The sequence below is a fragment of the Vicinamibacterales bacterium genome, from assembly GCA_041659285.1.
GTDB lineage: Bacteria > Acidobacteriota > Vicinamibacteria > Vicinamibacterales > UBA2999 > 12-FULL-67-14b.
The window spans coordinates 460,127-517,797 of record JBAZYO010000002.1 but is presented as its reverse complement, the minus strand read 5'-3'; the positions used below and the strand labels follow the sequence as shown (position 1 = coordinate 517,797).

At 66.8% G+C, this 57,671-nt stretch carries 49 protein-coding genes and 1 tRNA gene (1 of these 50 cut by a window edge); 31 read left to right on the top strand and 19 right to left on the bottom strand.

The genetic code is table 11. The features are described 5' to 3' along the window. Positions 1 to 1,251 precede the first annotated feature (1,251 nt). Entirely contained in the window at positions 1,252 to 1,455 is a 204-nt protein-coding gene (locus WC815_04820) for a hypothetical protein (protein MFA5908082.1), read from the bottom strand. Positions 1,456 to 1,504: 49 nt separating this feature from the next. On the opposite strand from WC815_04820, the gene WC815_04815 reads away from it, so the two are divergent. Then, on the top strand, positions 1,505 to 2,251 hold the full coding sequence (locus tag WC815_04815; protein MFA5908081.1) for an ion transporter: 747 nt from the start codon (positions 1,505 to 1,507) through the stop codon (positions 2,249 to 2,251). A gap of 53 nt (positions 2,252 to 2,304) precedes the next feature. On the opposite strand, the gene WC815_04810 is transcribed toward WC815_04815, so the two are convergent. Continuing rightward, positions 2,305 to 2,910, bottom strand: a complete 606-nt coding sequence (locus tag WC815_04810; protein ID MFA5908080.1) for a TonB family protein — start codon at positions 2,908 to 2,910, stop codon at positions 2,305 to 2,307. A 19-nt stretch (positions 2,911 to 2,929) separates the two neighbouring features. Continuing rightward, positions 2,930 to 3,265, bottom strand: a complete 336-nt coding sequence (locus WC815_04805; GenBank protein ID MFA5908079.1) for a PadR family transcriptional regulator — start codon at positions 3,263 to 3,265, stop codon at positions 2,930 to 2,932. A gap of 90 nt (positions 3,266 to 3,355) precedes the next feature. On the opposite strand from WC815_04805, the gene WC815_04800 reads away from it, so the two are divergent. The 3 genes from WC815_04800 (at position 3,356) to WC815_04790 (ending at position 7,641) form a co-directional block, all read left to right on the top strand. Beyond that, positions 3,356 to 4,546, top strand: coding sequence for a PDZ domain-containing protein (locus WC815_04800; GenBank protein ID MFA5908078.1), 1,191 nt, complete (start codon positions 3,356 to 3,358; stop codon positions 4,544 to 4,546). 101 nt (positions 4,547 to 4,647) lie between these two features. Continuing rightward, a complete protein-coding gene (locus tag WC815_04795) occupies positions 4,648 to 4,980 on the top strand; it encodes a PadR family transcriptional regulator (protein ID MFA5908077.1) in 333 nt (110 codons plus the stop codon). A gap of 30 nt (positions 4,981 to 5,010) precedes the next feature. After that, complete coding sequence (locus WC815_04790) at positions 5,011 to 7,641, top strand: ADOP family duplicated permease (protein MFA5908076.1); 2,631 nt, start codon at positions 5,011 to 5,013, stop codon at positions 7,639 to 7,641. A 128-nt stretch (positions 7,642 to 7,769) separates the two neighbouring features. Here the strand turns inward: WC815_04790 and WC815_04785 are convergent, their stop codons facing one another. Both WC815_04785 and WC815_04780 read right to left on the bottom strand, forming a co-directional pair. Beyond that, on the bottom strand, positions 7,770 to 8,087 hold the full coding sequence (locus WC815_04785) for a helix-turn-helix transcriptional regulator (protein MFA5908075.1): 318 nt from the start codon (positions 8,085 to 8,087) through the stop codon (positions 7,770 to 7,772). Next, complete coding sequence (locus WC815_04780) at positions 8,084 to 8,452, bottom strand: type II toxin-antitoxin system RelE/ParE family toxin (protein ID MFA5908074.1); 369 nt, start codon at positions 8,450 to 8,452, stop codon at positions 8,084 to 8,086. Before WC815_04780 ends, WC815_04785 begins: the two co-directional genes overlap by 4 nt. 363 nt (positions 8,453 to 8,815) lie before the next feature. Here WC815_04780 and WC815_04775 point away from each other — a divergent pair, with 363 nt between their 5' ends. From WC815_04775 to WC815_04725, 11 genes are all read left to right on the top strand, one after another. Beyond that, a complete protein-coding gene (locus tag WC815_04775; GenBank protein MFA5908073.1) occupies positions 8,816 to 9,571 on the top strand; it encodes a hypothetical protein in 756 nt (251 codons plus the stop codon). Between the two features lie 480 nt (positions 9,572 to 10,051). Continuing rightward, the gene (locus tag WC815_04770) at positions 10,052 to 10,342 is read left to right on the top strand and encodes a type II toxin-antitoxin system RelE/ParE family toxin (GenBank protein MFA5908072.1); all 291 of its coding nucleotides are present in this window, start codon (positions 10,052 to 10,054) and stop codon (positions 10,340 to 10,342) included. A gap of 11 nt (positions 10,343 to 10,353) precedes the next feature. Further along, positions 10,354 to 10,647 carry a HigA family addiction module antitoxin gene (locus WC815_04765; GenBank protein ID MFA5908071.1) on the top strand — a complete coding sequence of 98 codons (294 nt, stop codon included), beginning with the start codon at positions 10,354 to 10,356 and terminating at the stop codon, positions 10,645 to 10,647. Positions 10,648 to 10,702: 55 nt separating this feature from the next. Next, positions 10,703 to 11,644: a sulfide/dihydroorotate dehydrogenase-like FAD/NAD-binding protein gene (locus WC815_04760; protein MFA5908070.1), complete on the top strand. Its 942-nt coding sequence runs from the start codon at positions 10,703 to 10,705 to the stop codon at positions 11,642 to 11,644. A gap of 11 nt (positions 11,645 to 11,655) precedes the next feature. Next, a complete protein-coding gene (gene gltA / locus WC815_04755) occupies positions 11,656 to 13,158 on the top strand; it encodes an NADPH-dependent glutamate synthase (GenBank protein ID MFA5908069.1) in 1,503 nt (500 codons plus the stop codon). Between the two features lie 25 nt (positions 13,159 to 13,183). Beyond that, on the top strand, positions 13,184 to 15,049 hold the full coding sequence (locus WC815_04750) for a 2-oxoacid:acceptor oxidoreductase subunit alpha (protein MFA5908068.1): 1,866 nt from the start codon (positions 13,184 to 13,186) through the stop codon (positions 15,047 to 15,049). Further along, a complete protein-coding gene (locus WC815_04745; GenBank protein ID MFA5908067.1) occupies positions 15,046 to 16,029 on the top strand; it encodes a thiamine pyrophosphate-dependent enzyme in 984 nt (327 codons plus the stop codon). The genes WC815_04750 and WC815_04745 overlap by 4 nt, the downstream gene beginning before the upstream one ends. A gap of 2 nt (positions 16,030 to 16,031) precedes the next feature. After that, positions 16,032 to 18,221 (top strand): hypothetical protein, encoded by a 2,190-nt coding sequence (locus tag WC815_04740; protein ID MFA5908066.1) that lies wholly within the window; start codon positions 16,032 to 16,034, stop codon positions 18,219 to 18,221. 144 nt (positions 18,222 to 18,365) lie between these two features. Continuing rightward, positions 18,366 to 20,273 (top strand): GDSL-type esterase/lipase family protein, encoded by a 1,908-nt coding sequence (locus WC815_04735; GenBank protein ID MFA5908065.1) that lies wholly within the window; start codon positions 18,366 to 18,368, stop codon positions 20,271 to 20,273. A gap of 79 nt (positions 20,274 to 20,352) precedes the next feature. Further along, positions 20,353 to 20,910 (top strand): hypothetical protein, encoded by a 558-nt coding sequence (locus WC815_04730; protein ID MFA5908064.1) that lies wholly within the window; start codon positions 20,353 to 20,355, stop codon positions 20,908 to 20,910. A gap of 13 nt (positions 20,911 to 20,923) precedes the next feature. After that, on the top strand, positions 20,924 to 21,253 hold the full coding sequence (locus WC815_04725) for a hypothetical protein (protein ID MFA5908063.1): 330 nt from the start codon (positions 20,924 to 20,926) through the stop codon (positions 21,251 to 21,253). Here WC815_04725 and WC815_04720 read toward each other — a convergent pair. Together WC815_04720 and WC815_04715 are read right to left on the bottom strand one after the other, a co-directional pair. Beyond that, positions 21,250 to 21,600 carry a hypothetical protein gene (locus WC815_04720; protein ID MFA5908062.1) on the bottom strand — a complete coding sequence of 117 codons (351 nt, stop codon included), beginning with the start codon at positions 21,598 to 21,600 and terminating at the stop codon, positions 21,250 to 21,252. The genes WC815_04725 and WC815_04720 overlap by 4 nt on opposite strands. Positions 21,601 to 21,620: 20 nt before the next feature. After that, positions 21,621 to 22,184: a DUF4390 domain-containing protein gene (locus WC815_04715; protein ID MFA5908061.1), complete on the bottom strand. Its 564-nt coding sequence runs from the start codon at positions 22,182 to 22,184 to the stop codon at positions 21,621 to 21,623. A gap of 82 nt (positions 22,185 to 22,266) precedes the next feature. Here WC815_04715 and WC815_04710 point away from each other — a divergent pair, with 82 nt between their 5' ends. Both WC815_04710 and WC815_04705 read left to right on the top strand, forming a co-directional pair. Continuing rightward, positions 22,267 to 23,325 carry a serine hydrolase domain-containing protein gene (locus tag WC815_04710; protein ID MFA5908060.1) on the top strand — a complete coding sequence of 353 codons (1,059 nt, stop codon included), beginning with the start codon at positions 22,267 to 22,269 and terminating at the stop codon, positions 23,323 to 23,325. Between the two features lie 17 nt (positions 23,326 to 23,342). Next, positions 23,343 to 23,951: a hypothetical protein gene (locus WC815_04705; GenBank protein ID MFA5908059.1), complete on the top strand. Its 609-nt coding sequence runs from the start codon at positions 23,343 to 23,345 to the stop codon at positions 23,949 to 23,951. A gap of 47 nt (positions 23,952 to 23,998) precedes the next feature. Here WC815_04705 and WC815_04700 read toward each other — a convergent pair whose 3' ends face one another. Beyond that, a complete protein-coding gene (locus WC815_04700; GenBank protein MFA5908058.1) occupies positions 23,999 to 24,574 on the bottom strand; it encodes an elongation factor P in 576 nt (191 codons plus the stop codon). Between the two features lie 133 nt (positions 24,575 to 24,707). Here WC815_04700 and WC815_04695 point away from each other — a divergent pair, with 133 nt between their 5' ends. The 4 genes from WC815_04695 (at position 24,708) to WC815_04680 (ending at position 31,476) form a co-directional block, all read left to right on the top strand. Then, positions 24,708 to 26,114, top strand: coding sequence for a class II fumarate hydratase (locus tag WC815_04695; GenBank protein ID MFA5908057.1), 1,407 nt, complete (start codon positions 24,708 to 24,710; stop codon positions 26,112 to 26,114). A gap of 44 nt (positions 26,115 to 26,158) precedes the next feature. Then, on the top strand, positions 26,159 to 28,108 hold the full coding sequence (locus WC815_04690) for a CocE/NonD family hydrolase (GenBank protein ID MFA5908056.1): 1,950 nt from the start codon (positions 26,159 to 26,161) through the stop codon (positions 28,106 to 28,108). Between the two features lie 40 nt (positions 28,109 to 28,148). Next, on the top strand, positions 28,149 to 28,571 hold the full coding sequence (locus tag WC815_04685; GenBank protein MFA5908055.1) for a cupin domain-containing protein: 423 nt from the start codon (positions 28,149 to 28,151) through the stop codon (positions 28,569 to 28,571). 64 nt (positions 28,572 to 28,635) lie between these two features. After that, positions 28,636 to 31,476, top strand: coding sequence for a TonB-dependent receptor (locus WC815_04680; protein MFA5908054.1), 2,841 nt, complete (start codon positions 28,636 to 28,638; stop codon positions 31,474 to 31,476). An 82-nt stretch (positions 31,477 to 31,558) separates the two neighbouring features. Here the strand turns inward: WC815_04680 and WC815_04675 are convergent, their stop codons facing one another. Further along, the gene (locus tag WC815_04675) at positions 31,559 to 32,959 is read right to left on the bottom strand and encodes a YbhB/YbcL family Raf kinase inhibitor-like protein (GenBank protein MFA5908053.1); all 1,401 of its coding nucleotides are present in this window, start codon (positions 32,957 to 32,959) and stop codon (positions 31,559 to 31,561) included. A 91-nt stretch (positions 32,960 to 33,050) separates the two neighbouring features. Here WC815_04675 and WC815_04670 point away from each other — a divergent pair, with 91 nt between their 5' ends. Together WC815_04670 and WC815_04665 are read left to right on the top strand one after the other, a co-directional pair. Next, positions 33,051 to 34,268 (top strand): cytochrome c, encoded by a 1,218-nt coding sequence (locus WC815_04670; GenBank protein ID MFA5908052.1) that lies wholly within the window; start codon positions 33,051 to 33,053, stop codon positions 34,266 to 34,268. Between the two features lie 75 nt (positions 34,269 to 34,343). Next, positions 34,344 to 35,687 carry a Zn-dependent hydrolase gene (locus tag WC815_04665; GenBank protein ID MFA5908051.1) on the top strand — a complete coding sequence of 448 codons (1,344 nt, stop codon included), beginning with the start codon at positions 34,344 to 34,346 and terminating at the stop codon, positions 35,685 to 35,687. A gap of 176 nt (positions 35,688 to 35,863) precedes the next feature. Here WC815_04665 and WC815_04660 read toward each other — a convergent pair whose 3' ends face one another. Then, positions 35,864 to 38,263 (bottom strand): ATP-binding protein, encoded by a 2,400-nt coding sequence (locus WC815_04660; protein ID MFA5908050.1) that lies wholly within the window; start codon positions 38,261 to 38,263, stop codon positions 35,864 to 35,866. 2 nt (positions 38,264 to 38,265) lie between these two features. Next, entirely contained in the window at positions 38,266 to 40,101 is a 1,836-nt protein-coding gene (locus tag WC815_04655) for a S8 family peptidase (protein MFA5908049.1), read from the bottom strand. Between the two features lie 230 nt (positions 40,102 to 40,331). Between WC815_04655 and WC815_04650 the strand changes: the two genes are divergently transcribed. The 7 genes from WC815_04650 (at position 40,332) to WC815_04620 (ending at position 47,821) form a co-directional block, all read left to right on the top strand. Then, positions 40,332 to 41,924: a transglutaminase-like domain-containing protein gene (locus WC815_04650; GenBank protein MFA5908048.1), complete on the top strand. Its 1,593-nt coding sequence runs from the start codon at positions 40,332 to 40,334 to the stop codon at positions 41,922 to 41,924. Next, positions 41,921 to 42,673 carry an ABC transporter ATP-binding protein gene (locus WC815_04645; GenBank protein ID MFA5908047.1) on the top strand — a complete coding sequence of 251 codons (753 nt, stop codon included), beginning with the start codon at positions 41,921 to 41,923 and terminating at the stop codon, positions 42,671 to 42,673. Before WC815_04650 ends, WC815_04645 begins: the two co-directional genes overlap by 4 nt. Positions 42,674 to 42,759: 86 nt before the next feature. After that, positions 42,760 to 44,472, top strand: coding sequence for a hypothetical protein (locus WC815_04640; GenBank protein MFA5908046.1), 1,713 nt, complete (start codon positions 42,760 to 42,762; stop codon positions 44,470 to 44,472). 89 nt (positions 44,473 to 44,561) lie between these two features. Further along, a complete protein-coding gene (locus WC815_04635; GenBank protein ID MFA5908045.1) occupies positions 44,562 to 44,771 on the top strand; it encodes a hypothetical protein in 210 nt (69 codons plus the stop codon). A 42-nt stretch (positions 44,772 to 44,813) separates the two neighbouring features. Then, positions 44,814 to 45,851, top strand: a complete 1,038-nt coding sequence (locus tag WC815_04630) for a DUF1028 domain-containing protein (protein MFA5908044.1) — start codon at positions 44,814 to 44,816, stop codon at positions 45,849 to 45,851. After that, on the top strand, positions 45,848 to 46,681 hold the full coding sequence (locus tag WC815_04625) for a hypothetical protein (GenBank protein MFA5908043.1): 834 nt from the start codon (positions 45,848 to 45,850) through the stop codon (positions 46,679 to 46,681). The genes WC815_04630 and WC815_04625 overlap by 4 nt, the downstream gene beginning before the upstream one ends. 66 nt (positions 46,682 to 46,747) lie before the next feature. Next, the gene (locus WC815_04620) at positions 46,748 to 47,821 is read left to right on the top strand and encodes a peptidyl-alpha-hydroxyglycine alpha-amidating lyase family protein (GenBank protein ID MFA5908042.1); all 1,074 of its coding nucleotides are present in this window, start codon (positions 46,748 to 46,750) and stop codon (positions 47,819 to 47,821) included. A 102-nt stretch (positions 47,822 to 47,923) separates the two neighbouring features. On the opposite strand, the gene WC815_04615 is transcribed toward WC815_04620, so the two are convergent. The 6 genes from WC815_04615 to WC815_04590 form a co-directional block, all read right to left on the bottom strand. Next, the gene (locus tag WC815_04615) at positions 47,924 to 48,946 is read right to left on the bottom strand and encodes an ATP-grasp domain-containing protein (GenBank protein MFA5908041.1); all 1,023 of its coding nucleotides are present in this window, start codon (positions 48,944 to 48,946) and stop codon (positions 47,924 to 47,926) included. Next, positions 48,943 to 49,971: a hypothetical protein gene (locus tag WC815_04610; GenBank protein MFA5908040.1), complete on the bottom strand. Its 1,029-nt coding sequence runs from the start codon at positions 49,969 to 49,971 to the stop codon at positions 48,943 to 48,945. The genes WC815_04615 and WC815_04610 overlap by 4 nt, the downstream gene beginning before the upstream one ends. Before the next feature lie 64 nt (positions 49,972 to 50,035). After that, positions 50,036 to 50,112: transfer RNA gene (locus tag WC815_04605), tRNA-Arg, on the bottom strand. A gap of 19 nt (positions 50,113 to 50,131) precedes the next feature. Then, the gene (msrA, locus tag WC815_04600; protein ID MFA5908039.1) at positions 50,132 to 50,764 is read right to left on the bottom strand and encodes a peptide-methionine (S)-S-oxide reductase MsrA; all 633 of its coding nucleotides are present in this window, start codon (positions 50,762 to 50,764) and stop codon (positions 50,132 to 50,134) included. Further along, complete coding sequence (locus WC815_04595) at positions 50,761 to 52,239, bottom strand: tripartite tricarboxylate transporter permease (protein ID MFA5908038.1); 1,479 nt, start codon at positions 52,237 to 52,239, stop codon at positions 50,761 to 50,763. Before WC815_04595 ends, msrA begins: the two co-directional genes overlap by 4 nt. Further along, the gene (locus WC815_04590) at positions 52,239 to 53,570 is read right to left on the bottom strand and encodes a tripartite tricarboxylate transporter substrate binding protein (GenBank protein ID MFA5908037.1); all 1,332 of its coding nucleotides are present in this window, start codon (positions 53,568 to 53,570) and stop codon (positions 52,239 to 52,241) included. Before WC815_04590 ends, WC815_04595 begins: the two co-directional genes overlap by 1 nt. Before the next feature lie 52 nt (positions 53,571 to 53,622). Here WC815_04590 and WC815_04585 point away from each other — a divergent pair, with 52 nt between their 5' ends. Further along, positions 53,623 to 54,531 (top strand): PhzF family phenazine biosynthesis protein, encoded by a 909-nt coding sequence (locus WC815_04585; protein ID MFA5908036.1) that lies wholly within the window; start codon positions 53,623 to 53,625, stop codon positions 54,529 to 54,531. Positions 54,532 to 54,817: 286 nt separating this feature from the next. On the opposite strand, the gene pdxH is transcribed toward WC815_04585, so the two are convergent. Further along, the gene (gene pdxH, locus WC815_04580) at positions 54,818 to 55,459 is read right to left on the bottom strand and encodes a pyridoxamine 5'-phosphate oxidase (GenBank protein ID MFA5908035.1); all 642 of its coding nucleotides are present in this window, start codon (positions 55,457 to 55,459) and stop codon (positions 54,818 to 54,820) included. Further along, positions 55,456 to 57,671, bottom strand: partial view of a hypothetical protein gene (locus tag WC815_04575; GenBank protein ID MFA5908034.1) — the 3' portion only. 583 nt of this gene lie beyond the right edge of the window; only the last 2,216 of its 2,799 coding nucleotides appear in the window; its start codon lies off the right edge, out of view — the gene reads right to left on this strand; its stop codon occupies positions 55,456 to 55,458. Before WC815_04575 ends, pdxH begins: the two co-directional genes overlap by 4 nt.

Genomic DNA, 57,671 nt, shown 5'->3' with positions numbered 1-57,671 from the left:
GGGGCTTACGCTCGGTGGCGCACCCTTCACGAAATTGCTGTCGTCATGGAATTCTTGCATAAGTTCGGGGAGCCCGCCGCGGAACGCTATCTCCAACACGTGCACGTTAAGAATCGGAAGGTGTTGCGAGAGTACGAAGAGTGCCAGCGCGAGTTGCGATACCCTTCGCTCGAAGGAGATGCAGTTGGGATGAGCGACAGGCGAAAGCAGGAGGTCATCTCGAAGTACGGTGAAGATTTTGGAAACGACTACGGATGGGCCGCCGCCGATTGCAAGGTAGCGAGCCCCACGTTCTTCCACGTCAGGCAAGCAGCGGGATACTCTTTCTGGAAGGCGCACTACGGCATGGCCAGCCATTCTGTGCACGCCGGCCCACATGGCATACTGTTCCGCCTCGGTCATCCACGGGGCGCCCGAGCCGCGCCTTTGCTTGGGCCGTCACTGATGGGCTTGTGCGATCCCCTTGACGCGACTGCAATCAGTATTACGCACGCTACATTTGCCTTCTTTCAGTCTGTTCGACGTATCGACCGTGAACCGCTTGAGAACAATATTGAATACACGGCGAGGATTAAGTACATAAGCAAGCTGGCCAAGAGGGTCAGTCGGTTGTCTTCGCGGGCCCACGACAGGGTAGACAAACGCTACGGGCAGCGAGAAAGGCAGCCCAATCCACTACCGCCCTTGACGGCCGCGCGCCGTGAAGAAAGATCTCGCGGCCGCGGGTGAGCCGCCGATCGGAATGGCTGTTCAGCATCAGCGGAATCGATGTTCACGTTGAAATGGAATTAGTGTTCACGATGGACCGGAATACGCAGTAGGCGAGAGGGGCGACGACTTCACCGACCATCGGCTCTTGTGATGGCCCAGGCTTGATCGGGCCGTGGGGCATGGTCACCGGCCTGTCTGACGGACTTCCGGCTTGACCAGGTCGGGGTCGGGTGAGCACCGGCCTAGCCGGCCGCGTCCGGATTGAGGTGCCGCATATCGACTGCCGCCCAGCTGCGCCGCCGGTTCAGCTCGGCCAGCGAGTCAGTGGGCTGGCTTAGACCATTTTCCCCGTTGCTGATGGCGTGCCGCGGAAATCGGATAGTGGGTCAGTGTGGCTGACCGGCTACCCCGAATGCCCCGGTGGCCGAGGTTCGGATCGGGCGACGAGTAGGCCGGCTGTGAGAATGTTCCCACTTGTGGCCGTCTACAGGTACGCAGGGGCGCCGCTGTCCCCAAACGACACCCCTCCCGGAAACCTCGTCAGCTGAAGGGATGCACGACCATGAAGATGACCCGAAGGGCCTGGATGGCTGTGGCGTTCGCGGCGGCGCTGTCATCGGGGTGGATGACGGTCGGCGAGGCGGTTCTCCACGCGGCCACGTGCACGGGCGCCGATCCCTGCAAAGCCTGTTCGAACTGCCGGTACTGCAAACGGTGCGCGAAGGACGGCAAGACCTGCGGCACTTGCAAAAAGCTGGCAGAGCATCAATGACGTTACCGCGGCGGGTGCGACATGTCTGACCGGCCTCGACTCGAAGGACGGCAGATCCAGCCTTACCAGCTGTTCATGCTCGTGCTGTGCTTCTGGGCGATCCTCAGTCTGTCCGTTGGCACTGTGTGGCATCTCGACGCCGAGACTCAGACCATCCTGGACTACGCTGACAACACCGTCTGCGGCCTCTTCTTCGTCGATTTCCTTCTGAGTTGGTACCGAGCACCGAGGAAGTGGGTGTATCTCGGGTCGTGGGGATGGATCGACCTTCTCTCGAGCATTCCTACAGTCGATGCTCTACGCTGGGGACGTGCGGCTCGGGTGATGCGCATCCTTCGTGTGCTTCGTGGCGTGAAATCAGCGCGGGCGATCGCCCACTTTCTGGTCGAGCGGCGAGCTCAGAGCGCATTCTTGGCCGCCTTACTTCTATCCCTGCTGCTCCTCGTGTTCGCGTCCATTGCCATGCTCCAGTTTGAGGCATCCGCCGAAGGAAACATTCGGACGGCCGAAGACGCGATGTGGTGGGCCGTGTCGACGATGACGACGGTCGGTTATGGAGACACCTACCCAACGACCCCAGAAGGCAGGATGGTGGCGGTGTTTCTCATGGCCGCGGGCGTGGGTATCTTCGGTACATTTTCAGGACTCGTAGCGTCGTGGTTCCTCTCGCCAGCCGCGGCAGAGACAGATTCGGATGTCGAAGAGCTCAAAGCCATGGTGGCCGACATTCAGCGACGACTGCCGCCGTCCAGCGGCGGCGCCGTGTGACGGCGTTCCGAATCCGGCGCGATCGGACCGCACGAATGTGGCGCGGCGTTCGATCATCGAAGCGCAAACGTGAATTCCATGACGATGCGGGTCGAGACAGGGGTCGCCCCAAGAAACGCCGGTCGAAACCGCCAACTACGAACGGCGTGGAGAGCCTGTTCATCGAGCCCAAAGGTCTGGTCGAGCGAATGCACGATCGTCGCGTCAGAGCATGCGCCGTCTGGGCGAACCACGCACTGCACTCGGATCACCCCTTGAACTTTGGCGCGCTTGGCGGCTGTTGTGTACTCCGGCGCGCGCACGTCAAGCGGCACAGGTGCCGAGACGCCGTCCGTCAGCTCATAGATCGTGGGCGACAGACCAACGTGCAGGCCTGGCACCAAGAACACGAAGAGCGTCGCGCCAGCCACGGCGCCCAAGAGTGCCGAGGCCGCGCGGGGATGTGCCCTAACGAACGCCCCTGGCCACCGTACGACGCGCGCGTCACGCATCCCGGCCTTTACTTGATCGACGCTGCCAAACCGCGCTCGCGCCTCAGCTTCCGCGTTGTTCCTCGTCATCCCGAGCGTGATGTTGCGTTCGATGCGCTGCTCGAGGTGAAAACGCAACTCGTCTTCGAAATCCTTATCCAGGGACCGCTGTCGGAAGACGTTCAGCAACCGCGTCAGTGCTGACACCTTAGGTTGGCCTCAGCACGCGCATCACCGCATTCACGTGCTTCGTCCAGTCGCGTGTCACCTCGACGAGAGTGCGACGGCCGCTGGCTGTGATCCGATAGAACCGCGCGCGCCGGTTGTTGTCCGAACGCTTCCAGGCGGACTTAATCCAGCCCGACTCCTCCATTCGATGCAATGCCGGATAGAGCGAGCCTTCCTCGACACGCAGTACATCGCCCGATGTCTGTACGATGCACTCGGAAATCGCGTAGCCATGCATCAGACCGCCAGCTGCCAAGGTGCGCAGCACGAGAAGGTCGAGGGTTCCTTGCAGGTTGTCTTTGCGACGTGGACCCATAGACGTCTATGTGAGATATTGGACTCCTCATCATGCGATGTCAAGAGTGGCCGAACCCGCCACACCCCGCTGAGAAGGAGGGGACCTCAGATGCTGTCATCCGCGCGAATCATCACGCTAAGCACCCTGGTTATCGTGGCCAGCACGCCCACCAACGCGTCTCAGACTGCCAGCGCCCCAGAACCGAGCGTCGTCTCGGCGAAGTTCGACATGGAGGGTCTGTCTCAGTTCCTGGTTCCGGTACGCGTCAATGATGTGAGCTTCTGGTGCAGTCTCGATTCAGGTGGGAGTTGGGTGCTGTCGATTGACAGGGTCAAGGCGCTCAACGCTGGGCTTCGCCCGAACCGGACGGGCTCCAGCGCAGGTGTCGGAACGGAAGTCGTTCGGGACGATCGGGTGGACGGCGTGACGGTGGCGCTGGGCAGCGTGATACTGCATGACAGGACGATTGTGCTGCGACCGTTCCCCGCCATCACGCCAGACATGGACTGTGTCATGGGGTTGGCGCTACTGCAGGACTACGTAGTGGAGTTCGACTACCTCGGGGCTCGGCTCCGAATCTTTGACGCTAAGAGCTTTCGACCATCGTCAAAGGCTGCCCCGGTACGTTTCAACATCGATCGCTTCCGCAACCCCTATCTGGAGACCCGCCTCAGCCTAGGCAAGGCCGACGAGATTCGAGCCAATCTGATGTTGGATACAGGCGCGAGCTACTACTCCGCGGTGCTGATGCATTCGTTCATCGCGGGGAACAACATCTTGAATCGCCTGGGCCGAGTCGTCCAGGAGGTCTCACACACGCCGAACCTTGCCCTCGCCGCTACGCGGCTGGCCCGAATGGCAGTCGGCCCGTTCGAGGTCGCAGAGCCCGTGAGCGCACTGATCCAGACACCCTCGGTCGGCATTATCCATGACGGGCTTGTGGGCGCGGGGTTCTTCAGACGGTTTACGGCGACGTTCGACTACACCCGGCAGCAGCTGTGGCTCGAATCCAACGGCCGGTTGGCGGAGCGACAACAGTTCGATGCGAGCGGCGTGGAGTTTCGACACGCGGAAAATGACGCATTTGCCGTTCTGGCCATCGCGCCTGATTCACCGGGCGCGATGGCGGGCCTGGAAGCAGGAGACGTGCTGCTGGAAATCGACGGTCGCAGTGCCACAGGTATGGCGCTCGCCGAAATCAAGGCGCGCCTGAGTCGTCCCGGGACGACGTGCGTCCTGCGCATCAACCGAAAAGGCGCTATGCGCACGGCCACCTTGCAGTTGAAGGACCGCCTGTGAGCCGAGTGGTTGTCGGCGTTCGCCCTCCTCGTTGTCCCGATTTCCCTTGACCGTAGCGTCGCCGCGCGGATAATACATCGATTATCGATGGAAGGACTCAAATGGGCCGTGTTCCTGATGGGCTTCTGCCCGGCACGTTAGACATGCTTATCCTCCGGGTGCTGGCGACGGCTCCACTCCACGGATACGGTATCGCGCAGCGCTTGAAGCTGGTGTCCAGTGACGTGCTCGCTGTCGGGGAGAGCTCGCTGTACCCCGCCCTACAACGGCTCCTGCTGAACGGCGATGTCGAGGCGGAATGGGAATTATCCGATCGCAATCGCCGCGCCCGCTACTACACCCTGACCCGTGCCGGCCGTAAGCGATTGGCCACCGAGCAGGCGTCCTACGACCGGATGCATGCCGCCATCCGGAAGGTGCTCGCGCACGCGTGAGGCCATATGCGACATCTACTTCGACGATTGGTGACACGGCTCCGGCATCGAGGGCAGGCGGCCGACGTCGCCGAAGAACTGCGGGTTCATCACGCGATGGCACAGGAGGACCTCGAGCGCTCGGGCTCGTCCGCCGCGGAGGCACATGATCAGGCGCGACGCGCACTAGGCAACGAGTTGAAAGCCCGGGAGGATGCGCGCGCGGTATGGATGCCCCCCCGGCTCGACCATTGCTGGCAAGACATCCGCTTCGCGGTACGACAGATCCGACGGGCGCCAGCGTTTGCGCTCACTGCCATCGCGATGTCGGGGCTGGGTGTCGGCGCGCTGACCGCGGTCTTCAGCTTTGTGAACGCGGTGTGGTTCGTGCCCTTGCCGTATCCAGGTGTTGATCGGGTCCTCGCCCTTGCGACCCCTGACGGTGGGTCCGTCGATGGCGTCACGTTCCATGCGGCACGTGAACGGTTGCGATCGTTTGCGACAGTCGCGGCGCAACGAAACGGATCCGGTTGGAACCTCGCGGTCGGTGATCACGCCGAGTACGTCGAGAGCCTCCGCGTCTCTCAGGCATTCTTCGAGGTTGTCGGTGTGACACCCTTGATCGGTCGCGGGTTCTCGACGGCCGAAGATAGCGAGGGCGGTCCCAGCGCAGTAGTAGTGAGCCACGAAATCTGGCAGCGCGTATTCTCCCGGCGGTCCGATACCATCGGGCAAGTTGTCACCCTCGGCGGCACCCCCCATGAAGTCGTCGGGGTGATGCCCGAGGGGTTCCGCTCCATTCCGGCCGCTGACGTCTGGACGCCCCTCCGCCTATCGAGCCAGGACAACTCGTTGAACTACGTAATGCTCGCTCGCCTCGCGCCGGACGCCACGGTTCAACAGGCGGCAACCGTCCTCGACCTCGTCAAAGCCGATCTGTTGGCTACGCAACCAGAACGCACGCACGCCCGCATCCGCAACCTGCAGTGGTTGCCCTTGCACCAACTCCTCGGTCGCGAGCCGTTGATGTTGATGCTGTTGCTGTTGGTGGCGGTGACAGCGGTTGTCACCGTCGCGTGCACCAACCTGGCCGGCCTCCAGCTGTTGCGCACGATGGCACGACGACACGAGATGGCCACGCGAATGGCCTTGGGCGGCGGCAGCAGTCGGATCGTGCAGCAGCTACTGACCGAGGCTCTTGTGCTCGCTGCTATCGGCGGGGCGGCTGGCGTCGCGGTCGCCGCAATTAGCTTGCCGGTGCTGACGCAATTCACGCCCGCAGAACTTCTGGTTGGCCGGCGACTGATTGTGGACGGCCGCGTGCTCGGGTTCGCGGTCGCCGTCACTGCCGCCGTTGCGGTGTTGTTCGGTCTCGCGCCCGCTATGGCCGCGCGGCGGGTCGACCTGCGCAGTGCACTCTCGGATGGTGCGCGCCAAGGCGGTTCGCGGACGGCGGCGTGGTGGCGCCGCGGACTGTTGACAGGACAGCTGGCGGGCACCATGGCGCTGCTGGTGCTCGCAGGCATGCTCGTGCGCACGATTGCTCAGATGTACCAGGCGGAGCTTGGCTTCGATCCTTCAAATGTCACGGTTGGCAAGATGTCGCTGCAAGGGAAGTCGTTCGAGGATCCCGCGCGCGTTGCGCAGTTCGTCGAAGCTGCGCTCGCCCGAGTGCGAGACGTGCCAGGCGTGCTCTCCGTTGCCGTGGCAAATCACGTTCCGGTCGAGCGCGGTCTCAACATGCCGCTCGACGCTCCCGTCGGGGCACGGATCGCCCAGGCGCGAAGCGTGGACTGGCGGTACGTGACGCCCGAGTATTTCGAGCTGTTGCGGATTGCGGTCCGCCAGGGACGTGCGTTCGACGAGCAGGACCGGTCGGGCGCCCCAGCAGTCGCGGTGGTGAGTGAGGCTTTCGCGCGGACATACTTTGGCGACGCGAACGTTCTCGGCCGGTCGATCTCGTTGGTGCCGCAGATGAGGGATATGCCCCGCGAGATCGTCGGCGTGGTGGCCGACGTTCGGAGTCGTCCCGGTGCCGGCTGGACGCGCGGATTCAGCGCGCTTGGCGCCGATCCACCGCCGATCGTCTACGTGCCGTTGGCGCAGGTGCCGCCACCGGTCATGTCGATCGCTCACCGGGCCTTTCCTGCCACCTGGATGGTCCGAACGGCCGCCTTCATTCCCGACCTCGATCGGCAAATCGAGACAGCGGTCCGCGCGACAGACTCGTCGGTCGCGTTCGTGCGCTTCTTGCCGATGACGCAGCTCGTTGCAGATGACGTCGACGGACCGCGCGTGATCGCGTCGGCCATCAGTGTCTTCGCGATGGTGGCGCTCCTGATTGCGTGCGTCGGAGTGTATGGCGTGGTCGCCTATGCCACCAGCCAGCGCGCACGTGAGACGGCCATTCGAGTGGCGCTTGGCGCGACGCGCGGTTCCTTGCTCCGTCAGTTTCTGCAGGAGACCGTCGCCAGTGCGACGGTCGGCCTCATCCTGGGACTGGCGGCGACCGCCGCCATTTCCCGCGCAGTCACCATGTTCATCGGCAGTACCTCGGCGCTGGAACCAGTGGCCATTGCGGCCGCGGCATTGCTGCTTTCGGGTGCTCTGGGCGTAGCTAGTGTGGTGCCGGCGCTGAAGGCGAGCCGCGCCGATCCGCTCCGTGCACTCAGGATCGAGTAGCCCCTCTCGTAAGAGAGGGCTGCGCGCTCCGACCGGTTGTTGGGCGCAGCCAGGATCGGACGATGTTCACCGGTCATGAATACCCGTGGCCGCCGCACAGTTCGGCGGGCCATTGATTCCCGCTGTCTCTACGCGACGAGCAGTCGGGCCTGACCCCGGGACCGCTTCTTCACCACAATTTCCACATCGTGGCCGAGCAGGACCACAAACCGCACGAGGCGATCGAGCGAGAAGCCCGACAGGCGTCCGCGTCGCAGGGCAGAGATCTTGGGTTGATCCACGTCCAGAAGCTTGGCCGCTTCCGCCTGGGTCAGGCCGCGACGTTCGATGAGCGTCGTGATCTTGTGCGCGAGTTCCGCCTTGGCCAGCGCTTCTTCGGGGCGGGGGACCTTCAAATCGGCAAAGACATTGCCGCTTCCCACTACGTAGTCTTTCTTGGATGTCATGGCTTAGTACTCCTTGCGGCATCAAGAGCGGCCGCCCGTGCGAGGCGCCGTTTCAACAGGTCGATGTCCGGCTGCGGCGTGGCGATGCCCCGCTTGGATTTCTTCTGAAACGCATGGAGGACGTACACCCGGTCCTGAAACCGAACGGTGTACACCGCGCGAAACGTGTCGCCTCGGTGGTCCGACACGACCTCCAGGACGCCAGAGCCCAGCCCCTTGAGCGGCTTGGCCTTCGGATGCTTCCCGCCGACTTGTGCCAGGTAGATTGCGTACCCGGTCTCATCCTGGACCGCCGGCGGAAAGGCCTGCAGCTGCGCCAACGAGTCGCCCATCCAGACGACCGGCTTGGGCGCGGCATGCTTCATCGAGTTCAGCCTATGCCAGATATGGCATGAATGCAACCGGACCATGCAGGCGGTCGGAGCACCGCCAGCACGGCCAATCGGTTATGATCAACTAATGCTGCGCCGCGAGTTCTGCGAGAAGTTACGGTCATCGGCTTCTTGAGGGCATTCGTCGATTCGTGGTCTTGGGAGTCAGTTAGAAGGGCGGCATGGTGGCAAGGGCTGACTCCGAGGCCGACGGTGTCCGACTTCACATCCGCGACACCACTTGGGATGCGCTCGCGACTCTCGAATCGCATCTGTGCGCCGAGGAGCTGAGGAATTACGTGCGCTGGAAGGCCCAGCACTCCGCGCCGACGAAGTAGATTCCGGACTGGTACACCCATGCTTCCAAACGGGGCCGACTGGGACGAGCAGCTCGATCGAATCGGCCTGCTCGCTCACGAGCCTCAGAACTTGGGCAACGTGGGGAATTGGGCCTTCGTGTTCCGTGCCGGTGTCCGCGGCCTGACGTCACGCTCCAATGGCGTCGCTTTGCACTCAGAACTGTTCCACTCGTGGATTCCACCCGTGCCGCTGGAAGCTCGCGAACATCACATTGCCGTAATCCTTTTCTGCATGGATTCAGCGATGGAGTGCCTCGTGTTCGCCCTTAATGCGCTTGGCCAGGCCGTCGACAGGGAAGCCTTTCGCGATATCTCATCGCGCAACGCCTTGAAGGGAATTTCGCCCAGAGACGTTTTCGGCCCGAAGGCGCTTCCTGGCTACGGCCGCCTCTTTCCGACCTTTCAGGCCGAGTGGGTCAAGGAGGCGGAGCTGATTCGATTCGTAACCGACAATCACGACGTCTCCAAACATCGCCAGAGTGTATTCCATGGGGGAACCTTGCGTGACGATCCACCACCGGAATTCTCAGCGCTGGGAATTCCTGAGGACGTTCGCGATTGGCTCGCACCTACCAGCGAGACGCTCCTACCAAAGGATCCGAAGGAGCCCACGCAGACGCAGTCCTTGGAACTCGACCAGTGGACCACGCTCGAGGAACTGGAGCAAAGGTTCGGTGCGTTCCTGTCCCAAAGCGTCTGTCTCGCAGTCACCGACGCTCGACGGTCCATTCCTCTGAGCGCTGCACCGGGTTAGGGACGGGCCGCTGCGGAGTCGGCCGCCATCTCTTGGTCACTCTGCTGGCGGTCCGGCGACGACATGTCGCGAACTGGGCCGACCTGCTCAAGGTGACGTTCCTGCCAGGCGTCCAGATCTTCGCGGCGAGACACGACGCGCCCGCAGGACAAACCCCGGCACCCTCTCGTCGCAATAGTCAGTAGTCTTCGATGGTGGCTGATAACGAACACGTCGAACGAGTGCGGTGGAAATCGTCTGCTGAGACATTGAGCACCTCCCGACTTGCCGGTCGAACCGAGGATCTGCAAAACGTATGCACCCCTGGACGATCTGTCGGTTTGCGCCCGTATTCATTGCTGATTTGGACAGGCGCGGTGACCACGAACCATACGGGAGTATGTCAAAAGCGCCCTTCTAAGCCGGGGGTCGCAGGTTCGATCGCTACCGGGCGCCCACGGTCGGCACCTAGCACGCTATGTGTGCGACAGTGATCTGCGTATGATCCGGTCGTTGGCCGACGAGTCGACCAGGGACATCTGGAACGGCGTCAACAGCAAAGCCGCCCGGAGGATTCCTCGAGCCATCTGGCCGGTCATCCAGCGCAAGCTGGATCAGATCGACGTGGTGACGAAGCTCGACAACTTGCGAGTGCCACCGCGGAAACGGCTCCACCGCCTGGTCGATGATCTGGCCGGATTCCACGCCATTCGCGTCAACGATCAGTATCGGATCATCTTTCGATTCGAGGGAGAGCACGCCTGCGACGTGCGGTGCGCCGACTACCACTGAGGAGTATTGCGATGCTGCCGACCCATCGTCCACCCACCCATCCCGGCGAAATGCTGCTCAAGGAGTTCCTCGAGCCGCTCGACGTGTCGCAGGTCGAGGCTGCCCGCCGGATGAATATTCCGTTCCAGCGTCTCAACTCGATCATCAAGGGGCGCCGGGGGGGCAGCGCCGACACCGCGCTGCTCCTGGAGGGCTTGACGCGCTGGGACGCGCAGATCTGGCTGACGCTGCAAGCGAAGTGGGATCTCTGGCATGCGCTGCGCGCGCGCGGTCGGCGACCCAGAGTCAAGGCCCTTCATCTGTGACACGCCATGACACGCCATCGCCCACAGGCGTATGCTGGAGGCAGAGGCGGGTCCCATGGCCAACTTCGAGATCGTGGCACGCGAGGACTTCTCCGACGTCACTTACCTCCTTGAAGTACGCCATCCCCTGATGGCCAAGGCGGCCAGGCCCGGGCAGTTCGTCATCGTCATGCTCAACGCCCACGGCGAGCGGATCCCGCTCACCATTGCGGATTTTGACCGCGCCGCGGGCACCGTCACTCTGGTCATTCAAGCCGTCGGTAAGACCACCAGGCAAATGCAGCAGGAATGCCGGGTGGGGACGTCCCTCCACGCGATGGTCGGCCCGATGGGCATTCCCAGCCCGACCACCAAGGCGAAAAAGGTGGTGTGCGTGGGCGGCGGCCTGGGCGTCGCACCGATCTTTCCGCAGGCGCGGGGCTTCAAGGACAGCGGCGCGTACGTGATTGCGGTCCTCGGGTTCCGCACCAAAAGCCTCGTATTCTGGAAGGACAAGTTCGCCGCGTGTTGCGATGAACTCATCCTGTGCACGAACGACGGCTCGGCGGGGATCAAGGGCCTGATCACCGACGGCATCAAGGTGGCGCTCGAGCGCCACGCCGACATCGACGAAGTCGTCGCCATCGGCCCGCCCGTGATGATGAAGGCGTGCGCCGATGCGACCCGCGCGCGCCAGATCAAGACCATCGTCAGCGTCAACCCGATCATGGTGGACGGGACCGGGATGTGCGGCGGGTGCCGGGTCAAGGTCGGCGGGCAGGTGAAGTTCGCGTGTGTCGACGGCCCGGACTTCGACGGCCACCAGGTCGATTTCGACGACTTGATGGTCCGGCTGCGGCGCTACACGACGGTGGAGCAGGCCGCGCAGGAGCGTTGGTCCGAGAGCTGCCGCATGACCAGGCAGGTCGGTCCGAGCGCCCTCGACGCGCTGGCCCGCGGCAGCGCCGAGCAGAGCGATCTGCTCGAACTGCCAGACAACGACGCACTGGGCGGATAGCGGGGAGCCGGATGGCGACGAAACGGACGATTCGCAGCATTCCACAGGCGCGCACGCCGATGCGCGAGCAGGATCCAAAGGCCCGGGCGAGGAACTTCGAGGAAGTGGCCTGTGGCTACACCCTCGACGAGGCGTTCCGCGAATCGGAGCGTTGCCTGCACTGCCCGGACGAGCCCTGCATCGCCGGCTGCCCGGTCGGCATCAACATCCCCGCGTTCATCAAGCAGATCGGCGAACGCAACCTGCGCGGCGCCTACGATGTCATCACCGCCACCAACCTGCTGCCGTCGGTTTGCGGCCGCGTCTGTCCGCAGGAGAGCCAGTGCGAAGGCTCGTGCACGGTGGGCGCATCGCTGGAGGCGGTCGCCATCGGCCGGCTCGAGCGGTTCGTCGGCGACACCGCGATCAAGGAAGGCTGGGTCAACATTCCACACATCGAGCCGGGCCGGTTCAAGGTCGGCATCGTCGGATCGGGGCCGGCGGGCATGGCGTGCGCGGCGGACATGGCCAAGGCCGGGTGCGAGGTCACCGTCTACGAAGCCTTCCATGAAGCGGGCGGCGTGCTGAAGTACGGCATTCCGGACTTCCGGCTCCCCAACGCGGTGATCGACGCCGAGATCGAAAACCTGAAGAAGCTCGGGGTCACCTTCGAATGCAACACGCTGGTCGGGCGCCTGTTCACCATCGAGCAGATGATCGATGAGATGGGTTTCCACGCGGTGTTCGTCGGCGTCGGCGCCGGCTATCCGACGATGCTCGGGATCCCGGGGGATTCGCTGAACGGCGTGCTCTCGGCCAACGAGCTGCTGACGCGCTGCAACCTGATGCGCGCCCGCGACTCCAGCTTCGACACGCCCATGCCGATTGGGCACCGGGTCGCCGTGGTCGGCGCGGGCAACACCGCGATGGACGCCATGCGGGTGGCCCTCCGGCTGGGCGCGAAGGAGGTGCACTGCATCTACCGCCGCTCGCGGGCGGAGGCGCCGGCCCGGGCGGAGGAACTGCATCATGCCGAACAGGAAGGGATCGAGTTCCACTGGCTGACGAGCCCGGTGTCGATCCTGGACGACGGCAGCGGCAACGTGCGCGGCATGCGCTGCGTGCGCATGGAACTTGGCGAGCCCGACCAGTCGGGCCGGCGCCGTCCGGTTCCGGTGGCCGGCAGCGAGTTCGACTTCGAAGCCGACCTGATTGTCTACGCGATCGGCACCAATGCCAATCCGATCATGGGCCAGACATCCTCGCTGGCGCTCGACCCGCGAGGCTATATTGCCACCGACGGGACCCTCGCGACATCGGTAGCCGGAGTGTTCGCCGGCGGCGACATCGTCACCGGCGCGGCGACCGTGATCGAAGCCATGGGCGCGGGCCGCCTGGCGGCGCGCAGCATGAAGGCCTACCTCGGCATCCGCGATCCCGGGCGCCCCTATCGGGACCAGGACCGGGGCGAGGCCGTCACGTTATTCGGCATCGACACGCGGGAACGTAATTTCGCGCGCGTCGTGGTGCGGTGAGAAGTTCAGAGTCGTGAGGTGAGAAGTGGCGGCGATCACGCTGACAGAGCACATTGTCGAGATCATCAGCGATTCCGGTGAGGGCGCGCAGAAGTGCGGCCAGTCGCTGGGCGCGATCGCGGCGCAGATGGGCAACGGCGTCTGGACCACGGAGATCATCCCGGCCGAGATCCGGCCGCCGGCGCGCAGCGTGGCCGGCGCCAGCGGCGTCCGCATCCGCATCGGCGCGGGGCCGGTGACCAACGGCGGCGACGAGACCGACCTGGTCGTCGCCTTCAACGAGCAGGTCCTGCTCGGGCGGGTGCGAGCGAGGGAGCTCAAACCCGACTGCATCATCCTGCTCGAGGACATGTGGCGCCACCACGCCGACCCGAAGGTCGCCGCGGCCTACGTCGAAACTCACGACCGGCTCGTGGCCGCGGGCTACCGGGTGCGCGAAATTCCGATGGAGCAGGAGTGCCGCACGCTGGTCGCGGATGCGCGGCGCGGCAAGAACATGTTCGCGCTGGGCATGCTGTGCCGGATCTACAGCCTGGATCTGAAACTCGCCGGTGAGCAGGTCGTGCAGATGTTCGGCAAGAAGGACCAGCGCGTCATCGATGCCAACATCGCCTTGCTCGAAGCGGGTCATCGGTGGGCGGGCGCCAATCTCGAGTTCAGCTACGACATTCCCGCGGTCCGGTCGACCGAGCCGCAGATCGTGGTCAACGGCAACACGGCGCTGGCGCTGGGTGTGCTCGCCTCGGGAATGGAGATCTGCGCGATGTACCCGATCACGCCCGCCACCTCGGTCTCGCACTACCTGTCGGAGGTCTTCGAGAAGGTCGGCGGCATCGTGCACCAGGCGGAAGACGAGATTGCGGCCTGTGCCTTCGCCATCGGCGCGTCCTATGCCGGCAAATGTGCGGTCACCATCACGTCGGGCCCGGGGTTTTCGCTCAAACAGGAGGGCATCGGGCTGGCCGTGATGGGGGAGATCCCGCTGGTGGTGGTGAACGTCCAGCGCGGCGGACCCAGCACCGGGCAGCCGACCAAGACCGAGCAGGGCGATCTGCTGACGGCGATCTTCGGCAGCCATGGCGACGCGCCGAAGGTGGTGATGGCGCCGGCCACCATCGAGGACTGTTTCTACTCCATCATCACCGCGCGCCGGATCGCCGAGACCTTCAACATGGTGGTCGTCGTGCTGTCGGACGCCACCCTGGCCACCTCGCAGCAGCCGTTCCCGCGGCCGGTGTTCAGCGACAGCTGGATGGCGCCGCCCGTGGACCAGAGCCCGGTGCCCGAGGGGGCCAGGCCCTACGACTGGGACGACACCACCGGCCTCGCCCGCCGGTTCATCCCGGGGCAGCCCGGTGGCATGCACACGCTGACCGGCCTGGCGCACGACCGCGACAGCCACGTCGCCTACGACGCCGACAGCAACGAGCAGGCGCTGCGGGCCCGCAGCCTGAAGTTGGCGGCGCTGCAGAAGACGCTGGCGCCGCCGCCGGTCGTCGGCGAGGCGACCGGCGACCTGTTGGTGATCGGCTGGGGCAGCACCAGGGGCGCCATCGAGGAGGCGGTCGGGTCGCTGCGCGCCGAGGGACACAAGGTGTCGTCCATGCACCTGCGGTTCCTGCAGCCCCTGCCACCGGGGATCAAGGAGATCATGCAGGGCTTCGACCAGGTCATGACGATCGAAAGCAACTGGAGCGACCGCCCGGGGGACGCGATCATCGACGACAGCAACCGCCGCTATTCGGCGCTGGCCATGCTGCTGCGCGCGCGCTACCTGGTGGACGTGGATTGCTTCAGTGAAGTCAGGGGCCAGCCGATCCGGCCCAGCACGATCCGCCGGGCCGCCAGCGAGAAGCTGGCACGGGTGCCGGGAAAGGTGGCCACGCCATGAGCACGATGTCCGCGACCGAATGCCTGCTGCAGATGTGCGACGAGCGCCATGAGCTCGAGGACTACCAGAGCGGGGTGCCGCGCTGGTGCACCGGCTGCGGCGACAACGCCATACTGGCCGCCGTGCAGCGGTTATGCCGGGACGAGGGGTTGCGGCCGGAGAAGACCGTGTTCGTGTCCGGGATCGGCTGCTCGAGCCGCCTGCCGCATTACATGAAGACCTACGGCTTCCACGGCATTCACGGCCGCGCGCTGCCGATCGCCGAGGGCGTGAAGATGGCGCGGCCCGACCTGACCGTGTTCGTCAACACCGGCGACGGCGACTGCTGCAGCATCGGCGCCGCGCACTGGATCCATGCCATCCGCTACAACATGAACCTCACGGTGTTCCTGCACGACAACCAGGTCTACGGCCTCACCAAGAAACAGGCGTCGCCCACCTCGCCGATCGGCACCAAGACCAACACCACTCCGCGCGGCAGCTACCTGGAGGCGTTGAATCCCCTGACGGTCACGCTCGGCGTGCAGAATGTGTCGTTCGTGGCGCAGGCGGTGGACTGGGTGCCGGAGGTGCTGTTCGACATCGTGACCGCGGCCTATCACCACAAGGGCCTGTCGTTCGTGCGCATCATCCAGCGCTGCCCGGAGTGGATGCCGAAGACCCTCGAACCGTGGCTGCACGATCCCAACCGGGTGCAGTTGCTTCATCACGCCAACGGCCTGCCACTGCGCGCGGGCCTGGCCAAGGTCTACCAGAACCAGTTGGAACACGACCCGTCCGACATCAACCGGGCGCGCGAGATCGCCTCAAGCCATGACATGGTCCCGGTTGGGATCCTGTACCGCAATCCGGAAGTGCCGTGCTACGAGGACCTGCTGCGCTCAGACAAACTGCGGACGGCCGACGTGGCCAGGGCGGGGCTGAACGCGGAACTGGACAAGCACACCGTGTGGCCACGGGAAGCAGACGTACTGGTGTAGCCATGGAAGCGGCGACTCATTCGCACCTCGCGTTTTTTCTGACCGGCAGCCGTTCGAGTGAGCACCTGGACTCGGTCGAGGGGCTCGACCTGCGCCCGGCGCTGTTTGCCGGGTACCGCGAGCTCGCCGAGCTGCGCTACGACTTCCCGTTGGTGCTCGTCGCCAATCGTCCGGATGGTCCGTTCGTGCAGTCGCTCTCCGGCCTCATGGACGAGGCGCTCGCCGCCACGGCGGAGGGCATTCACGGCGATCGCATCCGCCAGCACGGCCTGCGGATCGAACGGGACCTGCGGGCGCTTGTTTCGAGTGGCGCGACGGGCCCACTGTCGTCGCTGTGGGACGGGGCCACAAGCTGGCTGGAACGGGATGCTGAGCCATCTCTCGGTGACAGCCTCCGGCGCCTCCGCGCCGCGATCGCGGTTGACGGCGAGGTCGCCGATTGCGACGCGGCCCTGCCGGCGCGCCTGCTGCGTCATGCCTTCAGCGCGGTGCAGGCGCACAGGGCCACGGCCTTCCACCAGAAACTCGATCGGCTCGTGCTCAAGCTGTCGGACATCCTCAAGGCCGACTTCGAGCGATCGACCGCGCGCCGCGATGCGTCGCACCTGGAGGCCTCGGTCGGCACCGGGTTCAGCGATGCCTTCGACTTCAACGCGATGTCCCGCGTGCTGGGCAGCGCGGGAGCGGGCGACGGGTTTCCGGAAGGGCGCCGCAAGCGGATCTACCACCAGCTCGCGGTGCTGACGTCGCGGGCGTTCCTGCCCGAGTCCGGCGCCGGCCTGGATCCGGATGGCGAGCCCTACTCGTTTGTGTTCGGCAGCTGCAGCGAGGCGCTCGACGCCTACCGCAAGCGGATGCCGGCCGTGATCGCCCTCGCCAAGGCGATCGCCATCGCCGAGCTCGAGATCGACGGACAATACCGGGAGTCCAGGCACGACGCGCTGTTCGACGAGTTCGGCGCGAACGGGCTCGATCCGCAAGACCTGGCCGGGTTCCCGGACTACCTGGTGTGCCTCAACGCCGGCCGGCTGCCGGCGGCCGAACACGCGCGCCTCATGGAGATACTCTCCTCCGGTGTGCCGATCAAGGTCCTGCTGCAGATCGACGACATTCTCGAGGAGTCGCCGGACGGGCAAGGCGCCCTGACCGCCGGCATGCGCAATCGGCAGCTCGCCAGCATGGCGATGGGCCTCAACGACGTCTACGTGCTGCAGTCGACCAGCTCGAACCTGTTCCAGTTCCGCGAGCACCTGCTGCGCGGGCTCCAATGCCGCGGGCCCGCGCTGTTCAGCGTCTTTTCCGGCGCGAGCGGAGCGGCGTCCGGCCAGCCGCCGTACCTGGTGGCGGCGGCGGCGATGGAATCGCGCGCGTTCCCGGCGTTTGTCTACGACCCGTCGGCGGGCACCAATTGGGCGGCGCGCTTCTGTCTCGAAGCCAACCCGCAGCGGGATCTCGATTGGCCGATCCAGCGCTTCGCCTACGAGGACGAACAGCACCAGCGGGTGTCGGAGGATCTGGCCTTCACGGTGGTCGATTTCGTCGCCAGCGACCGTCGCTACGCCCGGCACCTGGCGGGGGTGCCGCGGGCGCAGTGGAACGGCCACCTGGTCCCAGTGGACGAGTCGCTCTCGCGCGAGCGCAAGGGGTTGCCCGACACCGTCCCCAGCCTGTTGATGGTCGATGGCGACAACACGCTGCACAAGGTGATCGTCGACGAACGGTTGATCAGGGAAGCGCGCCGTTGCCGCGAGATGTGGCACAGCCTGCAGGAGCTCGGCGGGATTCACAACTCGCACGCGGAGGCGCTGCTCGCGCGCGAGCGCAGGGCGTGGGAAGAGCGCGCGCAGCAGGAGGCGGCGGTGCCGGCCGCGCCGGCGGCGGTGCCGGCCGCGGCTGGTCCGGTGGTGGTGACCGCGCCGGCGGTGCAGGAACCGGGCCGATCGCCGGACGAGGCCTACATCGAGACGGTGCGCTGCTCCACCTGCAACGAGTGCACGACCATTAACAGCAAGATGTTCGCCTACGACCACAACAAGCAGGCGTACATCGCCGACGTCACCGCCGGCACCTACGCGCAGCTCATCGAAGCCGCGGAGAGCTGCCAGGTCTCCGTCATCCACCCGGGCAAGCCGCGCAACCAGCAGGAACCGGGCCTGGAGGATCTGTTGCGGCGCGCCGCGGCGTTTACGTAGCGCGCCGTCGTGTCTTCGACACCGCCAGGCGCCAGTCGCGCTCCTCGACGCCGCTCCTGACCACCAGCGTCCCGGGCTCGGTCGAGCGATGTCGTCTGCCTTGGTTTCATGTGGAACAACTCCTGCAATGGCGGTCATCCATCGATGAGGATAGAGACGCCCCCCCGATCATGGATTCTGCGCGCGCTGCTCGCGACGCTCATCGCGGTGCTGCTTCTCATCGCAAAAGACTGGGCCTATTCGCCCACATTCCGGCTGTTTCTCGACCACCGGGCTGCCGCCGGCGCTTCAGCCGCAGCCCAGCAGTTTGGCATCGAAGGCGACCGGGTGGTCCCGCTCATCGTGACCCGCGGGGCGGATCGTGTGGCCTTTGTTACCGAGGTTGGGCAGGACTCGACCATCCACATCGGCCTCCGTCCCGCCGCGCGCTCGACGTATGCGATCGAGTGGCGCCAGGGGGGCTCCCGCAAGGTGCTCGCCCAGGGCACCGTGGACGGCCCGGCCGCGATCGCGTGCGCGTATCCCACCGGCACCGGCACCATCGAGCTGGTGAGCGATGGTCCGCTCACCTGGGTGGACCCGCGGGTCGTTCGCAACCTGCCGCTGTGGCCGTACGTGTGGGCGGTGGCGCTGCTGATCCTGTGCCGGCTGGCATGGACCCGCCGGGGACAACACCCGCCATCGTTCCTTGGCGTGAGCCATCTGACGCTGCTCAAGGGCGCGGCGGCCACCGTGAGCATCCTAGTGGCGCTCCTCGTCGCCGAGGTTGTCCTGCGCGCCCTCGGCGATCGCCTGCCGAACGGCATCGTCGCCGAGCGCCACGATCTCGGCGAGGTCAATCGCGATCCCCACTGGGTGGACTCGCCGCGCTACGGACGCCGCCTGCGCGCCAGCGTTGACACGCTGAACGAATGGCGCGACGGCGACATCGTGCGGATGGGGTTCATCGCGCCGTCGTCGCGCCCAGGCTCGCTGCACAAGTTCTCGTTTCACACCGATGCCGAGGGCTTTCGCAACGACGCCGTCCGCGATCGCTTCGACATCGCCGCGCTGGGCGATTCGTTCACCGACGCGATGACCATGGCGGGAGGGGCCTCGTGGCCGGCGCGGCTCGAGGACACGCTGGGCGTGCCGGTGCAGAACTACGGCACGGCCGGCTTCGGACCGCAACAGGAACTGCTGGTGCTGAAGGACGTCGTCGCGCCCCATCGCCCGCGCACCGTCGTACTCGCGTTTTTTGCCGGCAACGACATCTTCGACGCGGAGGCGTTCGACGCTTTTCAACGGTCGGGCGGCACGATCACGCGCGCCCGGCAGGGTTGGCGCATCAAGGACGTTATCAGCCGCGCCGAGACGTGGTTCGTCGTCAGCGCGCTCCGTGCCGGAATCCGCTCGCTCGGCGCGCATCAGGGCACCGTGGTGGCGGCGGCGCCCGCACCGGTGCCGCCGATCGAACCGCCCGACCCCGCGGCTCCGGCGTTCGACCGCGGCTGGTTCGATCTGCCGGTGGCGGGCCGGCGGCTGCGGTGGGCCTTCATGCCGCCCTACCTCAACACCCTGAACTTCTCGCGGGACGAACTGGCCGCCAGGCCCGGCTGGCGATTGACCAGTGACGCCATCAAGGAGATGCAGGCCGTGTCGCGTTCGTTCGGCGCGACGTTCGTCGTCATGTTCGTGCCGTTCAAGAGCCAGGCCTACCTGCCGCTCGTGGAAGCGGCGATGTCGAAAGACGCCATGCAATCGGCGTTCGGCTTCAGCCTGGAGACCTTCGGCCGCAGCGTCAACGTCGACCGGATGCTCGCCAACCGCTTCGCCCAGAACCAGCTGATGGAGCGGTTGTGCGCCGAGGCCGGCATCCCGTTTCTCGACCTGACCCCCGCCCTCACCGCCCGGGCCGCCATTGGCGAGAACGTGTACTTTCCGGACGAGTCTCACCTCAATGAGGCGGGGGAGGCCCTGGTCGCGGAAACGCTCGCGGCGTTTCTTCGAGCTCAATCCGCCGGACCGGGCGCGGGCAATGGTCTGGGACGAACGGCCGCTGACTCGCCGTAGCCCCCAGTCGTTCGCGGCTATACTTTCGAGGCGCCGAAACGACCGTCCGCGAACTGCATCCAACGACCTGAGGTTACCTATGAAACGTTTTGTTCCGATTACCCTTGGTGTGCTGGCCGTGGTGGCCAGCGTCTACGCCCACGCCGCCACGCAAACGTCCCCTGAAATCGAGAAGGCCCTGCTCGCCGCCCCGGCCCCGTTGAAGGACGGCGCCACGGTCATCAAGTGGAAGGCCGACTACACCTACGAGACGCTCCGCAAGGGCACCAACCGCCTGGTCTGTTTCGACAAGTCGATCATGCCCGGCCAGCAGCCGGTGATGATCGAGTGCACCAGCATCGCCAACCTGGATCGCGTGGCGCAGAACCTGAAGTTCGAGGCCGAGCCCGACCGCGCCAAGCGCCAGGCCGCGCTCGACGCGGCGGAAGCCAATGGCACTCGCGTCAAGCCGGAGTACGCCTCGGTGTGGTACCACGTGATGGGCCCCGACATGGAACACCAGCGCCACCACATGACCATTGCGCTGCCGGGCGCGACGACGGCCTCCACCAGCATCCCCGACAACAACAAGATGGGCGGCGTGTGGATCATGAACGCGGGCACCTCGACCGCCCACCTCATGACCCCCGGAGAGTAATCCGCACCGATTCATGCGGACGCTTCTCCTGAGTCTTGTCGTCGGCGGGACGTTACTGGCCGTCCCGCCGGCGACATTCACCGGCATCATCACCGACACCGAATGCACGCAGGGCGGCCACGCCCGGATGCGGATGGGTGAGACCGACGCGGAATGCGCCAGGGCGTGCGCCGTGTACCACGGCTCCGCCTACGTCTTGGAAGAAGGAAAGAACGTCTACACGCTGAGTGACCAGAAACTCGCGGAACGCTTCGCCGCGCAGAAGGTCGCCGTAATCGGCACGCTGGATGCGACGGGCAAGATCATTCAAGTGGAATCGATCGCCGCCGTGAAGGAACGCTAGCCGCCCTTGATCGCGTAGCCCTTCTTCTGCAGCACCTCGCGCACGCGCTCGCGCAGATCGCCCTGGATCTCCACGGTGTCGTCACGCACGGCGCCGCCGGTCCCGCAGGCGCGCTTTAACTCTCCACAGAGCTCTTTTAGGAACGCGGCGTTTCTCGGCAGGTCGTAAACCACCGTGACCGACTTACCGCCACGGCCGGCTTTCTCGAGCCGCATCTTGGCGACCACGCGCGGCGGCACCGGCTGATCGGCGCCAGACTTGTTCTTGCTGCACTGGCAATTGCCGGCCGGCCAGCCGCACTTCGGGCAGGTGCGGCCGAGGTCAGTTGAATAGACCAGGCGTGACACGTGGTGTGTCGGGCGGTTAGCTACTTGAGGAACGTGAACTTGGCCGAGCCGCTGGCCGTGCCGGACCAGGGCCAGAGCCCCGCGGTGCTGCGCGGACGGGCGTCGGCGCGGACCAGCACGTAGTATTCGCGGTTGGCTTCGAGGAGCTTGGTGTCGAACAGCGGCAGGCGGTCGAAGTTGGTGACCATCTGCGCGACCTGCGCCGGGTCTTCCACCACGAACGAGCCTTCGACGCGGCCGTTGAGGGCCTGGGAAATCGTGTGGCGGCGGGTGAGGTTGTCGAAGTCCACGCTGGTCGAGACCACGGCCGAGGCCACGGTGCGATCCACCCACGCCGGCACCTTGAGCTTGAGTTCGACCGTGTAGGTGAACACGGTGCGGAGGCCGCTCTGGACCACCGCCTTCATTTCGTCGGTGAGCCCGCCATCAAGAGTGAAGGTGACCAGCACCCGTCCGTCGCGCACGAGCGGCCGCACGCGAAGGGTCTCCTGGGCCGACACCGGGGCCGCAGACACCGCCAGCAAGCTCAGCAGACAGGCCGCGCGGACCAGATTTCGGACGAAGTACGGACGGGTTCGGTTCATCACCTAATCGAGATTCGGCCAAACTTTAACACAGGATTCGACCGATTGGGGCTGATATGATCCGGATCAACTAGAAAACTTAATGAAACTCCGCCTATTTTCGGTCATCGCGGCCATTGGCGCCAGCATTTTGTTGGCTCCGGCGGGGTCTGCCCAGGAGTTGCCCTACCAGATCTTCGAGCGCTACCTCGAGCCGCTCGCCCAGCAGATCGGCATGCCCGGCCTGTCGGCCCTGATCGTGCGAAACAGCCGTGTCGAATGGGAACGGGGTTACGGCTACGCGGACGTGGAAAACAAGATTGCCGCCAGGCCGGACACGCCCTATCCCATTGGCGGCGTGACGCAGGCCATGACCGGCGTGCTCATTGGCATCTGCACCGATCGGCGCCAGTTGGGGGTGGACGAGGTGGATACCGGCATCCGCCGGTGGGTGCCCACCTTCCCGGACGATGCCTCGGTGAGGCACGTGCTGGCCCATGCCTCCGAAGGTCGCTTCAACTACGACGCCGCCAGGTTCACCGCACTCACGCCGGTGGTCGAGGCGTGCACCAGGCAGCCGTTCCGCGTCGCCGCCGCCGAGGAAATCCTCGAGCGTCTGGCCATGACGTCGTCCGTTCCAGGCCTCGACCTGGGCCGGCCCGAAGGGCAGGCGGCCCGCAACCTGTTCGACGCGGCCCGCCTCGCGCGCTACAACAGCCAGCTCGCGAGGGTGGCGGTCCCGTATCGCATCGATCGGTCCGGTCACGCCGTGAAGTCCGAATACCCGTCGTACGGACTGGATGCCGCCGGCGGCATGGTCTCCACGGCCCGGGACCTGGCCAGCTTCGAGGCGGCCCTCGACAACGGGGTGCCCCTCAGCTCCAGCACGCTGAACCAGATGTGGACCGGCGCCACCTTCAACGGTCTGACCATGCCCACCGGCCTCGGCTGGTTCGTGCAGACCTCGTCCAGAGAGCGGCTGGTCTGGAGCTTCGGTCACATTCCGGATGCGGCGTCGGCCCTGATCCTCAAGATGCCGTCCAAGCGCCTCACCCTGATCCTGCTCGCCAACAGCGGCGGCCTCGCCGCCGGCTACAACCTCGAGCAGGGCAACGTGGCCAACTCGCCGTTTGTGAAGATCTTCCTGCGCCTCTTCATCTAGACTGCGACTGCCGCCGCATGCCGCCGTCTGCCCTCCGCTACGCGACAGTCCTCGGGATTCTGCTCTTTGCCCTGGCCGCGCCCGCGCGCGCCCAGGAGATCTTCGCCACGCCCTTCATGGGCATGAAGTTCGGCGGCGGCACGTCGATCGTCGATCTCGAATTGGCCGCGGCGAAGAAGGCCTTCACCATGGGCGGCTCGATCATCGTGCTGGGCGACGGCGTGCTCGGCTACGAGGCCGACTTCGGCTACGTGCCGGGCTATTTCGAACGCGACTCGAGCTTGCCGCTGGTCAAGCCGGGCAGCTACGTGTTGGATCTCACCGGGGGCGTGATCGCGGCGCTGCCCGCCGCGGTCACCCGCGGCGGCTTGCGCCCTTACATCGTCGGTGGGGTGGGGTTGATCAACGCGCAGTCCAACGACCTGCTGGAGGTCCTGGTCGTTCGCCGAACGGTGCCGGCCTACAAGATCGGCATCGGCGCGCAGGGCCTGCTGACCAACATCGTCGGGGTCCGCTTCGACGTGCGCCACGTCCACAGCTTCACGGGCGATGACGGCTCGCTGGCCCACGTGGGCCGCCGCATCAGCTACACCCGCGCGTCGATCGGGCTGCTGCTCCGGCTCTGAGCAGAGGGCAAATCACCAAATCACCAAATCACCAAATCAGCGAAGGACTACGCTCGGCCGGCGAATGCCCGTGTTTCGGTGTGGACCTTCACGAGCTCGCCTTCCTTGATGAACAGTGGGACCTGGATCTCGAGGCCGGTCTCGAGCACCGCCGGCTTGGTCACGCTGCCGCTCGCGGTGTTGCCGCGCACGCCCATCTCGGTGGACGCCACCTTCAGCTCGACGTGCGGCGGAAAGACGATGCCGATCGGCTGGCCGTTGTAGCGGTGAATCTGCACTTCGACGTTGTCCACCAGCAGCCCGCGGTCCTCGCCGAGGATGTCGGCGCTGAGGGTGTGCGTCTCGAACGTTCCCTGGTCCATGAAGTGGAAGCCGTCGGCATCGGCGTAGCTGAAGGTCGCCGACGACATCACCAGGTCGGGCTCGGCGAACTTCTCCCCGGCCTTGAAGGTCTTGTCGAAGACGGCGCGGGTAAGCAGGTTGCGCATCTTCAGCCGCACCAGCGTCTGGCCGCCGCGGGCCGTGGGCTTTGACACCTCCACGTCCAGGCAGTGATACGGGGCGTTCTCGTACTCGAAGTACGCCTTGCGCTTGATCTCGATGGCTTCCATCAGTGCGGGCATCCCTCCATTCTATCAAGGTGTCCGCCTTCGCGGCCAAACGCCGTCAAGTCCGCTTCGGCGGGGCCGCGCTCGCCGCGGTGCGCGCCGCCCTCGAAGGGTGAGGTCACCTGCCGAATAGTTCACAATGGTTGCTATGACTCGCACCGAACACGATGCTCTCGGACCGGTCGAGGTGCCAGCTGAGCGGTTATGGGGCGCGCAGACGGAGCGGTCGCGCCATCACTTCGCCATCGGCGTGGAGCGGTTGACGTGGACCCGTCCGGTGATTCGCGCCCTCGGGTTGCTCAAAAGGGCCGCCGCGCGCGCCAATGTCGAACTGGGCGAGTTGTCAGCGGAGCGAGGTGCGTTGATCGCGCGCGCCGCGGACGAAGTGATCGCCGGCGCGCTGGACGCCGAGTTCCCACTGGTGGTGTTCCAGACCGGTTCGGGCACCCAGACCAACATGAACGCCAACGAGGTGATTGCCAACCGCGCCAATCAACTCGCCGGCGCGCCTCTCGGTTCGCACGCGCCGGTGCACCCGAACGATCACGTCAATCGCGGACAATCGTCGAACGACGGCTTTCCCGTCGTCATGCATCTCGCCACCACCGAGCAGGTCGTGCACCGCCTCGTGCCGGCCGTCACCGCGCTGCGCGACACGCTGGCGAAGAAGGCGCGCGACTTCGAGCGCATCGTCATCGTCGGCCGCACCCACCTGCAGGACGCGGTGCCGATTTCACTCGGGGATGTCGTCGGCGGCTGGGTCGCGCAGATCGACGACACGCTGGCCGGCGTCACCGCCACACTGCCCGGCCTGCATGCGCTCGCCCTGGGAGCCACGGCCGTCGGCACCGGATTGAACGCGCATCCGAAGTTCGGCGCCACCGCGTCGCGGTGCCTCGCCGAAGACACCGGCCTGCCGTTTCACGAGACCCGCAACCACGTCGCGGCGCTCTCGAGCCACGACGCCATGGCCGCCACCAGCGGCGCGCTGCGCGGCCTGGCCGGGGCGCTGATGAAGATGGCGAACGACGTCCGCCTCTACGCCTCGGGCCCGCGCGCCGGCATCGGCGAGTTGCGGCTGCCTGAAAACGAGCCGGGCTCGTCGATCATGCCGGGCAAGATCAACCCGACCCAGTGCGAGGCCCTGACCATGGTGGCCGTGCACGTGCACGGCAACGACGCCGCCGTCGCCTTCGCCAACTCGCAGGGCCAGTTTCAGCTGAACGTGTTCAAGCCGGTGATCCTGCACAACGTGCTCGAGTCGATCGCGCTGCTGGCCGATGCCGCGACCTCGTTCGAGACGTTCTGCGCCCGCGGGCTCGAAGCCGACGAGGCGCGCATCCGCGAGCACCTGGAACAGTCACTCATGCTGGTCACCGCGCTCACCCCGCATATCGGCTACGAGCGCGCGGCGGCGATCGCGCTCGCGGCCCACCGCCAGGGCCTCGCCTTGCGCGACGCCGCCATCGCGTCAGGACACGTCACGACTCGGCAGTTTGACGAATGGGTCCGCCCCGAACGCATGGCACGGCCTCACGCCACTGACCATGGGTGATGGCCTATACTTGCCGGCAGTCACATCATCAGAGGACGGCCAGCATGACTTCGTTCCATCGATTCACAGGGGCGCTCGTCGCCACGCTCGTTCTTCTCAGCATCGCCCTGCCAGCGCAGCAGGGCACCCTCACACCCGCCGAACAGCAACGACGGAAGGATCTCGAAGCCGAACTCCAGAGCATCACCGTCGTCGAACGGCGCGTGATGATCCCGATGAGGGACGGCGTGCGGCTCGCCACCGACATCTACCGGCCGAAGAATGCCGCGGGCAAGGTGCCAATCGTTTTCGTCAAGACCCCTTACAACTTCAACTTCTGGGATGTCCGCAACGGCGTGCCGGCCGACATGAGCACGATTCTGGCAGCGGTCAAGCGCGGCTACGCGTACGTTGGGCAGAACGAGCGCGGTCATTTCTTCTCCGAGGGCAACTACGACATCCTCGGCGCGCCCATCACCGACGGTTACGAGACGATTGACTACCTCACCAAGCAGCCGTGGTCCAACGGCAAGCTCGGCACCACCGGGTGTTCATCCACCGCGGAGTGGCAGCCGGCGGTGGCGTCGCTCGGGCATCCCGGCTTTGCCGCCATGAACGTGCAGGGCTTCGGCGCCGGCGTCGGCAAGGTCGGTCCGTATTGGGAGCAGGGCAACTGGTACCGCGGCGGCGCCATGCAGATGCTCTTCATCACCTGGATCTACGGCGAGCAGAACCAGGTGCGGCCGATGTTCCCGAAAGACACGCCGCGGGAAGAGCTGATCGCGGCGTCGCGGCTGTTCGACCTGGCGCCGCGGATGCCGCCGGTGGACTGGGACAAGGCGCTGTGGCACCTGCCGACGCAGGACATCATAAAGAACGTCGGCGGCCCGCGCGGGATCTTCGCCGACCGCATGCCGGTGGAAACCGGCGGCATGATGCAGCAGCGCGAACCCGCCTCAGACGCGTGGCGCAAGGGCGGCCTGTGGCACGACGACATGGCCCTCAACGTGCCCGGCCTCTGGTTCATGTCCTGGTACGACGTCTCGGTGGGCCCCAACCTCGAGATGTTCAACCAGGTGCGGCGCACGGCGAAGGGCGAAGTCGCCAACCAGCAGTGGGCGGTGATCGCCCCGGTGGCGCATTGCTCCTTTACCCGCGCCACCGAGAACACCGTGGTCGGCGAGCGCAGCATGGGCGACGCGCGTCTCGACTACAACGAACTGGTCTACGGCTTCTTCGACAAGTTCCTGAAGGGTGATGCCAATGGCCGCATCGAGAAGCAGGCGAAGGTCACCTACTTCACGATGGGCAGCAACAAGTGGCAGACCTCGGAGGTGTGGCCGCCGGCCGGCGCCCAGCCGATGACGTTCCACCTGTCGAGCGGCGGCGGCGCCAACTCGCTGAACGGCGACGGGCTGCTGGCCTCGACGCCGCCGGATGCGAACAAGCCGGATGCCTTCACCTACGACCCGATGAACCCGGTGCCGTCCTACGGCGGCAACGTCTGCTGCACCGGCAATGCCATCACCGCGGGGTCGTTCGATCAACGGAAGATGGAGTCGCGGTACGACATCCTGGTTTACACCTCGGAGCCGTTCAAGGACGGCCTCGAGGTCAGCGGGCCGATCACGCCGACGCTCTACGTGTCGTCAGACGCCAGGGACACCGACTTCACTGTCAAGGTGCTCGATGTCTATCCCGACGGCCGGGCGTTCAACCTCGACGAATCCATCCAGCGGATGCGCTACCGCGAGGGCTACGACAAGCCGCTGGTGTGGATGGAGAAGGACAAGGTCTACAAGGTGACGCTCCAGCCGCTCACCACCAGCAACTATTTCGCGCCCGGGCACCGCCTGCGCATCGAGGTGTCGAGCAGCAACTTCCCGCGTTTCGATCGCAACCTGAACACCGGCGGCAGGAACTACGACGAGGCCAAGGGTGTGGTGGCGAGAAACGTGGTGCACCACTCGAAGCAATACCCGTCGGCCGTGACGGTCACGGTCGTCCGCAAGTAATGCCAGAAGGGCGGCACTTCGGTGCCGCCGGAGGACCAGCATGAGCGACCGCCGAGACTTCATCACCGCCGGGCTGATGGGCCTGGCCGCGTCACTGATCGCCACCCGCGACGCCGGTGCCGCGCCATCGTCGAAACCGCTGGCGCAGAAGGACGCACCCAGGGTCAACCTTGACGGCTGGCAGATGACGGCCACCGAGGTCAGCTATCCGCCCGGCGAAGCGTCGGGCCAGCACCGCCACCCGGGCTTCGTGATCGGCTACGTGCTCGAAGGGCAGTATCGGTTCGCGGTCAACGACCAGGCGCCGGCGGTGTTTTCGCAGGGGCAGATGTTCTTCGAGTCGTTCGAGGGGCCCGGCGATGTGCATTCGACGTCGGGCAACGCCAGCACCACGCAGCCGGCGAAGATCCTGGCGATTGTGTTCACCAAGAAAGGCGACCCGGTCACCATACCGGGCGCGTAGAATACAAGGGCTTGTCCTCTTGTCTTGCACCACCAACTGCGTAACTCCCGGAGGCTTTTCCCACATGACCCGAAAGACCGTTTGGAGCCTGGTGGCCGTCCTGGCCATCGGCCTGTTCATTCCCAGTACCGTTGCCGCCCAGGGCGGCGGCGCGAGCAGCACCGGCACCATCCAGGGCCGCGCTGCGGATTCGAGCGGCGCCGTGCTGCCCGGCGTGACGGTGACGGCCACGAGCCCGTCGATGATCGGCGTGCAGACGCAGGTCACCAATGAGAACGGCAGCTATCGCTTTCCCGCGGTGCCGCCCGGCGTCTACTCGCTGTCGTTCGAGCTGGCCGGCTTCAACACCGTGAAGCGCGATGGCGTTCAGGTGTCGCTCGGCTTTACCGCCAACATCAACGCCGACATGGCCCTGGCCACGCTGCAGGAAACGGTGACCGTCTCGGGCGCCTCGCCCGTGATCGATACCACCGCCACGCGCGTGCAGCAGAACTTCAAGCTGGAGCAGCTCAACTCGATTCCGAACGGCCGCGACATGTGGGCGCTGCTGGCGGCGACCCCCGGCGTGGTGATGAGCCGCATCGACGTCGGCGGCAATCGCGCCGGGACCCAGACCGGCTATACCTCGTACGGCCTCACCGGCCAGGTGCGCGTCTCGGTCGAGGGCATCAACACGACCGAGGGCACCGGCGGCGCCGGCTTCTACTTCGACTACGGCTCGTTCGAGGAAGTGTTCCTCGGCGTGGCCGGGCAGGGCGCTGAGGCCGCGACGCCGGGCGTGCAGTCGCAGTTTCTCGGCAAGTCGGGCAGCAACCGCTTCTCGGGCGAGTTTTACCAGGACTTCTACAACAACTCGTTCCAGACCTCGAACCTGTCGGCCGACCAGCTCTCGGCAGGCCTGCGTCCCGGGAGCAACGAGGTCGAGAAGTACTACGACACCAACGTGAACTTCGGCGGCCCGATCAAGAAGGACAAGGCCTGGTTCCACGTCTCGTGGCGCAAGCAGTTCAACGCCGTGCAGCAGCCGCTGTTCACGTTCGACAAGACCTTCGACACCTGGAACACCAACCCCTCGTTCAAAGCCACGTATCAGCTCAACCAGCATCACAAGCTGGTTGGCTACTACCAGTGGAACATGAAGATTCAGCCGGACCGGCTGCCCGTCGGCGGCTATACCTATACCGACGCGGGCCAGACCGTGCGGCAGGAGTCGCCGAGCTGGGTCTACAAGGGCGAGTGGAACGGCACGCTGAGCGACAAGCTCTACGTCGAAGCCCGCTTCGGCGACTTCGGTTATTACGATCCGCGCCGCACCAACAGCGACGAGCAGTACTTCTGGCGCGACAGCGGCCTGCTGCAGCTCACCGGCGCGCACGCCCAGAGCCAGACCGACCGTGACCGCAAGCAGGTCACCGGCGCCGCCACCTACTTCCTCGACACCAAGCGGGGCAGCCACACCATCAAGTTCGGCGGCGAGATCTACAAGGAGACACAGTGGGGCGGCCGCCAGCAGAACGTCGGCGGCAACGTCGAGCACATCTACTCGAACGGACGCTCGAGCTCGGTGGTCTTCGGCGTGCCCACGGCGTTGTCGGTCAGCGGCCGCCGCGCCAGCGACGATGGGGATCTGCTGGTGGTGAACAACCTCGATACCCAGGACCTCTTCCTCAACGACACCTGGACTCTGGGCCGCCTGACGCTGAACGTCGGCGTCCGCTGGGATCGCTACACCGGCCGCATGCCTTCGCAGCAGCAGTTGGCTTTCACCAACGGCCCGGTGAGCGTGCCGGAGCAGACCTTCGACGCCCGCACGTTCTTTACCTGGAACTCGTTCGCGCCGCGCGCCGGTGTCACCTTCGACGTGGCCGGTGACGGCAAGACCGTGATCAAGGCCAGCTACGGCCTGTTCTGGCACAACCCCGGTCCGGACGTGAGCGCCGGCGCCAACCCGAACCAGACCAACAAGAGCGTCACCTACAACTGGACCGATGCCAATGGTGATCGCCGTTTCCAGATGGGTGAACAGGGCGCGGTGACCAGCACGTCGCTGGCCGGTACCCTCCAGTTCGACGCCAACACGACCCAGCCGTACTCCTACGACGCGTCGCTGTATGTGGAGCGGCAGATTGCCTCGACCATCGGCACCCGCCTCGGCTTCGTCTACAAGACTGAAGACGACCTGATCGCGTCGTATGTGCCGGGCCGGCCGATTTCGGCCTACACCGTGCCGTTTGACTTCGTCGACATCGGCGCCGACGGCGTCAGGGGCACCGCCGACGACCGCACCCTCCAGCTGCTGGGCGTGCCGAGCGCGCAGGCCTCCAGCTTCCCGCTCACCAACGTGGTCATGAACACGGGCCGGTTCTCGCGCTATAAGACCGTGGAAGCCTCGATGGCCAAGCGCCAGGGCAACAACTGGTCCGCGCAGATCGGGGGCAGCTACACCTGGGCGCACGACTTCCCGGGCGCGTATCCGAACGATCCGAACGGCACGTTTGATCAGGACACGTCGCGCTGGGACTTCAAGCTGTCGGGCACCTACGAGGCGCCGTTGAAGATCCGGATCTCGCCGCTGGTGCGTCACCAGGCCGGCGCCAACTTCGCGCGCACCATCTCGGTGGGATCGGCGGCGGCGACGGCGGCCGGTGCGATCTACAGTGGCACCATCAACGCCGAGCCGCTCAACTCGCGGCGCCATGACAACGTCACCGTGGTCGACCTGCGTGCCGAGCGGACCTTCAACGTCGGCGGACCGGCTCGCCTGCGCCTGATGTTCGACCTGTTCAACATCACCAACACCAACGCGGTCGAAACGCGCACGGTCGCGACCGGCGCGTCGTTCCTGCGGCCGACGGCCATCCTCGCCCCGCGCACCGCGCGCGTCGGCGTGCGGTTCCAGTGGTAGTTGGCTGAGTGATGTGGAGTCCGGCATCAGCCGGATTGACGACAGAGCAAGGAAAGGGGCGCGATGAGCGCCCCTTTTCTTTTCAGCGCTTGAACAGCCCCACCAACGCGCCTTTGCCGCGTATCTTCCCAGCCATCGCCGCGACGACGGCGGCGCGCGTGAGCGGCGGCGACTGGCCGACCGCCGGCACGTCGATGGTCGAATCAAGCGCGTAGATCTCGAACACGTAGTGGTGCGCCGGACCTGAGGCCGGTGCGCCGGGACCGCGATAGTAGGGGCCGCTGGCGCTGATCTGCCGCGAGCCATCGGGCAGTTGGTTGCCTTGGGCGATGGCTTCCGGCAGCGACCGCGTGCCCTTCGGGAGGTTCCACAACAGCCAATGCAGCATGTCGTCGGTGCCGTTGCCGAACGTGGCATCGGTGTCGTGCGCGATCAGGACGAAGCTGACCGCGTCATCCGGCACGTTGCTCCACGCCAGCGGCGGCGACACCTGCACGCCCGCCTGCGTGTACTTCGCGGGGATGGTGCCGCCATCCGTCCACGCCGTCGTGGTTAGCGGCATCACTTGAATCGGTCCGCGGCGGCCCTGGCCGCCACCGCCGCCGGGCGGCGTCGCGGGAGGAGCCGGCAGGGGATTGGGCAAGCCGGCCACGCCGGGGCCCTGCGTCTTCTTCCACGCGTTGTAGCGCATCCGCAACGTCTTCACCGGGTTGAGGTTCTCGCCCGTCGTGATCTGGTTCGGGCCCTTGTCCGAGCCGGGCTGCGAGGCGGTGAGATACAGCGCGTACTTGCCGTTGTTGTGCGAGTCGCCGTTGGTGTCTTTGGGATCCGCCGCCAGGATGTAGGCGACGTGCGCGGTGCGGCCGTCGCACGGGATCGCCGGCGCCGTGCCGTTGGTCGGCCATGGCGGGCACACGCAGCGGCTGTCACCGCCGGAGCCGTCCGCGGCGTCCATCGCCGCCATCACCCGATCGGTGATCGATCCCGCGGTCTTGAGGAACGCCTGCACCGCGTTTGGCACCACCTGTCCGGGACGCAGGATGTTGCCCTGGATCGAATAGAAGATCTCCGTGCCCGGCACCTGGCCCTGGATGTCCTGCGACACGTAGCCGTTGGTCAGGCCCGAGTGGCCCGCGCTCCGGCCCTGCAGGTCGAGGATGCCGAACTGCCGGCTCTGGTACGCCGGATCCTGGCTGAGCATCGCGATGATGCGGTTGGGGTCGGTGCCCTTGTTGAGCTCCTCGAACACCAGCATTTGGTTCTTGTGGGTGTTATCGACACCGGCCTGGCACGCCGCCACGCCCTTGCCGGGCACCACCACGGCTTGCACGCCCATCAGGAACTGGTCGTCGCGGTCCACGCACGTGGCGGAGGCAATGACGACGCGGCCCGAGGCCCGGTCAACGGCGATCACCGACCAGGTGGCAAAGGCTGACGAGGGCAGGAACAGCAGGGAAAACAGGACCAGTAGCGCTCGACGCATGACAACGACCCCTTTCACAGTGTCTGGCACCCGTCCGATTCGCGGGTGCCAGACACTATATACTTCCGGCGTCCGCAACCCTGGAGGGGCTATGAAAATCGCTCGCATCGGCGTCGTCATGGCGGCTGTGTTCGCGTCGGCTCCGTTGGCGCAGGCGCAAAGCGCCCCCACGTTTGCCAGGGACGTGGCGCCCATCTTCTATTCCAAGTGCGTCGAGTGCCATCGCCCGACGATGTTCGCACCCATGTCGCTGGTGAAGTTCGAGGACGCGCGGCCGTGGGCGCGATCGATCCGCCAGCGGGTGGCGGCGCGCACCATGCCGCCCTGGGGCGCCGACTCGGCGCACGGCGTGTTCAAGAACGACCCGCGGCTGACGGACCAGGAAGTCGAGACCATTCTCGCGTGGGTGGATGCCGGCGCGCCGAAAGGCAACGACACCGATCTGCCGGGGGCGCCGACGTTCGCCGAAGGCTGGAGCATCGGCCAGCCGGACGTCGTGTTCACGATGACCGAAGACTTCAAGATCCCGGCGACTGGCGTCGTTGACTACCAGTACCTGCGGCTGCCGACCAACATCAGCGAAGACAAGTGGATCCAGGCGATTGAGATCAAGCCGCAGGCGCGCGCGCACGTGCACCACGTGCTGGCCTACACGCAGCCGACCGGCGCGCCCCTCAACCAGAACGGCGCGCTCGGGCCGGGCAACATCGGCGGCGTCACGCCCAACAAGCCGGGCGTGGTGTTCGAGCCCGGCGTCGGCCGGCTGCTGACCGCCAATTCCGACATCGTGCTGCAGATGCACTACACGACCAACGGCGAGGCGACGACCGATCGCACGCAAGTCGGCATCGTGTTCGCGAAGGCAGCGCCGAAAATGCAGCAGCGCGGCGGCAGCGTCATCCAGCCGCGGTTCGTGATCCCGGCCGGCGCGCCGGCGCACGAAGTGCGGGGCTCGCGCGTGCTGGCCGCCGACACGCTGATCACCTCCTTCACGCCGCACATGCACGTGCGCGGCAAGAGCATGACCTACCGTGCGAAGTTCCCCGACGGCACCACCGAGACGCTGTTGTCGGTGCCGAAGTACGACTTCAACTGGCAGATCACCTACGAGCTGGCCAAGCCGCGGTTGTTCCCGAAGGGCACCGAGATCGAGGTGATCGCGCACTACGACAACTCGGTGAACAACAAGTTCAATCCCGACCCCACCAAGGACGTCCGCTGGGGCGACCAGACCTGGGAAGAGATGATGATCGGCTTCTGGGGGACGGTCGTCGAACGGCCGGTCGCCTCGTCGCCACAGCAGCAGTAGTCGCCAGAAGGGCGGCACTTCAGGGCCGCCTGACCATATCGGAGAGTAATGATTTCACGTCGTTCGTTTCTGTCCATGGCCAGCGCTTCGGCGCTGGCCATTCCCCCTGCCCTGAGCGCCTCCCTTTCGGGTGTCGAAGGGACCACAGCCTGGTCACGCCAATCGTCGCGCCCTGCCGTTGATGCCGCGCGCTTGCGCAACCGCCTCGAGCGCCTGAGCACGCACGGCCGGCCGCCCGGCGGCACCTTCGCCGACGGCGTCACGCGCGTCGCGTATTCGGTGGCCGACATCACCGCGCGGGCGTGGATGCTCGAGGAGATCAAGTCGGCCGGCGCCGCGCCGCGCATGGACCCGGCCGGCAACATCTTCGCCCGGTTGGGCGGGACGCCGGGGCAGCCGCCGATCCTGTTCGGCTCGCACATCGACTCGGTGCCCGGCGGCGGCAACTTCGACGGCGATCTCGGCGTGATGGCGGCACTGGAAGTGCTGCACGCGGTGCAGGCGGCAAAGCTGACCACGCGCCATCCGCTGGAGATGGTGCTGTGGGCGCATGAAGAGAGCACGGCGTTCGGCAAGGGCACCGCCGGCAGCCGCATCGTCGCCGGCGACCTCAAGCCCGGCGACCTGGATCAGGTATGGAACGGCCTGCGCCGCGGTGACGCGATCCGCCGCATCGGCGGCGATCCGGATCGCATCGAAGACGCCGTGCGCGGCAAGGGCGCGTTTCACAGCTACCTCGAGCTCCACATCGAACAGGGCGGCACGCTCGATCGCGCCAAAGTGCCGATCGGCATCGTCGAAGGCATCGTCGCCATCCATCGCTACGATGTGGTCATCGAGGGTGCCGCCAATCACGCCGGCACCACGCCGATGGGCGAGCGGCAGGACGCGCTGGTGGCGGCGTCAACGCTGACGCTGGCGGTGCGCGATCTGGCGCGCGCCCGGCAGGGCCGGCAGGTGGGCACCGTCGGCCGCCTCGAAGTGGAACCGAATTCGCCCAACGTGGTGCCCGGACGCGTCACGCTGAGCGTGGAGTTCCGCGATCTGTCCGAAACCGTGCTCGGCGAACTGGGAGAGGCCCTGCGCGGGCGCGCGGCCTCGATCGCCACCGACACCAACACGAAGATCGCGCTGAACCTGGCGACCACCAACCCGTCGGCGCCGGCGCATGCGGGGGTGCAGGATGCGATTGGCCGCGCCGCGGACCGCGAGGGGCTGCAGGCCCGGCGATTGCCGAGCGGCGCCGGTCATGACGCGCAGATGATTGCCGCGCTGTGCCCGATGGGGATGATCTTCGTCCCCAGCGTCGGCGGCGTCAGCCATTCGCCGCGCGAGCTCACCACCTGGGACGACTGCGCGCGCGGCGCGCAGGTGTTGCTGGGCGCGGTGTTGGAGCTGGACGCGCGCGACTCCGTCTAGAGGGATGGCAGGCAACGCGCTGTCGCGAGGCGAGCTCGTCGGCGCCGGTCTGGATAGCGGCGGTTCTCGAGCCTGTGCTTCGGCACGATCAAGACGCCCCAGAGCGCCGAGGTGTCATCCGGGGATGCGGTCATGCCTCCATCGTCTAATCTGCGGCCGTCCTGGTCAGCGGCCTCCTACGCGCGATTCGTCTGCGGCCGCGCGGCGCGGCGGGCGTTGACTTCCTCGATCGCCGAGCGCAGGTCTGGAATCGCGAACGGCTTGGGCAGCACGCCGTCGAAGCCGTGCCTGGCGTGGTCGGCCAGCACCGTGTTGTCGGCATACCCGCTCATCACCAGCACCGGCAGGTCCGGCCGAATCCGCCGGAGGTGCGGCACCGTTTCCCGCCCACCCATGCCGCCCGGAACGGTCAAGTCCAGGATCACCAGGTCGAACGGTTCGCCGTCTCGCTCCGCGGCGCGCAGCCGATTGAGGGCCGATTGCCCGCAGGCAGTCGTCTCCGCCGTGTAGCCGAGCGTCGCCAGCATCTCCTGGGCCACGTCGGCCACCATCGGGTCGTCGTCCATCAGCAACACGCGGCCGGTCTGGCCCATTCGGAGTTCAGTCCGTTTCGGCACCCCGGCCGCGGCGTGACCGGGGGAGGCCGGCAGATAGACGTCGAAGCAGGTGCCCTGGGACACGGGCGCCGGCCCGACCACGATCGTGCCGCCGTGGGCACGGACGATCGAGGCCGAGATCGCGAGGCCCAGCCCGGAGCCCTTCTCCTTGGTCGTGAAGTACGGCTCGAAGATGTGCGCGAGGTGATCGGGCGCGATGCCCTCGCCCTGGTCCAGCACCGACACGCGCACGTAGTTGCCGGCCGGCAGGTCGGCGAGCGATCCGCTGGTGCAGGCGTCGAGGTTCACGTTCCGCATCGCCACGTCCACCGTGCCGCCATGCGGCATGGCCTGCACGGCGTTGAGCACCAGGTTCTGGACAACCTGGCTGATCTGCACGGAATCCACTTCCGCGGTCCAGAGGTCCGGATCGAAGGCGAACCGGCCCGCGACCTGGGAGCCGCTGAGCGCGAACCGCGCGCACTCGACCACCAGCTCGCGAATCGACGCCGCGGTCTTCACCGGCGCGCCGCCCTTGGCGAAGGTCAGCAGCTGCCCGGTCACACCCCTTGCCCGCACGCATGCCGCCTCGGCGTCGCGCAACCGCTGCGCGAGCGGCCGGTCGGCCGGCCCGGCCAGCGACTGCGCCAGCGACAGGTTGCCCACCACGCCCATCAGGATGTTGTTGAAGTCGTGGGCGAGGCCGCCGGCCAGAATGCCGAGCGACTCGAGCCGTGCCGTCTTCGACCGCTCAAGTTCGACGCGCGCCGCGTCCGTCACGTCGCGAAACACCCACACCGCACCGGCCAGCCGGTTTTCCCCGTCGCGCATCGGCGTGCCGGTGACGTCGAGGACGCGGCCGATCGGCGAGGCCAGGGGGCATCGCACGCACGCCGGCTCGCCGGATTCGAGCACGCTTCGCATCGCCTGCTGGTAGTCGGCCGCGGCGATGCCGATCGCCATGAAGAGGTCCGTCACCGCGCGCTCCGAGACGGCGGTGACCGGCAGGCCGGCCAACGCGGCGGCACTCTCGTTCATCAGCAGGACAAGGCCGGCGGCGTCCACCGTGACGACGCCCTCGGTGATGGTCTTCAGCGTGATGGCGAGCCGCGTGCGTTCGAGCGCCAGGCGCTCTTTCTCGGCCACCAGCGCGGCTTCGGATTCGGTGGCGCGCGACAGCGCGCCCTGGGTCGTCTCGACCATCACCGCCAGCTGCCGCGCGTGCTGCCGCTCCGCGTCGATGCGCTCCATCGACGACTGGTAGGCCCGGTGCGAGAGAAACAGCGGCAACGCGGTGAGCAGCAGCAGGCCGTAGGTGCCCTGCGACAGGAAGATCGCCACCATCGTGCCGACCGTGGCCGACAGGAAATAACTGGGTGCGCTCCACATGAATTCACGATGCCAGGTCCGGGCCGGCGAGGCCCCGCTCGTCAGCGCGATGGCGACGGCGACCAGCGCCGAGTTGATCGCGAAGTAGACGGTGGCGGCCGCCGACATCGGGGCCATGGTGGAGGCCAGGCCGAGATGGCCGACATCGCCGCCCAGGAACGACCAGATGGCCCCCGAGGCCTGCACCGAGATGACCACGGCGGCCACGCTGAACACGAGGCGAATCGGCGGCTGCGTGATCTTGACGCGAACCGCGCATTGCACGAGCACGCCAAAGGTCGCGATCAGCATGGCGACGTCCGGGCCGCACAGCAGGAGGGCGGCGAAGTCCACGGTGTAGGCCATCGAGATGGTGGCCTGGCCGCTGTTGAGCGGCAACCGCACCTTCAGGAGCGACAACAGCAGGCTTGCCGTCAGCAGGATGGCGGCCAGCCCGGGATGTGGATACTCCTGCGGCCAGCGGGTCACCATCAGCGTGGTGCCGGCCACGATGATGCCGGCGAGATAGGTCCTGGTCAGCAACGCCCGATCGCCGGACGCGACCGGCGCCCTGTTGGGGCGATGTGAATAGGCCAAGGCCAGCGATGCCATGACTACTTCTTCCTCGCCGGAGCGGCGGCGCCCACCGAGTTGCCCCACACGATGTGTTCGGTGTCGAAGGAATCGCCCCACACGATATGGGCGTCCTCGAAGGAATCGCCCCACACGATGTGGGCATCGTCGAAGAGACTGCCCCAGACGATGTGCTCACCGTCGCTGGTGGCGACCAGGTCGTCGCCCCAGACGACTTGCGTGCTCCACGACGCGAACGTGTCGAGGACCGTGCTCGTTGGGTCGACCCAGACGTCGGGTCCCCACGTGACGGCATCGCCCCAGACCACCGCGGACGTCCAGGCCGGCTCGTGCCGCGCGATCGACCCGCCCCACACCATGCGATCGCCCCAGATGATGCGCTGGCCCCACGGACGCCAGCCGCCCGCGATCTTCGTGGCCGGGACCACGCCCCACTGGAGCCAGTGGCTGCCCACCGGCGAAGCGGGGTCGATCGCGCGTGCCAGCTCGATGGCCCCCGCGGCGTTGAGTCCGCCGGCACCCTGCTCGAACTGCGGCGGAACCGGGGACTCGTCGCCGCCCACGGCGAGCGCGGTGTATTGGAGCAGCATCTTCACGGTGTTCGGCGCGAGCGGCACCCCGGCGCCGCTGTCACGGCGGTTGGCTTCGACCATGAGCGCGACCACGCCGCTCGTGACCGCGGTCGCCATGCTCGTGCCGCTCAGCGCCAGGTACGAGCCTTTCGCGCGGGAGGCGGGCGCTGAACGGTACAGCGTCGAGAACGGATTGGTGATCGCAATCACGGCGTGGCCTGGCGCGAGGATGTCGGGCTTGATGCGGGCCTCGTACCAGGTCGGGCCGCGGGAGCTGTACGGGGCCACCGTGTCGTCGGCGCGGTCCGCGGTGCCGTTCGTGCGCAAGGCGCCGACCGTGATCGCGGATGGCGCGTTACCCGGTGAGGTGATGCCGCCGTAGCCGGCGGTGCCATCACCGGGGCGCTGGCCGAAGTTGCCGGCGGATGTCACCACCACGATGCCGGCCGCGGTCGCCCGCTCGACCGCCAGCACCAGGGGATCGGTGGCGGGCGGTTCGAGCACTGGATGGCCGAGCGACAGGTTGATGACGTCGATCCCGAGCGCGGACCGGTGCTCGATCGCAAACTCGATCGCGTTGAGCACGTCGCTGGCGTAGCCCCTGCCGTTGGCGTCGAGCACCTTCAGGCCGATGAGCCGGGCACCCGGGGCAATGCCCGGGTAGGCCCCGAGCGACAGGGCGCCGGAGCCGGCAATCAGGCCGGCGACGTGTGTGCCGTGGCCATAGGCGTCGGACGGGGAGGCGGCAGCGCCGCCGGCGGTGAAGTCATAGAACGCCGCGATTCGGCCCCACAGGTCGGGCATCGGTGCGATGCCCGAGTCGATGACCGCAATGCCGACACCCTGGCCGCCCTGTGCGTGGGCCGGCAGTCCCAACGTCCGGCGGAGATGCTGGGCGTCCGTGGACACCAGCGACGTGAGCGTGCTCCACGCGGAGGTTGGCTCGTCGTGCGCGGTGACGCGGGCGTCGGTCGAAATGCCGGCCACGTCGGGATCCTGCGCCCAGCGGCGCAGCTCGCCGGCGCCGAGCGCCACCGACAGCGCGCCGGCGCCGCGGTGGTCGCGATCCACCCGGATCCCGCGCGTGCGCATCCGCTCCCGAAGCCGGGCGCCTGTTCCCGTCCGGTATCTGATGAGCACCCGTGACGGCAAACCGGCATCATGCGCCGCACTGACCTTGGCATCCATGGTCACCCGCCCCTCGGCGCGTGGACCGGCGGTGACGGCCGGCGGGGCGACGCACAGACTGAGAACGGCCAAGCTGGCGATGACGATGGTCTTCATGAGGCGGCCATCAGCAAGGGTCGTTCCCCGGACGGAACCCGCGCGAAGTGACGGCATTCCGGCCAGCGTCCTGTCGGGGCAACGGCCAAAGGTGTCGGCCCACCGACTACAGGCATCGGAATTCCGACGTACGGCCGACCCGAACGCGGGTCTGGCGGGCGCGTTCGGGGTGTCCGCCTATAATCGAGGCGGTGCCGCGCGTTCGTGTCCTTCGTCCACTCCCGCGATCCGTGACTCGCCCGCTGTCGGTCCTGGTCCTGCTGGCCTGGGTCGTGACCATGGGCGTGATGATCAATCGGTCGTACCTCCAGGCGTCACCCATGAACCTGGCCACCGACCTGGCGCGCTACGGCACCACCGCGCAGTGGCGCGGCGTCTACTATCGCGGCGAGAAGATCGGCTTCACTGTGAGCCAGGTCGAGCGGACCGATGACGGGTTTGACCTGCTGGAGGATGGACGCCTGCAGTTCGCCCTCCTCGGCGCGACCACGGCCGCGGTCCTGAAGACCACGGCGCACGTCGATCGGTCGTTCGCCCTCAAGACCTTCGAGTTCTCCCTCGACCCGGGGACCGGGCCGCTCACGGTCCGCGGGCGGCTTGACGGCCTCCGCCTGACGCTCGACATCATCTCGGCGAGTGGCACGCGGACGGAAACACGCGACCTCGAGGAGGCGCCGGCGCTGATGCTGAGCCTCGGCCGCCGCCTGGCGAGTGAAGGCCTGGCGGCCGGGACGCGCCGCGAGTGGATGGTGTTCGACCCGGCGACCATGAAGAACGCGCCGGTGCAGCTGGCCATCGGCAACCGCGAGGTGGTGACCGGCGGCGGGCGTCCCATCCCCGCGTTCCGCGTGGACATGACGTTCTCCGGCCTCACCACCACGGCGTGGATCACCGACACCGGCGAGATCGTGCGCGAGGAAAGCCCGATGGGGCTGATCTCGGTCCGCGAGTCGCAGGAGCAGGCCACCGCGCTCGCGGTCTCGAAGACCATGCAGGAAGACATGCTCGGCGCCTCCGCCGTCGTCCCGACCATTCCGCGCCGGATGCGCATCGACGAGCCGCGGGACGTGCTGCGGCTGCGGATGCGCGTGGACGGCGCCGACCTGACGGGCGGCGATCTGCAGGGGGTGGGGCAGTCGGTTGACGGCAACGTCATCGAGATGGTCGATGCGCGCGGCCTCGAGCCGGGCCCGGCCGACCCCGACCTCGAGCGCTACCTGAAGCCCGAGGCGTTCATCGAAAGCGACGCGCCCGAGATTCGGGCGGAGGCCGAGCGCATGGTGAAGGGCCTCACCGGCGTGCGGGCGCGGGCCGAGCGGCTGACCCGCGAGGTCAACCAGCTGGTGGAGAAGAAGCCCACCGTGAGCCTGCCGTCGGCGACGGAAGTGTTGCGGACCAAGGTCGGTGACTGCAACGAGCACACGGTGTTGTTCGTGGCGCTGGCGCGATCGCTGGGCATCCCGTCGCGGATCAACGTCGGCCTGGTCTACGTGCGCGGTGCGTTCTACTACCATGCCTGGCCCGAGGTCTACATCGACGAGGGCAACGGCCGCGGACTGTGGCTGCCGGTGGACCCGACCTTCAACCAGTTTCCCGCCGACGCCACCCACGTCCGGCTGGCGCGGGGCGGGTTGGACAAGCAGACGGCGATCCTGCCGCTGATTGGCCGCGTCAGGATGGCGGTGCTGCAGGTGGACGTCGTCCCCGGCTCGACGCCGATTCTCGTCGGCCGGAAAGACGCGGACGTGAGTGCGCTGGCCCTTCCCATTCCCCAGCGGCAAGACCGCGGATGCTGGTTCACGCGCTGCGCAGGTGGTAAATGATCGCCGTCGAGAATCTGGTCAAGCGTTTCGGGAAGTTCACCGCCGTTGACGGCGTCTCGATCACCGTCGAGCCGGGGCAGATTCACGGCTTCCTCGGCCCGAACGGCGCCGGCAAGACCACCAGCATTCGGATGATCGCGGGCCTGCTCAAGCCGGACGCCGGGCGCATTCTCGTCAATGGCCACGACCTGGCGCGGGAGCCCGAGGCGGCGAAGGCGTCGTTGGGGTTCATTCCCGACCGTCCGTTCATCTACGACAAGCTCACCGCCGGGGAGTTCCTGCGCTTTCACGGCGGTCTCTACGGGATGGACGGCAGCGACACCGAGACGCGCATCACCGAGATGCTGGAGATCTTCGAGCTGGGCCGCTGGCAGCACGAGCTGGTCGAAAGCTTCTCGCACGGCATGAAGCAGCGGCTGGTGATGAGCGCCGCGTTCCTGCATCGGCCGAAGGCCGTGCTGGTGGACGAGCCGATGGTCGGCCTCGACCCGCGGGGCGCGCGGCTGATCAAGGACATCTTCCGCCGCATGGCGTCGCGCGGCGTCGCCATCCTGATGAGCACGCACACGCTCGAAGTGGCGCAGGAGATGTGCGACCTGATCAGCATCATCCTGAAGGGCCAGATCATCGCCCACGGCACGGTGGCGGACGTGCGGGCCATGGCCGGGACGCGCGACGAGGAACTGACGCCCGTGTTCCTGAAACTCACCGGTGGCGGTGGGCTTCAGGAGATTGACGACATCGTCTAAATGGCGATCACGCTCGAAGCACCTCTTGTCCGCTCCGTTGTCGCGGTCTGCCACGCGCGCAGGTCATCGCTGGTTGGGCCATTTCGGTGAAGACCGCATCGGAAGTCCGGCCGTTTCCGTACTTGCTGCTGCCCACATGGTGGGCGTCGCGCAATCGCGCGCGGCGGCGCGAGAAGGGCGACCTGCTGCGCGGCCTGATGTTCGGCGGCATCGCCGTGGCCGTGATCGGCGCGCTGTTCACCGGCTCGTTCTGGGTCACCTGGCAGGCCGCGGACTACACCGAACTGGGCGACTACCTGATTCGCATCGGCCTGTCGTGGCTGTTTCTCACCTTCCTGTCGTTCCTCGCGTTCAGCGCGGTGGTGACCTCGCTGTCCACCTTCTTCCTGTCGGAGGACCTGCGGCTGATCCTCGCGGCGCCGGTGGCGCCGCGGCGGCTGTTCCTGGCGCGATTCGCGCGGACGCTGGGGCAGTCGGGCTGGATGGTGGTGGTCTTCCTGGTGCCCGTGCTGGCCGGCATCGGCGCCGCCAAGTGCGCGCCGCTGTCGTTCATCCCCATCGCCATCCTGACCGTGGTGCCGTTCGTCGTGATTCCGGTCGGCGTCGGCGCCGCGGTCACGCTCCTGCTCGTCAACGTGTTTCAGGCCCAGCGCGCGCGCGACATCCTGATGTTCATGGGCCTGGTGTTCGCGACCAGCATCGTGCTGCTGCTCCGCTTCCTCCAGCCGGAACGCCTGCTGCGCGTCGAGTCGATGCCGGAAGTGACCGCGTTCTTCGCCACGCTCCAGTCGCCGATCACGCCGCTGCTGCCGTCGTTCTGGGCCGGGGAGGCGCTGTTTGCCGGCGTGCATGGCGGCCGCGACTGGTTGCACATTGCCGCGTTGTGGACGACCGCGGCGGCGGTGGTGGTGCTGGTGGGCGCGGCGTTCGAGCGCTGGCACTTCGCCGGGTTCAGCAAGTCGCAGGAGGCGCGCAAGGCGCGGTTCGCGCAGTGGCGGGTCGTCGATCGGCTGGCCGGGCTGCTGCCGCTGTCGCCGGTGCGGCGCCACCTGCTGGTGAAAGACCTGAAGGTGTTCTTGCGGGACGTGAGCCAGTGGTCGCAATTGCTGCTGCTGGTCGCCCTGATGCTCGTCTATCTCTACAACTTCAAGGTGCTCGACCTCGATCGCCTGCCGTACATGAGCGGCGTGGTCAAGAACCTCTATGCGTTCCTCAACCTGGCCATGGCGTCGTTCGTGATGTCAACGGTGGCCGTGCGGTTCGTGTTTCCGGCGGTGTCGGCCGAAGGCTCGGCGTTCTGGATCATCCGCTCGGCGCCGATTTCGCTGCGCGACTTCCTGTGGTCGAAGTTCTGGACCGGCCTGGTGCCGGTGCTGTTGCTGACCGAGGTTCTCATCGTTACCGGCAACGAGCTGCTGGGCGTGGACCCATTCCTGAAGCGGCTGTCGGCGGTGGCGATCGTGTTCATGGCGTTCGCGCTGGTGGGCCTCGCCACCGGGCTCGGCGCCCGCTACCCGCGCTTTGCCGCCGACAACCCCAGCCAGGTGGCCGGCTCCTACGGCGGCGTCGCCTTCATGATCGTGGCGGTGTTGTTCATCATCGTGATGATCGGGCTGCTCGGGTGGCCGTCGAGCGTCTACCTGTTCAGCCAGGTCCGCCAGCGGCCGCTCACCGACACGCAGCAGGTGCTGTTCTACCTTTGCTTCGCGTCGGCGGGGATCCTCAGCCTGGCGACGTGGCTGCTCGGCATGCGCACCGGCGTCCGCGCGCTCGAAGCGATGGACCGAACGCCGGCGTGAAGGACCGCGGTGCCCGCGCGCCGGCGGACACAACTGCACAGTCTGGCGCAACTCCAAGCGACTCGGTGGTTGCTGAGGCACAATAGGCCATGGCCAACTGTGCTCGATGCGGCGGTGAATTTATCGCGGGCGGCGCAGTGTATTCGCCGGTGCGCCTGACGTTCCGTCCCAGTGACTCGAAATTTCTGACCATGCAGACCGGCGACGTGATGACCAAGGCTTTGATGTGCCGCGACTGCGGCGCCGTCGAGATCATCGGCGACGTGGCCAAGTTGAAGCGGCTGCTCGGCGATCAGTAGGCCTCCCGCGGCGCCTCAATTGTTCGCTAGACTGTGGCCGCTATGACTCGACTATTCGTTGTCGCCTTGTTGGCCTCGGTGACCTTGCAGGCTCAAGATGCGCCGAAGCCCGCCACCGCCGGGGATCCCTGGTTCGGCACCTTCTCGATCATCGCCTTCGATCCGGCCACCAACGAGCTCGGCGTCGGGGTCCAGTCGCGCGCATTCGGGGCGGGCGCCGCGGTGCCGTACGCGAAACCCGGCGTCGGCGCCGTGGCCACCCAGGCGTCGGCGAATCGCCAGTACGGCCCCAAGGCCATTGCCCTGCTCGAGCAGGGCCTGTCGCCAGCGGAAGTCGTCAAGCGGATTACGGATGAGGATCCGGGACGTGATACCCGCCAGGTGGCGGTGATCGATACCAAGGGACGCTCGGCGGTCTACACCGGCAAGCGCGTGATCGATCGCAACTCGGACCCGAAGGACCTCGTGCACCTCGGCGGCTTCGCCGGCCATGCCGCCGGCCTCAACTTCTCCGCGCAAGGCAACACGCTGGCGAGTGAAGAGGTGGTGAAGGCGATGGCCGCGGCGTATCAGAACGGCAAGGGCTCGATGGCCGAACGCCTGATGGACGCGCTCGATGCCGGGCAGTCGAAGGGCGGCGATACGCGCGGCATGCAGTCCGCCGGGATCCTGGTGGTGCGGCCGTTGCCGCCCAATTCCGAATCCACCGTCGAGCGCATCGTCGACCTGCGCGTGGACGATGCGGAAGAGCCGTTCAAGGAGCTGCGCCGTCTGCTGAACATGACGCTCGGCGTGCCGAACCGCCTGACCGAGCGCTCCGCGCAGCTGGCCAAGGAAGGGAAGTTCGCCGACGCCATCTCCGAGCAGAAGAAGGCGCTTGCGATCAACCCGCGCAGCGAGCCGGCGATCTACGCGCTGGCGCAGCGCTACGCGCAAGCCGGCGACACCAGGCAGGCGCTCGACCAGCTGGCGCAGGCCATTCGCCGCCAGCCCAAACAGTGGAAGCCACAGGCCGCCGCGGACCCGCTGTTCGCTGCGCTGAAGGGACTGCCCGAATTTGCCCGCCTGATCGCGCAGTGAGACTCCGCCGGGCACTCGTGCCGTTCGTGATGGTCGCGTGGCTGGTGCCAGCGGCCGCGACGTTCGCGCAGACCGCGTCGGATGCGGAACTCGAGCGGGCGGCGACCGCCCGGGCGCAAGCGGTCGCCGTCGGCGGCGGACCGGGCGCGCTCACCGCCGAGATCGCCGACGAACTGGCCGACCTGGGCCGCTACGAAGACACCCGCCTGGTCGGCAAGTTCGGTCCCGCGCTCAAGAACTTCCCGCAAGAGGCCGCCGCCGCGTTCCGCCTGGTGGATTTCGAGGTCCAGTTCAACCTGCTGTTCTGGAACTGGGATCGCTTTCGATTCTCGGCGATGGGCCCCGTGATCAAGGCGCTCTATCAAAATCCACCGGATGAATCGGCGAAGCTGCGGGATATCGCCCTGCGCCGGTTGTTCGATCTGGCGCCGCAAGAGGCGCGGCCGTTGATGCTGTCGGAGCTGGGACGCAACGAGTTGCGCGTCTCAATGACGACGCTGTCGGCGCTGCCCGACGCCGCGTTCGCCGAGTTCGACGAGATCTGGCTGCGGGGGCTGCAGCAGGGGATTCTCGACGAGCGAATCGATGCCGCGGTCCGCCTCGAGCGGTTTGGCTCCGCGGCCATGGTCGGCCGCATCAGGCAGGCCTACGCCGCTGGCGGACGGTCGTGGTCGTGCGACGTGCGGGTGGCCACGCTCGGCTACCTGTTGAAGCACGATGCCGGCGCGACGCCGGCCCTGGTGAGAGACGCGGCCGGCGGCCCGCCGGGCGAGTCGTGCCGGGATGCCATCGAACAATCCTCGAAGCTGAGGCCGCTGCTGCCGAAATAGCGATAAAGTGTGTCGCACGCCCGGGGTTGCCGGGGCGGGTTAGACACTGTGTTCTGAGGGGGATAAATGAAACGCTGGCTCATTGCGCTGGTAATTGTGACGGGTTCGTCGTTTGCTGCCGCGCAGCAGCAGGCGGTGCCTGAGATTCCGTTCGATTCCGACATCAACTTCCTGAAGTTGCCGCCCGACATGCACCTGGGCGAGGTCTCGGGCGTGGCCGTCAATTCGAAGAAGCACATCTTCATCTACAACCGCGGCAACAGCGCCAGCGGCCCGGCCTACGCCGCGACGGCGTCGCAGTTGCTCGAGTTCGGGCCCGACGGCAAGTTCATCCGCGAGATCGGCAAGGGCCTCTACGCCTGGGCCTACGCCCACGTCGTCCGCGTCGACAAGGACGACAACATCTGGGCCATCGACAAGGGCTCTGACATGGTGGTCAAGTTCAACCCCGAAGGCCGGGTCGTGATGGTGTTCGGCCGCAAGAAGGAAGCGTCGGACCACGCCGAGCCGTGGACGCGCGTCACCCCGGTTCGCCCGCACGTCAACGGGCAGTTCCGCGAGCCGACCGACGTGGCGTGGGACACGCAGGGCAACATCTTCATCAGCGACGGCTATATCAACTCGCGCGTCGCCAAGTTCACCAAGGACGGTGACTGGGTGAAGTCGTGGGGCGAGCGCGGCACCAAGGAAGGCGAGTTCAACACGCCGCACAGTATCGCCAACGACGCCAAGGGCAACATCTACGTGGCCGACCGCGGTAACCGCCGCATCCAGGTGTTCGATCCCGACGGCAACCACCTGCGGACGATCACCATCGACGTGCCGGTGCCGGCGGGGACGCAGCCGTGGTTTGGCAACACGCCGACGCCGGAGGGCGCCACCGCCCAGAGCGGCGCGCCGTGGGCGATTTGCGTGTCGGGCGGGCCGACGCAGTATCTCTATTCCGCCGACGCGTTCCCCGGCCGCATCTACAAGCTGTCGCTCGACGGCAAGGTGCTGGGGATGCTCGGCAAGTCCGGGCACCAGCCCAAGCAGTTCGGCTGGATCCACGAGATTGCCTGCCCGTCGGAGAACGAGCTCTACGTGGGCGAGTTGCTCAACTGGCGCATGCAGAAGCTGACGCTGAAGCCGACGAAATAGGGATGATTGGGGTCAGGTCAAGAAAATCACAGTTTGGGATGATTGGGGTCAGACCCCAACTATCCCAAACTGTGATTTTCTTGACCTGACCCCAATTCGCCCTTACGCCATGCGCGACGGCTGCCACTGCAGCCCGAGGCCGATGATCCGCTCGATGAGCTTGGCATACGACACGCCCGCTCGCCGGGCCGACTCGGCGAAGTCTTCACCCTGCGCCAGCTGCGGATTCGGGTTGGCCTCAATCACGAACAAGTCGCCGTTGGCCTTCATGCGAAGGTCAACGCGCGCGTAGCCGCTGAGATCCAGCGCGCGGTAGACGCGCTTGGCGAGGTGCTGCACCTTCGCCGTGATGTCGTCCGGCAGCCCCGCCTCCGCCGTGTCGATGCCGTGCTTCTTCTGGTACTTGACGCTCCACTTCACCCGCTCGGTGGCGATGCGCCAGCTGTTCTCGGGCATCTTCGAGAACGACATCTCCCACACCGGGAGCACCTGCAGGCGATCGTTGCCGAGTACGCCGACGTAGAGCTCGCGGCCGTCGATGAATTCCTCGACGATGGCGGGGGTCATGATGGTGTCGTGGATGAACTGCACGCGCCTGTTCAGCTGCTCGTCGTTCTCGACCACCGACGCCTGTGAAATGCCCGTGGACGACTCGTAGGTCAGCGACTTGACGATCAGCGGGAAGTGGAGGCGCTTGGGCAACTTCGGCTTGCGGCCGAGCGGCACCACCAGGAAGTCGGGCACCGGGATGCGGTGATACGCCATCAGCTTCTTGGCCAGGCCCTTGTCGCGCGACAGCGTCAGGCCCCGCGGGTTGCAGCCGGTGTACGGCACCTTCAGCAACTCGAGGTAGCTCACCACGTTCTGGTCGAACACCACCACGTCGTCGAACGCCTCCATCAGGTTGAAGGTGATCGAGGGCTTGAAGTCTTCGATCGAGCTGCGGATCGGCGTGAGGTCGTCGTGCACGCCGATCACGCGCAGCTCGTGGCCGAGGGCGCGGAGCGTCTGGACGACGTCATACTCCATGCGCCACGACGCGGTGGACGCGACCTCCTTGTCGGGCGCCTCGTCTGGCGGTTCGAGGCCTTTGTGGACGAGGGTCAGAACGCGTTGAGGTTTCAAAGGGCCACCCGATGGCGTCCGCTGTGCAGGTAGTTCATCACCTGCACGGTCAGCAGCACCGTGAATTCCTGCCGCGCCTGTTCCTCAGGCACGGCGAGGCGAAGCTTGAGCTCGCGGCATCGGACAATGATGTCTTCGAACACCTTGTCGATGGTGTACTGGTAGATGCCGGTCCACTCGGCGACCATCTTGCGGACCGGCCCGCGGATGCGGGCGAGGAACTGCGGCGCGGTCATGTGGTGCGCGTGTTCCGGCGCGTCCGAGAACAGCCGCCGCAGGTCGCGATCGTAGAAGGTCGGGTGATCGACGCCGTAGTGCCGGCGCTTGCGGCGGTAATGAAAGCGGAGGCTGCGGTTCAGTTTGCGCAGCGGGTCCACTTCGTCGGTCCGCTCGAGCAGCGGCTGCCTGCCGACCAGCGACTTCATCAGCTCGTCCATGTACTCGAGCTTCTTGATGGCCGGCCAGCCCGTGTAGCGGGTCTTCCAGTTGGATTCAGGCGTCAGCCACACCGCGAAGGTCTCGGCGAAATCCTCGTCGGGGTGGCTCTGCGCGTACCACGGGTCCAGGTGCAGCACGAAGCTCTTGCTGTACGGCCGCGGCGCGTAGAACTCGGGGTACGGCTCCGACGAGCGGCCGAAGACCTTCCGGCGGGGGCGGCGGAGGCGGAGCTTGTAGGCGTTGTCGATGACGTGGCCGGCTTCGTGGCGCAGGATGCGCATGCACCAGTCGTGCTCGCCGCCTTCCACTTCGAGCATCTGGGATTTCTCGAGCCGTTCGAGGCGCGGATGCGCCAGGTAGAAGGGCACCGCCATCGAGGCCTGGCCGTCCGGTGTGAACCACTCGTCCGACAGGTAGAAGTGCAGGGGGAAGGTGAGGCCGCGGGCCTCGAGTTCGGCCTTGAGCTGGCCAATGCGCGATTCGACGACCGTGCCGTCGAGGCGGAGGGGGAGCGCCGCGAGGCGAAGGTTGAGAAGCTCTTCGTCCGGGAGTTCCGCCCAGTTGGGAGGGGCAGTCGTGCTGGGCATCGGCGCTCCCCAGAGTGTAGGCGAAAGCGGGGATCAGGGAGCAGGGATCAGAGGGCGAATCGAATGGTGCGCTCGGCAGGACTCGAACCTGCGACCCCCAGCTTCGAAGGCTGATGCTCTATCCAGTTGAGCTACGAGCGCACAAGACCCCTATTATGTCTCACGACTTCTTCAACTTGTCGCCGAAGGCCTTCTCGAGCTTCCTGACCTTGGGCATCGCCACCGCCGCCACGTAGGGCTGCGCCGGGTTCCGGGCGACGAAGTCCTGGTGGTAGGCCTCGGCCTCGAAGAACTCGATCAGGGGCTCGACGGTGGTCACGATCGGCTGCTCGAACACCTTCGCCTCTTCCAGTTGCTGGAGATAGGCCCTCGCCACTTGTTCCTGATTCACGCTGCCGTAGAAGATCGCGGACCGGTACTGCCGGCCCATGTCGTTGCCCTGGCGATTGAGCTGCGTCGGGTCGTGGGCAATGGCGAAGAACACCTTGAGCACCTGGCCGAACGAGATGCGGCTCGAGTCGTAGCGCACGCGGATCACCTCCGCGTGGTCGGTCATGCCGCTGCAGACGCTCTGGTAATCCGCGGTCGCGGCGGTGCCGCCGGCATAGCCGGACACGACGCTGATCACGCCATCGAGCTTGACGAACACCGCCTCGGTGCACCAGAAGCAGCCGCCGCCAAGGACGACGGTCTGCGGGGCGCCGGTGGTGTCGGGCGGAATGTCGACGGCCGGATCGGGGAACTGGTCGGCGGGGATGCCCATGCCGCCGCCGAATAGGTCGCTGAGCTTCATGCCTCGATTCTACCGGCCTTCCGGCGGATGGCGGTGAGCGCGATGATCGCCATGGCGGCGCCCAACAACACGGCCGACAGCGGCCGCGTCAGGAAGACCGACCAGTCGCCCTGGCTGATCGACAACGCCCGCCGCAGGTGCTGCTCCGCGGCCGGACCGAGAATCAACCCGATCATGACCGGCGCGACCGGGGCATCGACGTAACGCAGACCGAAGCCGATGATGCCGATGATCGCCACCAGCACCAGGTCGCCCGCGGAACGGTGCACGCTGTAGGCGCCGAGCGAGGCCATGACCAGGATGCCGCCGTACAACCACGGCCGCGGGATCGACAGCAGCTTCACCCACAGCCCGACGAGCGGCAGGTTGAGCACGAGCAGCATGGCGTTGCCAACGTAGAGGCTCGCGATCACGCCCCAGACCAGTGCCGGCTCGTGCGCGAAGAGCAGCGGACCCGGCTGCAGGCCGAACTGTTGAAACGCGGCGAGCAGCACCGCCGCGGTCGCCGAGGTCGGCAGCCCCAGCGTGAGGAGCGGCACGAGCGTGCCGGCGGCGGCGGCGTTGTTGGCGGCCTCGGGACCGGCCACCCCCTCGATGGCGCCGTGGCCGAACTCCCCGGGCCGCGCTGACAGCCGCTTCTCGATCGCGTATGACATCAGCGTGGGCAGCTCGGCGCCGCCTGCGGGCAGCGCGCCCATCGGAAAGCCGATCGCCGTGCCGCGCAGCCACGGCTTCCACGATCGCTGCCACTCGTTGCGCGTCATCCACAGCGAGCCGCGGACCGGCAGCACCTGATCCTCGCCGGGCCCGCGGCTGACCACCCACAGCGTTTCGCCGATGGCGAACAGGCCGATCGCCACAATCACCGGGTCGATCCCATCCAGCAGATACGGGATGCCGAAGGTGAACCGTGCCTGCCCGCTCAGGCCGTCGATGCCGATGCCGCCGAGCGCGAGGCCCAGCGTCAGGCTGACCCAGCCGGCCAGCCGCGACCCGCCCAGCACGCTGGTCACGGTCACGAACGCGAGCACCATCAGCGCGAAGTATTCCGCCGACCCAAAGGCCAGCGCCATCCGCACCATCAGCGGCGCCGTCATGCTCAGAGCGAGCGTCGCCAACGTGCCGGCGACGAACGAACCGATCGCCGCGGTGGCCAGCGCCGCGCCGGCGCGGCCGTTGCGCGCCATCTGGTGGCCGTCGAGCGCGGTCACGATGGTGGCGCTCTCGCCGGGCGTGTTCAGCAGGATGGACGTGGTCGATCCCCCGTACATCGCGCCGTAGTAGATACCGGCGAACATGATCAGGGCGGCCGTCGGATCGAGGCCGTAGGTCACCGGCAACAGCAACGCCACCGTGAGCGCCGGGCCAATGCCCGGCAGCACGCCCACCGCCGTGCCGAGCGTGACACCCGCCAGGCCCCACAGCAGGTTGATCGGTTGCAGCGCGACGGCGAACCCGGTCCAGAGTTCGCCCATTAGAGCAGCGGGAAGCGCGGCAGGGACACGCCGAGTCCCGCGCTGAACACGAAGTAGATGACCGTGGCGAACACGCCGCCGACGACCAGGTCCTTCACCATGGTCCCCACGGCGGGCCGCGCTCCACGCCATGACGCGGCGGTCACGGCGAACGTGATGGTGGAAGAGGCAACAAAGCCGGCGGTGATCATGACGAGGGGCTGCAACAGCAAGGCGAGCCCGAGCAGCGCCGTCATCGACCTGCCGGGCGCGGGACCAGTCTCGAGACGTGGCCGATTCCGGAGGCGACCCACCAGCATGCCCGCAGCCAGGACGACGAACATCGTGACCGTGACATTGGGCAGGGTCGTCGGCGTGACGGCCAGCGTGAATCGTGGCGGGCTGTCTCCGTTGGCGGTGGCCAGCCGCTGCAGCACGGCCGCGACGCGCGCCTGTTCGGCCAGCAGGAACTGCCGGAAGCCGGCGCCGGCCAGGAACAGGTCATCCCATCCGTTGGCGGCGATCGCCTGTTGCCACGCCGTGCTCTCCGCCATCTGTGTGATGCGCGCGGTCAGCGCATCGCGTTCCGCATCCGAGAGTCCAGGCGGAGCGACAATGGCGCGCCAGTTCGCCAGGTCCAGGGGCACGCCGGATTCGCGCAGCGTGGGCGCGTTGATGTCCGCGATGCGCTCGGCCGCGGAGATCGCCAGCGGCCGCAGGTGTCCTGCCGCGATCTGTCCCGCGAACTCTCCGTAGCCACTGACCGCCGCCGTGACCTGGCCGCCCAGCACCGCCGCGAGCGCCGCGCCGCCGCCGGGAAAGGCGATGTAGTTCACGCGTGAGGGGGGCAGGCCGAGTTGCTCGGCGAGCAACCGGACCAGCAGGTCATCGGTGCCGCCGGCGGACCCGCCGCCCCACGAGACCCCGCCGGGATCCTTGCGAAAGGCCGCGATCAATTGGGCGAGCGATTGATACGGGCTCGCCGCCGGCACGACAATCACCTCGGTCTCGCCGGTCAGCCGCGCAATCGGCGTGGCATCCGACAGCGACACCGGCGAGGCGTTGGTGATGACACCGCTGACCATCACGAGGCCGGTGACCAGCAGCGCGTCGGGATTGCCGCGCTCCGACTGCACGAACCGCGCCAGGCCGATGGTGCCGGCCGCGCCGGGGATGTTGTCCACCTGCACGCGCACGGCCGGTGCGATGTCCGCCAGCACCCGCTGCATGACGCGAGCGGTCTGATCCCACCCGCCGCCTGGCGCCGCGGGCGCGACGATGGTGAGTGTGCCTTGGCCGTGGACCGTGGCTGCAGCGAGAAGCAGGAGGACGACCAGGCCGCGGAGAAACACGCGGCATTGTAGCCGTTCCCGACCAGCAGTTCCCTCCCGGTAGAATCCAGTGATGCGCTACTTGCACTATGACGTTTTTACGGATCGCCTGTTCGAGGGGAACCAGCTCGCTGTGTTCCCGGACGCGCGCGGCCTCTCGGCCGCCCAAATGCAAACCATCACGCGCGAGATGAACTTCTCGGAGTGCACCTTCATCCTGCCGGCCGAAACGCCCGACACCGACATCCGGATGCGCATCTTCACGCCGGGTTCAGAGCTTCCCATGGCGGGCCATCCGACCATCGGCAGCACGTTCGCGCTGGCGCACGAAGGCGTGATTGCCGCCGGCCGCGACCACTGGGTGTTCGGACTCGGCGTCGGTCCGACCAGGGTGGAACTGACGTGGACCAACGGCGCGTTGTCGTTTGCCTGGATGGATCAGCGCCCGCCCGTCTACCGCGAGCCGGCGTCCTCGAGAGCCGACGTGATCCGCGCCGCCGGCGTTGATCCCGCCGCCGTCGATGCAACCGGCTTGCCGGTGGAGGAGATCTCCTGCGGCACGCAGTTCATCTTCGTGCCGGTGCAGACGCGGGGTGCGGTCGATGCCGCCGAACCGGATATGGCGGCCATGCGCCGGCTCAAGAGCGCGTTCCCGAGTTCACACATCGCCGTCTTCATCTTCAGCACCGAGCCGGTGGCCGCCGACGTCGCCGCCTACAGCCGGATGTTCGCGCCGTCACTCGGGGTGGCGGAGGATCCAGCCACCGGTGGCGCGAGCGGCCCGCTTGGTTCGTATCTGGTGAAGCACGGCCTGGTAAGCCGCGATCGCCGCCAGGACATGGTTAGCCTCCAGGGCGTGGCGATGGGCCGGCCCAGCCGCATTCACATGCGCATCACCGAAGACGCCGATGGTCAGATCACGCGCGTGCAGGTGGGCGGGAAAGCGGTGCGAGTTGGAGAAGGCACACTCGAACTCGAATAACCAGGGCCGCAGATGGCGCCGATGACGTCGATTCTGCCTGCGCGCGCACCAGCTGCGGCCCGACCGGCCGGCCATGGGCCGGCCGCAATGATGTACGACCGGCAGGAATGAACCGCTCTGTCGGTGCGCGGATGCGGCTCATTCCTGCCGGTCGTGCATCATTGCCTGACGCCGGGCGGAGCCCGGCGTTGGTCGGGCATGAATCTGCGTGAATCGGCGAAATCTGCGGCTGCTAAAGGCGGGCGCGCATCTACCAGAAATCTGCGGCTGCGAATCTGTGGCTGCGCTAGGGCGCCAGGCGCGACCGCGACCAGCCGACTTCGGACTGGCGCTGGTACAGGATGCGGTCGTGCAGGCGGCTCGGCCGTCCCTGCCAGAACTCCATCCGCGCCGGCGTCACGCGGTAGCCACCCCAGAACGGCGGCAGCGGCACGACGACTCCTGCATATTGGGCCGACAGCTCGGCGTAGCGCGTCTCGAGCGGGGCGCGGCCGTCGACCGTCGTGCTCTGCGCCGAGGTCCAGGCGCCGACCTGGCTCTCGAACGGGCGCGAGTGAAAGTACTCATCAGACTCGGCCCTTGAGACCTTGGTCACCGATCCGGTGATGCGGACCTGGCGTTCGAGTTCAGCCCAGAAGAACAGGAGGCAGGCCCGTGGGTTGGCCGCCAGGTCGCGACCCTTCGCGCTGTCGTAATTGGTGAAGAAGACGAACCCGTCGTCGTCGAAGCCCTTCAGGAGGACCGTGCGCGCGTCGGGCTCGCCGCTGGCCGATACCGTGGCCAGCGTCATGGCGTTCACGTCCAGCAGCTGCGCGCTCGCCGCCTCGTCGAACCACACTGTGAACTGGCGGATCGGATCGGGGTTGGCCTGGTCTTCAGACAGGGCGCGGCTGGCGTACTCGCGTCGCAGGTCGGCAATCGTGCTCATGGTTGTGTCACCTTGTCCAGAATCTCCACCCAGATACCGAGGAACCGCTTGTCGTTCGAGGCCGGATCGATTTGCCGCGGGGAGAAGCCGTTGTCGGTGGCGATGGTCAGCGGGCTCACGCCGCCGGCCACAACCGGCAGTTCCACCTCCACCGCCTGTCCCGGTACCAGCGCGTAGTCGCGTTGCCACCCGAACGTGTTGATGGTGGCGTGGTTCGCCTGGGCGCCGCAGTGAATGCGCAGCACCACCGGCGCGGTGCGCCCGGGCGGCACGGCCACCGTGAACTCGGCCGAGCGCTGGCCGATGGTCCAGAAGCCGTTCGGCTCCGGATACATCTGCTCGTTGTGGAAGTAGAACATCACGCCGGCGTAAGTCGCCGCCGACAGCACCTCGCTCACGTGCGGCCGCGCGCCGACGTCAACCACGGCGGTCGGGATGATCGAGATCGCACTGATGGCGCGTTCCATCTCGGTCGGGCCGCGGAAGCCGACGAAGCCGGCGTCAACCGCGAGCCAGAGGCTGGTGTGCCAGGTCTCGCCGGCTTTCGGCTCGAGCGTCCAGGACTGCAGGGCCGGGCCGACGCGGCCGACCTGCAGCGAGAACGGCGTCGGCCGTCCGGGCACCTGATCGTTGAAGGTCACGTCGATGCCGTAGGTGCCGGCCGGCAGCGAGAATCGTCCGTTGTGAATCACGCGGATCGGCTGCGGATCCGTCCGCTGCTGCGGCCTGACGCCCAGGAACAATTCCGGCAGCACTGCCGAGGCGTTCACCTTGCGGAGCGGATCGTAAATCACGGCCGCCGGCCGCACGCGGGCATCGAAGCCGTCGAGCGAGGCCAGCCGCGAGCGCGCCCCGAGATCCACGCGCGGCATCGCCGCGCCCGCGGGCAGAAAGGGGAACGTGACCGACACGGCCAGCAGCGCCACGCCGAACGTGGACACCGCGATCAGCGCCGCCATTCCGGGCCTGGCGGTGCGCTGACGGGCGAGGAACCAACCCGCGAGCGCGGCAATGGCGAGCCACCACAGCGTGTGCAGCCAGGCGATGGGCGACTCGTGGAAGATGAACGTCGGCGCCAGCGTCCACAGTTCCCACCGCGGCGACCAGTACTCGAGCAGGGACGAGGTGCCGTCACGCCCGTTGTTGATCAGCATGCCGTCTTGCGCCACCGCGAGGGTGAGGGCAATGCCGACGCTGACCCACAGCAGCAGGTGTTGCCCGGCGCGACGCGCCGAGCCAACGGGGGCGGCGCGGAACGCCATGGCGATGGGCACCGCGAGCAGCAACAGACCCGAGGCCAGCGGCCGCGCCGGCGCCGACGTGCCGCCCCACCAGATGCGGAAGGCGCCCACGGTGACCAGCAGGGCGCCGAAGACGAGGGCAATCTCGATGGCGAGCCGCTTCAGCGTGCCGCCGGCGCGCCACATCTGGAACAACCCGGTGGCGGCAAGCACATACACGGGCGCGAAGGCGAGCAGCCCGTACTCCTGATCGAACAACAGGCCCGGGGCTCCAAAGACCAGGTTGAGCGGCGTCGTCTGCACCAGCGCGCCGTAGGGCGCCATCGGCAGCGGCACGCCCCAGATCGCGTAGAAGAAGGCCAGCCACCCGATCACGGAGAGCGTGTAGGGCGCGGCCACCGCCCAAAAGCGGGGGTCTGACCCCTTCCGGAGCAATCGTGCCATGAAGGGGTCTGACCCCTCGGTTACCAACCGCCCAACCGCCACGACAACGAGGGCGCCGGACATCGGGGCGTATTTCGTGCTCAGCCAGGGCAGCAAGGCGCAGGCGATGCCGACGATCACCCACCGCGCCACGCCCGGCTGATCGGGATTGGTCCGGACCGTCGTGACCAGCGCGATCATCACCGCGAGGGCGGCGGCGATTTCCGGGTACACGGTGAAGGTGTTGAAGAGGAACGGCGCCGAGCAGGCGATGGCGGCCCAGGCGAAGGTGGCGGCGCCCGCGGCGTTGAGCGTGCCCATGGTCCACCACCACGCGATCGCGGCGGCGGTGGCGCCCATGAGGATCAGCACGAAGACCACGGCGGGGTAGCCGCCGGCGCCGTAGACCGGCGCCATCATCACCGGCAAGCCGACCGGGTGGATTGAGTAGATCTCGTTGTCGGCCCCGCGCGTCAGGTAGTGCGGCTCGAGCGCGCGATGGAAGTACTCCTCGTAGTCGCCGCGCGTGTGGTTGTTCTCGATCTTGA

Coding starts and splice junctions, on each gene's coding strand:
- WC815_04780 (MFA5908074.1), bottom strand. CDS start 8,452: ATGAAGCATGCCGCGCCCAAGCCGGTCGTCTGGATGGGCGACTCGTTG.
- WC815_04795 (MFA5908077.1), top strand. CDS start 4,648: ATGGGCCGTGTTCCTGATGGGCTTCTGCCCGGCACGTTAGACATGCTT.
- WC815_04730 (MFA5908064.1), top strand. CDS start 20,353: ATGAAACGTTTTGTTCCGATTACCCTTGGTGTGCTGGCCGTGGTGGCC.
- WC815_04620 (MFA5908042.1), top strand. CDS start 46,748: ATGAAACGCTGGCTCATTGCGCTGGTAATTGTGACGGGTTCGTCGTTT.
- WC815_04660 (MFA5908050.1), bottom strand. CDS start 38,263: ATGGCATCGCTGGCCTTGGCCTATTCACATCGCCCCAACAGGGCGCCG.
- WC815_04685 (MFA5908055.1), top strand. CDS start 28,149: ATGAGCGACCGCCGAGACTTCATCACCGCCGGGCTGATGGGCCTGGCC.
- WC815_04705 (MFA5908059.1), top strand. CDS start 23,343: ATGCCGCCGTCTGCCCTCCGCTACGCGACAGTCCTCGGGATTCTGCTC.
- WC815_04785 (MFA5908075.1), bottom strand. CDS start 8,087: ATGACATCCAAGAAAGACTACGTAGTGGGAAGCGGCAATGTCTTTGCC.
- WC815_04665 (MFA5908051.1), top strand. CDS start 34,344: ATGGCCAGCGCTTCGGCGCTGGCCATTCCCCCTGCCCTGAGCGCCTCC.
- WC815_04675 (MFA5908053.1), bottom strand. CDS start 32,959: ATGCGTCGAGCGCTACTGGTCCTGTTTTCCCTGCTGTTCCTGCCCTCG.
- WC815_04760 (MFA5908070.1), top strand. CDS start 10,703: ATGGCCAACTTCGAGATCGTGGCACGCGAGGACTTCTCCGACGTCACT.
- WC815_04695 (MFA5908057.1), top strand. CDS start 24,708: ATGACTCGCACCGAACACGATGCTCTCGGACCGGTCGAGGTGCCAGCT.
- WC815_04610 (MFA5908040.1), bottom strand. CDS start 49,971: ATGCCCAGCACGACTGCCCCTCCCAACTGGGCGGAACTCCCGGACGAA.
- WC815_04700 (MFA5908058.1), bottom strand. CDS start 24,574: ATGCCCGCACTGATGGAAGCCATCGAGATCAAGCGCAAGGCGTACTTC.
- WC815_04715 (MFA5908061.1), bottom strand. CDS start 22,184: ATGAACCGAACCCGTCCGTACTTCGTCCGAAATCTGGTCCGCGCGGCC.
- WC815_04645 (MFA5908047.1), top strand. CDS start 41,921: ATGATCGCCGTCGAGAATCTGGTCAAGCGTTTCGGGAAGTTCACCGCC.
- msrA (MFA5908039.1), bottom strand. CDS start 50,764: ATGAAGCTCAGCGACCTATTCGGCGGCGGCATGGGCATCCCCGCCGAC.
- WC815_04690 (MFA5908056.1), top strand. CDS start 26,159: ATGACTTCGTTCCATCGATTCACAGGGGCGCTCGTCGCCACGCTCGTT.
- WC815_04800 (MFA5908078.1), top strand. CDS start 3,356: ATGCTGTCATCCGCGCGAATCATCACGCTAAGCACCCTGGTTATCGTG.
- WC815_04670 (MFA5908052.1), top strand. CDS start 33,051: ATGAAAATCGCTCGCATCGGCGTCGTCATGGCGGCTGTGTTCGCGTCG.
- WC815_04680 (MFA5908054.1), top strand. CDS start 28,636: ATGACCCGAAAGACCGTTTGGAGCCTGGTGGCCGTCCTGGCCATCGGC.
- WC815_04765 (MFA5908071.1), top strand. CDS start 10,354: ATGCTGCCGACCCATCGTCCACCCACCCATCCCGGCGAAATGCTGCTC.
- WC815_04745 (MFA5908067.1), top strand. CDS start 15,046: ATGAGCACGATGTCCGCGACCGAATGCCTGCTGCAGATGTGCGACGAG.
- gltA (MFA5908069.1), top strand. CDS start 11,656: ATGGCGACGAAACGGACGATTCGCAGCATTCCACAGGCGCGCACGCCG.
- WC815_04725 (MFA5908063.1), top strand. CDS start 20,924: ATGCGGACGCTTCTCCTGAGTCTTGTCGTCGGCGGGACGTTACTGGCC.
- WC815_04595 (MFA5908038.1), bottom strand. CDS start 52,239: ATGGGCGAACTCTGGACCGGGTTCGCCGTCGCGCTGCAACCGATCAAC.
- WC815_04655 (MFA5908049.1), bottom strand. CDS start 40,101: ATGAAGACCATCGTCATCGCCAGCTTGGCCGTTCTCAGTCTGTGCGTC.
- WC815_04805 (MFA5908079.1), bottom strand. CDS start 3,265: ATGGGTCCACGTCGCAAAGACAACCTGCAAGGAACCCTCGACCTTCTC.
- WC815_04735 (MFA5908065.1), top strand. CDS start 18,366: ATGAGGATAGAGACGCCCCCCCGATCATGGATTCTGCGCGCGCTGCTC.
- WC815_04740 (MFA5908066.1), top strand. CDS start 16,032: ATGGAAGCGGCGACTCATTCGCACCTCGCGTTTTTTCTGACCGGCAGC.
- WC815_04775 (MFA5908073.1), top strand. CDS start 8,816: ATGCTTCCAAACGGGGCCGACTGGGACGAGCAGCTCGATCGAATCGGC.
- WC815_04630 (MFA5908044.1), top strand. CDS start 44,814: ATGACTCGACTATTCGTTGTCGCCTTGTTGGCCTCGGTGACCTTGCAG.
- pdxH (MFA5908035.1), bottom strand. CDS start 55,459: ATGAGCACGATTGCCGACCTGCGACGCGAGTACGCCAGCCGCGCCCTG.
- WC815_04635 (MFA5908045.1), top strand. CDS start 44,562: ATGGCCAACTGTGCTCGATGCGGCGGTGAATTTATCGCGGGCGGCGCA.
- WC815_04770 (MFA5908072.1), top strand. CDS start 10,052: ATGATCCGGTCGTTGGCCGACGAGTCGACCAGGGACATCTGGAACGGC.
- WC815_04710 (MFA5908060.1), top strand. CDS start 22,267: ATGAAACTCCGCCTATTTTCGGTCATCGCGGCCATTGGCGCCAGCATT.
- WC815_04585 (MFA5908036.1), top strand. CDS start 53,623: ATGCGCTACTTGCACTATGACGTTTTTACGGATCGCCTGTTCGAGGGG.
- WC815_04815 (MFA5908081.1), top strand. CDS start 1,505: ATGTCTGACCGGCCTCGACTCGAAGGACGGCAGATCCAGCCTTACCAG.